The sequence below is a fragment of the Natrinema longum genome (assembly GCF_017352095.1).
GTDB lineage: Archaea > Halobacteriota > Halobacteria > Halobacteriales > Natrialbaceae > Natrinema > Natrinema longum.
This window is the reverse complement of sequence record NZ_CP071463.1, coordinates 1802065-1858092: the sequence shown is the minus strand read 5'-3', so window position 1 is coordinate 1858092 and position 56028 is coordinate 1802065. Positions and strand designations below refer to the sequence as shown.

General features: G+C 64.7%; 51 protein-coding genes and 1 tRNA gene (1 of these 52 only partly in view). 23 read left to right on the top strand and 29 right to left on the bottom strand.

What is annotated here, in order from left to right:
- Nucleotides 1-77 precede the first annotated feature (77 nt).
- The 5 genes from larB to J0X27_RS09125 all read left to right on the top strand — a co-directional run bounded on the left by larB (nucleotide 78) and on the right by J0X27_RS09125 (nucleotide 4110).
- On the top strand, nucleotides 78-836 hold the full coding sequence (larB, locus tag J0X27_RS09145) for a nickel pincer cofactor biosynthesis protein LarB (protein ID WP_207268846.1): 759 nt from the start codon (nucleotides 78-80) through the stop codon (nucleotides 834-836).
- Nucleotides 837-955: 119 nt separating this feature from the next.
- Nucleotides 956-1105 carry a DUF7563 family protein gene (locus J0X27_RS09140; RefSeq protein WP_006183067.1) on the top strand — a complete coding sequence of 50 codons (150 nt, stop codon included), beginning with the start codon at nucleotides 956-958 and terminating at the stop codon, nucleotides 1103-1105.
- 82 nt (nucleotides 1106-1187) lie between these two features.
- The gene (locus J0X27_RS09135; protein WP_207268845.1) at nucleotides 1188-1436 is read left to right on the top strand and encodes a GIY-YIG nuclease family protein; all 249 of its coding nucleotides are present in this window, start codon (nucleotides 1188-1190) and stop codon (nucleotides 1434-1436) included.
- Between the two features lie 102 nt (nucleotides 1437-1538).
- Nucleotides 1539-2531, top strand: a complete 993-nt coding sequence (locus J0X27_RS09130) for a DUF8054 domain-containing protein (protein ID WP_207268844.1) — start codon at nucleotides 1539-1541, stop codon at nucleotides 2529-2531.
- A 184-nt stretch (nucleotides 2532-2715) separates the two neighbouring features.
- Nucleotides 2716-4110, top strand: a complete 1395-nt coding sequence (locus J0X27_RS09125) for a phosphoglucomutase/phosphomannomutase family protein (RefSeq protein ID WP_207268843.1) — start codon at nucleotides 2716-2718, stop codon at nucleotides 4108-4110.
- A gap of 10 nt (nucleotides 4111-4120) precedes the next feature.
- On the opposite strand, the gene cysE is transcribed toward J0X27_RS09125, so the two are convergent.
- The 9 genes from cysE to J0X27_RS09080 form a co-directional block, all read right to left on the bottom strand.
- Nucleotides 4121-4636, bottom strand: coding sequence for a serine O-acetyltransferase (gene cysE / locus J0X27_RS09120; protein ID WP_207268842.1), 516 nt, complete (start codon nucleotides 4634-4636; stop codon nucleotides 4121-4123).
- Nucleotides 4637-4864: 228 nt separating this feature from the next.
- Entirely contained in the window at nucleotides 4865-5533 is a 669-nt protein-coding gene (locus J0X27_RS09115) for a metallophosphoesterase family protein (protein WP_207268841.1), read from the bottom strand.
- 159 nt (nucleotides 5534-5692) lie between these two features.
- A complete protein-coding gene (locus tag J0X27_RS09110) occupies nucleotides 5693-6283 on the bottom strand; it encodes an IMP cyclohydrolase (RefSeq protein ID WP_207268840.1) in 591 nt (196 codons plus the stop codon).
- Between the two features lie 1086 nt (nucleotides 6284-7369).
- Nucleotides 7370-9016, bottom strand: a complete 1647-nt coding sequence (locus tag J0X27_RS09105) for a PKD domain-containing protein (RefSeq protein ID WP_207268839.1) — start codon at nucleotides 9014-9016, stop codon at nucleotides 7370-7372.
- A gap of 177 nt (nucleotides 9017-9193) precedes the next feature.
- On the bottom strand, nucleotides 9194-10870 hold the full coding sequence (locus tag J0X27_RS09100) for a S8 family serine peptidase (protein ID WP_207268838.1): 1677 nt from the start codon (nucleotides 10868-10870) through the stop codon (nucleotides 9194-9196).
- Nucleotides 10871-11141: 271 nt separating this feature from the next.
- Complete coding sequence (locus J0X27_RS09095) at nucleotides 11142-12512, bottom strand: PKD domain-containing protein (protein WP_207268837.1); 1371 nt, start codon at nucleotides 12510-12512, stop codon at nucleotides 11142-11144.
- Nucleotides 12513-12521: 9 nt separating this feature from the next.
- Nucleotides 12522-14258, bottom strand: coding sequence for a glycosyl hydrolase family 18 protein (locus J0X27_RS09090; RefSeq protein WP_207268836.1), 1737 nt, complete (start codon nucleotides 14256-14258; stop codon nucleotides 12522-12524).
- Between the two features lie 88 nt (nucleotides 14259-14346).
- Nucleotides 14347-16119 (bottom strand): glycosyl hydrolase family 18 protein, encoded by a 1773-nt coding sequence (locus tag J0X27_RS09085; RefSeq protein ID WP_207268835.1) that lies wholly within the window; start codon nucleotides 16117-16119, stop codon nucleotides 14347-14349.
- A gap of 233 nt (nucleotides 16120-16352) precedes the next feature.
- Nucleotides 16353-17519: an ABC transporter ATP-binding protein gene (locus tag J0X27_RS09080; RefSeq protein WP_207268834.1), complete on the bottom strand. Its 1167-nt coding sequence runs from the start codon at nucleotides 17517-17519 to the stop codon at nucleotides 16353-16355.
- Between the two features lie 123 nt (nucleotides 17520-17642).
- Between J0X27_RS09080 and nagZ the strand changes: the two genes are divergently transcribed.
- Nucleotides 17643-19223, top strand: coding sequence for a beta-N-acetylhexosaminidase (gene nagZ, locus J0X27_RS09075; protein WP_207268833.1), 1581 nt, complete (start codon nucleotides 17643-17645; stop codon nucleotides 19221-19223).
- Between the two features lie 103 nt (nucleotides 19224-19326).
- Here nagZ and J0X27_RS09070 read toward each other — a convergent pair whose 3' ends face one another.
- The 3 genes from J0X27_RS09070 to J0X27_RS09060 are packed head-to-tail and all read right to left on the bottom strand — an operon-like array spanning nucleotide 19327 to nucleotide 22544.
- Nucleotides 19327-20202: a carbohydrate ABC transporter permease gene (locus J0X27_RS09070; protein ID WP_207268832.1), complete on the bottom strand. Its 876-nt coding sequence runs from the start codon at nucleotides 20200-20202 to the stop codon at nucleotides 19327-19329.
- The gene (locus J0X27_RS09065) at nucleotides 20199-21185 is read right to left on the bottom strand and encodes a carbohydrate ABC transporter permease (RefSeq protein ID WP_207268831.1); all 987 of its coding nucleotides are present in this window, start codon (nucleotides 21183-21185) and stop codon (nucleotides 20199-20201) included. The genes J0X27_RS09070 and J0X27_RS09065 overlap by 4 nt, the downstream gene beginning before the upstream one ends.
- 51 nt (nucleotides 21186-21236) lie before the next feature.
- The gene (locus J0X27_RS09060; protein WP_207268830.1) at nucleotides 21237-22544 is read right to left on the bottom strand and encodes an extracellular solute-binding protein; all 1308 of its coding nucleotides are present in this window, start codon (nucleotides 22542-22544) and stop codon (nucleotides 21237-21239) included.
- A gap of 150 nt (nucleotides 22545-22694) precedes the next feature.
- Here J0X27_RS09060 and dgoD point away from each other — a divergent pair, with 150 nt between their 5' ends.
- Nucleotides 22695-23846 (top strand): galactonate dehydratase, encoded by a 1152-nt coding sequence (dgoD, locus tag J0X27_RS09055; RefSeq protein WP_207268829.1) that lies wholly within the window; start codon nucleotides 22695-22697, stop codon nucleotides 23844-23846.
- 447 nt (nucleotides 23847-24293) lie between these two features.
- On the opposite strand, the gene J0X27_RS09050 is transcribed toward dgoD, so the two are convergent.
- Both J0X27_RS09050 and J0X27_RS09045 read right to left on the bottom strand, forming a co-directional pair.
- Nucleotides 24294-24995, bottom strand: coding sequence for a PIG-L deacetylase family protein (locus J0X27_RS09050; RefSeq protein ID WP_207268828.1), 702 nt, complete (start codon nucleotides 24993-24995; stop codon nucleotides 24294-24296).
- Nucleotides 24996-25075: 80 nt separating this feature from the next.
- Nucleotides 25076-25837: an IclR family transcriptional regulator gene (locus J0X27_RS09045; protein WP_207268827.1), complete on the bottom strand. Its 762-nt coding sequence runs from the start codon at nucleotides 25835-25837 to the stop codon at nucleotides 25076-25078.
- A gap of 113 nt (nucleotides 25838-25950) precedes the next feature.
- Here J0X27_RS09045 and J0X27_RS09040 point away from each other — a divergent pair, with 113 nt between their 5' ends.
- The 5 genes from J0X27_RS09040 (at nucleotide 25951) to J0X27_RS09020 (ending at nucleotide 30550) form a co-directional block, all read left to right on the top strand.
- The gene (locus J0X27_RS09040) at nucleotides 25951-27171 is read left to right on the top strand and encodes an aminotransferase class V-fold PLP-dependent enzyme (protein ID WP_207268826.1); all 1221 of its coding nucleotides are present in this window, start codon (nucleotides 25951-25953) and stop codon (nucleotides 27169-27171) included.
- Between the two features lie 55 nt (nucleotides 27172-27226).
- On the top strand, nucleotides 27227-27607 hold the full coding sequence (locus tag J0X27_RS09035) for a Rid family detoxifying hydrolase (RefSeq protein ID WP_207268825.1): 381 nt from the start codon (nucleotides 27227-27229) through the stop codon (nucleotides 27605-27607).
- The gene (locus J0X27_RS09030) at nucleotides 27604-28665 is read left to right on the top strand and encodes a glucose 1-dehydrogenase (RefSeq protein ID WP_207268824.1); all 1062 of its coding nucleotides are present in this window, start codon (nucleotides 27604-27606) and stop codon (nucleotides 28663-28665) included. The genes J0X27_RS09035 and J0X27_RS09030 overlap by 4 nt, the downstream gene beginning before the upstream one ends.
- Before the next feature lie 936 nt (nucleotides 28666-29601).
- Nucleotides 29602-29674: transfer RNA gene (locus tag J0X27_RS09025), tRNA-Gln, on the top strand.
- Between the two features lie 129 nt (nucleotides 29675-29803).
- Nucleotides 29804-30550 carry a rhodanese-like domain-containing protein gene (locus tag J0X27_RS09020; protein WP_207268823.1) on the top strand — a complete coding sequence of 249 codons (747 nt, stop codon included), beginning with the start codon at nucleotides 29804-29806 and terminating at the stop codon, nucleotides 30548-30550.
- A 1-nt stretch (nucleotide 30551) separates the two neighbouring features.
- Here the strand turns inward: J0X27_RS09020 and J0X27_RS09015 are convergent, their stop codons facing one another.
- Nucleotides 30552-31925: an oxidoreductase gene (locus tag J0X27_RS09015; protein ID WP_207268822.1), complete on the bottom strand. Its 1374-nt coding sequence runs from the start codon at nucleotides 31923-31925 to the stop codon at nucleotides 30552-30554.
- A gap of 128 nt (nucleotides 31926-32053) precedes the next feature.
- Here J0X27_RS09015 and J0X27_RS09010 point away from each other — a divergent pair, with 128 nt between their 5' ends.
- Nucleotides 32054-32275: a hypothetical protein gene (locus tag J0X27_RS09010; RefSeq protein ID WP_207268821.1), complete on the top strand. Its 222-nt coding sequence runs from the start codon at nucleotides 32054-32056 to the stop codon at nucleotides 32273-32275.
- 138 nt (nucleotides 32276-32413) lie between these two features.
- Here the strand turns inward: J0X27_RS09010 and J0X27_RS09005 are convergent, their stop codons facing one another.
- Nucleotides 32414-33457, bottom strand: coding sequence for an NAD(P)-dependent alcohol dehydrogenase (locus J0X27_RS09005; protein WP_207268820.1), 1044 nt, complete (start codon nucleotides 33455-33457; stop codon nucleotides 32414-32416).
- A 186-nt stretch (nucleotides 33458-33643) separates the two neighbouring features.
- On the opposite strand from J0X27_RS09005, the gene J0X27_RS09000 reads away from it, so the two are divergent.
- Both J0X27_RS09000 and J0X27_RS08995 read left to right on the top strand, forming a co-directional pair.
- Complete coding sequence (locus J0X27_RS09000; protein WP_207268819.1) at nucleotides 33644-34708, top strand: amidohydrolase family protein; 1065 nt, start codon at nucleotides 33644-33646, stop codon at nucleotides 34706-34708.
- Nucleotides 34708-35484, top strand: a complete 777-nt coding sequence (locus J0X27_RS08995; protein WP_207268818.1) for an iron-sulfur cluster assembly protein — start codon at nucleotides 34708-34710, stop codon at nucleotides 35482-35484. The genes J0X27_RS09000 and J0X27_RS08995 overlap by 1 nt, the downstream gene beginning before the upstream one ends.
- Before the next feature lie 101 nt (nucleotides 35485-35585).
- On the opposite strand, the gene cgi121 is transcribed toward J0X27_RS08995, so the two are convergent.
- Nucleotides 35586-36092: a KEOPS complex subunit Cgi121 gene (cgi121, locus tag J0X27_RS08990; protein ID WP_207268817.1), complete on the bottom strand. Its 507-nt coding sequence runs from the start codon at nucleotides 36090-36092 to the stop codon at nucleotides 35586-35588.
- Complete coding sequence (locus tag J0X27_RS08985; protein WP_207268816.1) at nucleotides 36092-38464, bottom strand: ATP-dependent DNA helicase; 2373 nt, start codon at nucleotides 38462-38464, stop codon at nucleotides 36092-36094. Before J0X27_RS08985 ends, cgi121 begins: the two co-directional genes overlap by 1 nt.
- Before the next feature lie 440 nt (nucleotides 38465-38904).
- Between J0X27_RS08985 and J0X27_RS08980 the strand changes: the two genes are divergently transcribed.
- Nucleotides 38905-39339: a universal stress protein gene (locus J0X27_RS08980; RefSeq protein ID WP_207268815.1), complete on the top strand. Its 435-nt coding sequence runs from the start codon at nucleotides 38905-38907 to the stop codon at nucleotides 39337-39339.
- 25 nt (nucleotides 39340-39364) lie between these two features.
- Here the strand turns inward: J0X27_RS08980 and J0X27_RS08975 are convergent, their stop codons facing one another.
- Entirely contained in the window at nucleotides 39365-40573 is a 1209-nt protein-coding gene (locus J0X27_RS08975) for an inorganic phosphate transporter (protein ID WP_207268814.1), read from the bottom strand.
- A gap of 78 nt (nucleotides 40574-40651) precedes the next feature.
- Nucleotides 40652-41449 carry a class I SAM-dependent methyltransferase gene (locus J0X27_RS08970; RefSeq protein ID WP_207268813.1) on the bottom strand — a complete coding sequence of 266 codons (798 nt, stop codon included), beginning with the start codon at nucleotides 41447-41449 and terminating at the stop codon, nucleotides 40652-40654.
- 555 nt (nucleotides 41450-42004) lie between these two features.
- Here J0X27_RS08970 and J0X27_RS08965 point away from each other — a divergent pair.
- Nucleotides 42005-42250, top strand: a complete 246-nt coding sequence (locus tag J0X27_RS08965) for a ferredoxin (RefSeq protein WP_207268812.1) — start codon at nucleotides 42005-42007, stop codon at nucleotides 42248-42250.
- A 116-nt stretch (nucleotides 42251-42366) separates the two neighbouring features.
- The gene (locus tag J0X27_RS08960; protein ID WP_207268811.1) at nucleotides 42367-42789 is read left to right on the top strand and encodes a nucleoside 2-deoxyribosyltransferase; all 423 of its coding nucleotides are present in this window, start codon (nucleotides 42367-42369) and stop codon (nucleotides 42787-42789) included.
- A 185-nt stretch (nucleotides 42790-42974) separates the two neighbouring features.
- On the opposite strand, the gene mdh is transcribed toward J0X27_RS08960, so the two are convergent.
- Nucleotides 42975-43889: a malate dehydrogenase gene (gene mdh, locus J0X27_RS08955; RefSeq protein ID WP_207268810.1), complete on the bottom strand. Its 915-nt coding sequence runs from the start codon at nucleotides 43887-43889 to the stop codon at nucleotides 42975-42977.
- 318 nt (nucleotides 43890-44207) lie between these two features.
- Here mdh and J0X27_RS08950 point away from each other — a divergent pair, with 318 nt between their 5' ends.
- From J0X27_RS08950 to J0X27_RS08940, 3 genes are all read left to right on the top strand, one after another.
- The gene (locus J0X27_RS08950; RefSeq protein ID WP_207272062.1) at nucleotides 44208-44663 is read left to right on the top strand and encodes a TIGR00725 family protein; all 456 of its coding nucleotides are present in this window, start codon (nucleotides 44208-44210) and stop codon (nucleotides 44661-44663) included.
- A 146-nt stretch (nucleotides 44664-44809) separates the two neighbouring features.
- Nucleotides 44810-45517, top strand: coding sequence for an Sjogren's syndrome/scleroderma autoantigen 1 family protein (locus tag J0X27_RS08945; protein WP_207268809.1), 708 nt, complete (start codon nucleotides 44810-44812; stop codon nucleotides 45515-45517).
- Between the two features lie 262 nt (nucleotides 45518-45779).
- Nucleotides 45780-46637 carry a phosphatase PAP2 family protein gene (locus J0X27_RS08940; RefSeq protein ID WP_207268808.1) on the top strand — a complete coding sequence of 286 codons (858 nt, stop codon included), beginning with the start codon at nucleotides 45780-45782 and terminating at the stop codon, nucleotides 46635-46637.
- Between the two features lie 68 nt (nucleotides 46638-46705).
- On the opposite strand, the gene J0X27_RS08935 is transcribed toward J0X27_RS08940, so the two are convergent.
- Nucleotides 46706-49165: a DEAD/DEAH box helicase gene (locus tag J0X27_RS08935; RefSeq protein WP_207268807.1), complete on the bottom strand. Its 2460-nt coding sequence runs from the start codon at nucleotides 49163-49165 to the stop codon at nucleotides 46706-46708.
- A 131-nt stretch (nucleotides 49166-49296) separates the two neighbouring features.
- On the opposite strand from J0X27_RS08935, the gene J0X27_RS08930 reads away from it, so the two are divergent.
- The gene (locus J0X27_RS08930; protein WP_207268806.1) at nucleotides 49297-49797 is read left to right on the top strand and encodes a TspO/MBR family protein; all 501 of its coding nucleotides are present in this window, start codon (nucleotides 49297-49299) and stop codon (nucleotides 49795-49797) included.
- Nucleotides 49798-49907: 110 nt separating this feature from the next.
- Here the strand turns inward: J0X27_RS08930 and J0X27_RS08925 are convergent, their stop codons facing one another.
- The 6 genes from J0X27_RS08925 to J0X27_RS08900 all read right to left on the bottom strand — a co-directional run bounded on the left by J0X27_RS08925 (nucleotide 49908) and on the right by J0X27_RS08900 (nucleotide 55445).
- Nucleotides 49908-51128, bottom strand: a complete 1221-nt coding sequence (locus J0X27_RS08925) for an MFS transporter (RefSeq protein WP_207268805.1) — start codon at nucleotides 51126-51128, stop codon at nucleotides 49908-49910.
- Nucleotides 51129-51254: 126 nt separating this feature from the next.
- Complete coding sequence (locus J0X27_RS08920; protein ID WP_207268804.1) at nucleotides 51255-51839, bottom strand: diacylglycerol/polyprenol kinase family protein; 585 nt, start codon at nucleotides 51837-51839, stop codon at nucleotides 51255-51257.
- Nucleotides 51840-51992: 153 nt separating this feature from the next.
- On the bottom strand, nucleotides 51993-52397 hold the full coding sequence (locus tag J0X27_RS08915; protein ID WP_207268803.1) for a PIN domain-containing protein: 405 nt from the start codon (nucleotides 52395-52397) through the stop codon (nucleotides 51993-51995).
- Between the two features lie 3 nt (nucleotides 52398-52400).
- Entirely contained in the window at nucleotides 52401-52667 is a 267-nt protein-coding gene (locus J0X27_RS08910) for an AbrB/MazE/SpoVT family DNA-binding domain-containing protein (protein WP_207268802.1), read from the bottom strand.
- Nucleotides 52668-52819: 152 nt separating this feature from the next.
- Nucleotides 52820-54598 (bottom strand): glycine--tRNA ligase, encoded by a 1779-nt coding sequence (glyS, locus tag J0X27_RS08905; protein ID WP_207268801.1) that lies wholly within the window; start codon nucleotides 54596-54598, stop codon nucleotides 52820-52822.
- Nucleotides 54591-55445 (bottom strand): CBS domain-containing protein, encoded by an 855-nt coding sequence (locus J0X27_RS08900; RefSeq protein ID WP_207268800.1) that lies wholly within the window; start codon nucleotides 55443-55445, stop codon nucleotides 54591-54593. Before J0X27_RS08900 ends, glyS begins: the two co-directional genes overlap by 8 nt.
- Nucleotides 55446-55580: 135 nt before the next feature.
- On the opposite strand from J0X27_RS08900, the gene J0X27_RS08895 reads away from it, so the two are divergent.
- Complete coding sequence (locus tag J0X27_RS08895; protein WP_169924398.1) at nucleotides 55581-55742, top strand: DUF7556 family protein; 162 nt, start codon at nucleotides 55581-55583, stop codon at nucleotides 55740-55742.
- An 18-nt stretch (nucleotides 55743-55760) separates the two neighbouring features.
- Here J0X27_RS08895 and J0X27_RS08890 read toward each other — a convergent pair whose 3' ends face one another.
- Nucleotides 55761-56028 carry the 3' portion of a hypothetical protein gene (locus tag J0X27_RS08890; protein WP_207268799.1) on the bottom strand. Its footprint extends 71 nt past the window's final position, so the window shows 268 of its 339 coding nt (coding positions 72-339); its start codon lies off the right edge, out of view; it ends in the stop codon at nucleotides 55761-55763.

The window sequence follows — 56028 nt, the reverse complement described above, 5'->3', positions numbered from 1 at the left end:
TCAGTGATCCCGTGGCCCTCGCTTTGGGGCCCGATTCGGGTCGACGGATTCGAGTGTGTCGACCGCCGAGGATCGGTATGCGTGAACTCCTCGAGGCCGTCGCCGACGGTTCGCTGTCGCCGGCACAGGCCGAAGCCGAACTCAGGGGATACGTCACCGGCGAGGCGGGCCGGTTCGATGCGGCCCGCGACCAGCGCCGTGGCATCCCGGAAGCGATCTTCGCGGCGGGGAAGTCGGCCGAACAGGTCGTCGCACTCGCCGAGACCGCCCTGGAGACGACGGATCGAGCCCTCCTCACCAGGGTCTCGGAGTCGCAGTTCGACGCGCTCGAGACCCACCTCGGAGAGCGGGATCTCGACGCGACGATCGACCGCCGGGGGACGTCGGTCCGCGTGACGACGCCCGAGCACGACCAGCCGACGCTCGACGCGACGGTGGGGATCGTCACCGGTGGGACGGTCGACGAGCCGGTCGCCGACGAGGCGGCGGTCGTCTGTCTGGATGCGGGCGCGACGATCGACCGAGTCGACGATATCGGTGTCGCAGCGCTTTCCCGGACGCTCGATCAACTCGATCGGCTCCGCGAGGCGGACGTACTGATCGTCGCTGCCGGCCGGGAGGGTGCGTTACCCACCGTCGTCGCGGGACTCGTCGACACGCCGGTCATCGGCGTCCCGGTCTCGAGTGGGTACGGTCACGGCGGTGACGGCGAAGCGGCACTCGACGGCATGCTCCAGTCGTGTACCGTCCTGTCGGTCGTCAACATCGATGCGGGGTTCGTCGCCGGCGGGCAGGCGACGCTGATCGCCCGCGCGATCGACGCCGCGCGGGATTGACACGCGTGCCTCCTACGGCAAAAATATTTATCGAAGACGAAAAGCCAAACAGTGTATGGAGAAGGCTATTTATTCGTTCACCCGGTAGTTCGTAGTACCGGCTCCGGCCGGTGTGACCAATGCCCAAGTGTGACCACTGCGGCGCGCACGTCTCCGAACGGTTCGCACGAGTCTTCGCCGACGAACGCGGCGAAATCCACGCGTGTGTCAGCTGTTCGGCCAACGCGGGAATCGCGGAAGCCGCGAAAGAGCGCGCTCGCGGTACCTGAACGCATCGCGACCGATAGCGACCAACAACCACGCGCCCCCACGGACGAGACCTTTTTGGGCTCCCGTCCCAGTCTACGGTCGATGCCCGATCACGTCGTCTACGTCCTCGAGTGTGCCGATCATACCCTCTATACCGGCTATACGACCGATCTCGAGCGTCGCGTCGCCGAACACGACGCGGGTGAGGGTGCGAAGTACACGCGGGGTCGAACGCCAGTCGAACTTCGATACCACGAGCGCTTCGACTCGAAATCCGCGGCGATGTCCCGCGAGTACGAGATCAAACAACTGAGCCGCGAGGACAAAGAACGGCTCGTCGGCCTCGAGTGACGTCGTCGGCCACTCGGGGTGCCGTGGTTCGACGCCGCGTGTGTTGTCTTCGTCGTGCAATTCGAAAAACAGATCATCGATGGAACTGATAGTTACTGTACGATGGAACTCGACGTCGTCGACGACTTCAAACAACCCGAGTACACCGGCGAGAACCGGTGTGGACCGTGTACCGTACTGAACCTGTGTATCGCAGCGGTGGTCGGCTCCGTCATCGCACGGAAATCCCGACTCGGCGGTGCACTCGCCGTCGGGGTATCGATCGGGCTGATCTATCTTCGCGGCTATCTCGTCCCCGGGACACCGACGTTGACCAAGCGATACCTCCCGCCGGAAGTCCTGCGCTGGTTCGGCAAGGACCCAGCGCCCGACGTGGCAGGTGGGCTCGGCGGCGTCGACGCTTCGGCGACGGCCGACGCCACTGGCTCCGGCTCCGATCGTGCCGGCGATTCGACCTCCCGTTCGGGCGGATCCGATACCGTTGCGACGTTCGACGAGGACACTGCTACCCGGCCCGACGATCCGGCGGCCGATGCCGTCGACGAACCGACCGCGACGAACGACGAGCACGCGATCGTCGACCTCGAGACGTTCTTCCTCGACCACGAGGTCCTCGAGCCCTGCGACGAGCAGGACGACCTCTGTCTCACTGCCGAGTTCGAGACCGCCTGGTTCGACGAAATCGAGCCCCTCGACGAGTCGGGCGTCGGTGCCGGGGCGGCCGTCGACGCCTTCGGGTTCGAGGCCGACGTCGACGAGTTCGACCTCGTGACCCGCGAGGAGACCCGCGTCCTGCTGTTCCGGTCGACGTCGGCCGGTCGCTGGCCCTCTCGGAGCGCCCTGATCGCGGACGTCGCCGCGAGTCGCGCCCTCGAGACGTGGATCGACGGCTGGGACGCGTTCGACCCCGAGACGAAAGGGGAGGTGCTCAACAGCCTCCGGATGTTCCTCGAGACGTGTCCCTCCGGCGGCGACGTCCGGATGGGCGAGGAGGTCGTCGAATCCTGCTGTACGTCCCATCAGGTCGTCGCGGTCACCTGCGAGGAGACGGGCGAACGGCTCTTCGAACAGTCCCTCGCCGATACCGACGCCTGATACGGTCTACCGTAACGATGTGCCCGCGGCCTGTCGTGCGGTTACACCGTCGATGACCGACAGCAAACCGTCTGCGTGTGCGGGAACGGACCGCCCGGCGGGTGCAGTGGCCGATCCGTTCGATCCCCACCGTACCGGCTCTCGGCCCATCGCTTTTTTCGCGGCGGCTCTCGACCACTCGAGCATGGAGACGATCAGTTTCGGTACCGACGGCTGGCGGGCGACGCTCGAGGAGTTTACCGCTCCCCGCGTTCGGATGGTCGGACAGGCGGTCGCGACGTATCTCGCCGACGAGGGACTCGAGGGGCCGGTCGCCGTCGGCTACGACGCCCGCGAGGGTTCACGCGGGTTCGCCGAGGACCTGACGCGAGTGCTGTGTTCGAACGGCTTCGACGTCGTGCTTTCCGAACGAGACCGACCGACGCCGCTCGTCGCCCACGCGATCCTCGAACGGGACCTCGCGGGCGGACTCGTGATCACGGCCTCGCACAACCCGCCGGAGTACAACGGGGTCAAGTTCATCCCCGCGGACGGTGCGCCGGCCCTGCCCGCCGTCACCGACGCGATCGCGGATCGGCTGGCCGACCCCGATCCGCTCCCGAAGAGCGAACACGGGACCGTCCGTGAGGTCGACTTCGCCGACCCTCACGCCGACGCCGCCCTCGAACTCGTCGAGTCGGTCACCGGCAGCGCCGACCTGTCCGAACTCGGCGTCGCCTACGACGCCATGCACGGCAGCGGCCGCGACACGACCGATGCCCTGCTCGAGCGTGCCGGAGCCACCCTCGAGCGGTTCCGCTGCGAGCGCGATCCCGAATTCGGCGGCGGCTCCCCCGAACCCGCCGCCGAGAACCTCGCGGCCCTGATCGAGACCGTTACGAACGACGAGACCGACGTCGATCTGGGGATCGCGAACGACGGCGACGCCGACCGACTCGCCGTCGTCACGCCCGACCGGGGCTACCTCGACGAGAACCTGTTTTTCGCCGCGCTGTACGACTACCTGCTCGAGAACGCCTCGGGCCCGGCGATCCGGACGGTCTCGACGACCTATCTGATCGATCGGGTCGCCGAGGCCCACGGCGAGACCGTCCACGAGGTTCCGGTCGGCTTCAAGTGGGTCGCCGAGGCGATGGCCGACCACGACGCGCTGGTCGGCGGCGAGGAGTCCGGCGGGTTCACCGTCCGGGGGCACGTCCGCGAGAAAGACGGCGTCTTGCTGGCGCTGCTCGCGGCCACGATGCACGCCGACGAGCCGATCGACGCTCGAGTCGACCGGCTGCTCTCCGAACACGGCACCGTCGTCCAGGACAAGATCAGCGTCGACTGTCCCGACAGCGAGAAATCGCGGGTGGTGGCCGAACTCGAGGACGTGATCCCCGAGACCGTCTCGGGAACGGCGGTGGAGGACGTCAACACTGCCGACGGCTTCAAACTGCTGCTGGCCGACGGCTCGTGGCTGCTGGTCCGTCCCAGCGGGACCGAACCCGTGTTGCGGGTCTACGCCGAGGCTGCGGACGAAGAGCGGGTACGGGAACTGCTCGAGGCGGGGAAGGACCTGGTCGAACCGTTGGTGTGACCGGCCCCGATCAGTCGACTCGCTCCGCCGGCACGCCGACGACGGTCGCCCCCGCCGGGACGTCTTGCGTGACGACCGAGCCGGCACCGACGGCCGCGTCCGCACCGATCGTGATATCGCCGAGCAGCGTCGCGTTCGCGCCCAGCTGTGCGCCGTTCTCGACCGTCGGATGGCGCTTGACCGGTTCGTTCGTGTCGCCGCCGAGCGTGACCCCGTGGTACATGTGCACGTCGTCGCCGATCTCGGCCGTCTCGCCGATGACGACGCCCATTCCGTGATCGATCGTCACCCGCCGGCCGACGTCGGCGGCCGGATGGATCTCGACGCCCGTCAGCAGGCGGACGACGTGGGATAACAGCCGCGCGAACAGCCGCCCGGCGGGGCCGCCGTTCCAGCATCGATGGGCGAGCCGGTGTGCCCAGACCGCGTGGAGCCCCGGATAACACAGGAGGACCTCGAGCCACCCCTTCGCGGCGGGGTCGCGCTCGCGCATCGCCCGCACGTCCTCACGCACGCGTTCGAACATCGCTCCCCGTCGTAGTTGGTGACACGATTTCGACGCGACGCCGGCCTCGCGGCGACGTGTGAGTCGGCGGCCGGCAACACCGGCCTGGGGCGTGTGGCGGCTCGTTCCGGACGATACACGCGGTGTGGCCGGTGGAAACCATGTCCGAACGTAGCACCGGGCCCAGTGTAAAAAGATTCGTTTCCGGTCCTCACGGCTCCACGATCCGAGGGCGGATCGCTCGTTCGCTCACTCCCCTCTGGCGAGTCGTGTCCCGATGCGCGTCGGCAACCCCGCGTCGTCGACGGCCTCCTGTACCGCGTCGATGTCGTACTCGACGCGGTGGGTGTCGACCGTCAGGGCGTCGAGATCCACGACTGCGTATCCCGCTCGCGGATCCCCGTCGCGAGGTTGGCCGACGCTCCCCGGGTTGACGACGATTCCCTCGGCGAACCGTCTCACGCCCTGGACGTGGGTGTGGCCCAATACGAGAACGTCTTCGTCTCCCAGTAGTCGGGGCGAGAACTCCTCTGGGTACGTATACCGGGTGTAACGGTCGGGATCGTCCGGGTGTCCGTGAACGAGTTTTACCCGGTCATCGCAGGCGAGACGCTCGGGCGGGAGCGAGGAGAGCCACTCGAGTTCCTCGTCGGAGAGGTGGGTTTTCGCGTGCTCGACGCCCGCCTTGGCCATGCCGTTGAATCGGAAGGGAGTGTCGCCAGCGACTGCCGCATCGTGGTTTCCCATCACCGTCGGCACGTCCCGCTCGCGCATCTCGTCGACGCAGTCGGCGGGCCAGGGGTTGTAGCCGACGACGTCGCCGGCACAGAGCAACTCGTCGACCGGCGGCATGTCCTCGAGGACGGCCTCGAGGGCGACTCGATTGCTGTGAATATCCGAAACGAGTCCGACCTTCATGCTCGAGGGTAAGTGGCGCGAGGAGTATGTAGGTTGTCCGGCGGTCGTTTCGATCGCTGGCGAAGCCAGGATCCCTTCGGGAGGGGCGACGGTGGAACCCACCGGTCACAACCCTCCCGTGATGGTCGGCGGCTGAAAGAGCCGGAACGCAGTCGCGGCTCAGTCGCCGTTCTCGATGGCCGTCTCGAACCCGTCGTCGGTCCGGGCGACCCCGGCCGCACAGACCGCGTGTTCGAACGCGAGGTCGTAGGCCTCGCTTGCGGCCGCGTCGGCGCTGTCGGCCTCGAACTCGAACGACTCGGGGGCGTCCTTCTCGTAGGTCGCGACCAGCGTCGGCTCGTCGACGGTTTCGACGAGCAGCGCGTCCTCGCGAACGGTGCCGATGAGCGCCTCACCGTCGCCGCCGATCGTCGCCGCGATGCGTGGTGTGTCGTAGTCGTCTTTCTCGTAATCCAGCGCCAGCAGGCTCTCCGCCAGCGCGTCGCGAGCCGGATAGCCGAGTTCGAGTTTCTCCGCGATCGGATCGACGTGCGAGCCGTTGCCGAAGGCGACCGTCTCGCCCGTCGGCGTCTCGACGACCCGCAGGCAGTTGTAGGAGACGTAGGGGTTGTCCGTCTCGGGGGCGTCCTCGGTGGGACCGACGGTGAGCGCCTCGTCTCGAGCGGTGATCTCGCGGTTCGGGAACGACCGCGAGGAGACGCGATACGCGCCACCCTCGGGGCCGACGACGACGAATCGTCCGACGTACATACTCGGGGGTGCGCGGGTGAGGGGAAAAGGAATGTCGGTTCGCACTCGAGCGGCGTGTCTCGCTGTTCTCGACTGTCCGTCATACGAGCCGCCGTCGACCGACGACGACGGCGTCGTGAGAGCCATGACAATTATGACAGCTGGCAAGTCGAAATCCAGATAGTATTGTTAAAACTATGCAATAACTTGCGGGTCACAACTGAGTCGTGATGCTCCAGTCGTCGGATGGACGTCCCGATCCAAACGCTGTAGTATTCCGCCACTCGGCTGCCGAGGACGATCTCCCCGATATCGGGCGAGCGGTTCGACTACACTCGTCGAATCCTGATCGAAACGTGAGTGCGTCCCTCGAAGTCCGTGTTGGGCATACCGTTCCGGAGTGGCAGTCGGAGGAGCGAGGCAGTCTGTATTGGAAAGAATTAGCAATACTAACCCGGATGGTGGTCGAAATACTACAGATAGTTACAGTCGCCAGCGGTGGTGTGACTGTAGATCGTGTTCGAACTCCAATGTACTGTCCAACCGCGACGCGACCGCAGCGGGCCACCGGCGCGGCCGCTGGGACGCCGATTCCGTCTGCTTACATAACACGTACGTGGTACTTTAGTGGAAGTATAAAATTTTAACTTATTCAGTACCATCCCGAGAGCCGCGTTCGCTTCTCGAGGTCGGAGTCCGTCTCTTCGACGGTATCGTTTGAATCGGTCGTTCGCTCTCGGCAGCATCCGCGGCAATTCGACGTCGTCCCTCTCGAGTGGCACTCGGCTGGCGGGATTCCGTGAGCGGTGGAAGACCGACGAGTAGCGTACGGAACCAAGTCATCGAACCGGATCGCAGTCTGCAGCTCCGACCGGCACATCCCCATCCGAACCGTACGTTCGGAGCGCGACGTGTCCCGAGGGACGTCGCCGATCGACTGGCGAGCGCGTTCGTGAGGACGGCGCTGGGCTACATTGCGTTCCCGTCCGGCATATATATTTGAATGCCGACAGTCATTGGAGATCGACACCTAGCCGAATCGGCTACCGAATCTCATCGGACGGCGTAGCCGACCCACCTGCGAACTGGACCGGAACGATCCGGCTCTCAGTTCGCAACCCGGTTCGTGAGTTCGATCGTCTCGACGAGTTCGGTGTTGCGCTCGATGTCGAGGTCCTGTCTGAGTTCGACGTGGCACGTCTCGACCATCGTGTCGACGAGTCGCTGCCGTTCGTCGTCGCCCTGATGGCGTCCGGCCAGGTTATCGCCGGTACGGATCTCGAGCGACCAGTACTGGCCGGGGTAGGCCGTCCGGAACATGTACGGCGAGTCGTGGAACGCCAGCCGGACGGCGAACGCCGAGAGATCGACGTCTTCACCCTCGTATTGCTCGGGCATGTGCTCGTCGTCGAGCACGACTTCGATGATATCACGCTGTGGGTGACCGACGCCGGGTTCCGGGCGCTGTTCGTTGTTGTAGTGACCTGCGGACATCGTCTTGCCGTACTTCGACGGGCCGACCCACCAGATGACCGCCCCGTCGAGGTGGTAGGGAACCGAGCTGGTGTTCTCGAAGACGAGAACCTGATGCCCGCTCCAGCCGTCGGCGTGCACTTCCGCTGTGACTTCCATGGGCGCGTTCGCAGTGAACCCGTCGCCGCCCAGCGGGTCGCCGGTTACGGGATGGACGTCGTTCGCGATGGTATCGAGCAACTGATTGTCGTGGTTGTACAGGATCTCGTCCGGGAGGGAGAAGTGGGAGTCCCAGTCGTCCCGGTGTTGTGGCTGGTTGTGGACGGCATCCCGTTCGGCGACTTCCTCGTCCGCCTCGCCGATCGCGTCCGTGGGCCACTGTGGCTGGACGAACGTGGACGGATCGTTGGTCGCTGCAGTCGGGCCGGCCGTCTGATCCCACGCCACGCTGCGACCGCTGCCCTGGAACGTCGGCGTCTCCGTCTCCTCGGGCAGCACCGAAAGCCACGGCAGAAGCTGTGAACTGGCGTGCCGGGGAAGGCCGGCGTCGTCGAACTGCTGGACCCACGGGAGCGCCTGCGTGCCCAGCGATCCGAACTCGAGGGAGCCGTCGTCGACGTTGTTTCGAATCGCGTCCGTGTCCGCACCGTAGTCCGATGCGGCGTCCGGCATCCAGTTGTCGAACAGTTCGGGGACGTACCGCTCGTCGTAGTCCCCGTAGAACTCGGCGATCGTGGTATCGGCCGTGATATCGTCGGGATCGGCGTCTCGCTCTTCGACGCTGACCGTGGTACTCGCGGCGTCCGTGCGACCGTCGGTGTCGGTGACGACGAGTTCGACCCCGTACTCGCCGGCGTCGTCGTAGGCGTGCTCGACCACGTCGCCGGCAGCTTCGGTGCCGTCGCCGAAGTCCCACTCGTAGGCGTCGATCTCGCCAGCCGAGTCGGTGGCGTCGAACACGACCGACTCGGTCGGTGGGACCGGCGTCTCGCTGACAGCGATCGACGCCGTCGGCCCCTCGGGCGGTTCCGGGTCCGGGTCGTCGGGTGCGTCCTCGACGCGGTCCCAGGGACCCCACTCCCGCGAACCGGGTTCGTTGCCGCGAGTCCACCACTGGGCTTCCCAGACGGTCCCGTCGTAGACGACCCGATCACCATCCGTGTAGACGGTATCGGGGTCCCACTGGGGCGGCGATTCGGTCGCACTCACCGTCGTCGCGCCGGCCAGTCCGGCGGTGAGTGTTGATACTGTGCGAAGCAGAGTGCGGCGTGTCGGTTTCATTGTCTGTTGGTTGCGACTGTATCGTTCGACCGTCCCTCGAGCGACGCGAACGGTAGTGCCCCGCGAAAGCGTCCGACTCGAGGTCCGACGTAATATTTAGCACAGGATTATATAATACTTCGTATACGTATTAGAAAATATATCGGCTCTCTAGTCCGTGCACCGACCGCGAGCGGATCAGCAGTCCGTGACGTGTGACCACCGCCAGCTATCGTGACTCGGCGGAACCGTCATCACACTTATCGTGGCCTCCCAGACGGCACCGTCGTAGGCGACACGGTCCCCGGTTTCGTAGACCGTCGCGTTGTCGTACGCCGGATAGTCGCCGCAGTCGCCCGGTGGATCACCGGTGCCGTCGGCGGTGACGGTAACCGAGTCGCTGTCGCTCCCGCCGCCGCCAGTCACCGTCACCGTCGCGGTGTACTCGCCTTCGTCGTCGTAGCTGTGAGTCACCGTCTGGCCGGTCGCCGAGGCACCGTTACCGAACTCCCACTCGTAGGCGTCGATCGGTCCGGACGAGTCTCCCCCGTCGAACGTGACGGTCTCTCCCGGTTCGACGGTCGTCGGCGACGCGTCCGCAACGGCCGTTACGTCCGCCGGTGGGTCGCCGCCCTCGCCGACGAGGTTGGCGGCGTCGACCCGGCCAGCACCCTGTTCGCTGGCGGGAAGTCCGATGTCGACGGCCGACTCCTCGAGCGCGGAACGCAGTTCGCTCGGCCCCCAGTCGGGATTGGCTGCCAGTCCGAGTGCGGCGACGCCCGCGACGGCAGGCGACGCCATCGACGTGCCCGACAGCTGCTCGTAGCCGCCGCTTGGGACGGTCGAGAGGACGTCCACGCCCGGCGCAGCGACGTCGATCTCCGGGCCGGTGTTGCTGAAGCGCGCGAGGTTCTCCGAGGAGTCGAGTGCCGACACCCCGACGCAGTTCGGGTACGCCGCCGGATAGGAGACACAATCGGTACACGGGCCGTCGTTCCCCGCTGCGGCGATCGGTAGCGTCCCGTTGTCGTACGCGTAATCGATCGCGCTTTCGACCACACCGCTTTGCTGTGGCGCGCCGAGGCTCAGGTTGATGACGTCGGCACCGTTGTCCACAGCCCACTGGATACCGTCGGCGATGTCGCTCCAGGAACCGCCGCCACCCCCACCGAGGACCCGCACCGCATAGAGGTGCGAGTTCGAAATCCCGGCGACTCCGTCGCCGTTATCCGTGGTCGCAGACGCGATGCCGGAGACGTGGGTCCCGTGTTTCGCCCCTCGTGCGGCCGGATCGTCGGTGTCGCCTGCGGGGTCGGTTCCCGGATTCGAACCGAACTGGTCCCGAAGATCGGGATGGTCGTAATCGGTGCCCGTGTCGATGACGGCGATCGTCACGTTCTCCGATCCGACCGTCGTTTCCCATGCCTCCGGCGCGTTCACCTGCTGTGGGGCGTACTGCTGGGAGAACTGGGGGTCGTCCGGTTGTCGCTGTTCCGTCTCCACCTCGTCGAACGCATAGTAGGTCCCGTTCTCCTCGACGAACTCCACGCCGTCGGTTCGCTCGAGGCTTCGGGCGACGTTCGAATCCGCCTGTGCGCTCGCCTCGTCGGGAACCTCGACCGCGAAGTAGCCGAGCGTATCGTTTCGGTGGACGACGCTTGCGTCCGAAGGGAGTTGGTTCTCTACGGTGCGCTGTACGGATGCCGTGCTCGTCGTCGGGGCCGTACTGACCAGCAATTCGTTCGGTTTCGGACCCGGATCGCGTCCGGGCTGTGCGGCCGTCAGACCGCCGAGCGCTGTGATACTGCCGATCGCTCCGAGACTCCGAAGGACGTCCCGTCTCCCGGGACGGTTTCGGTCGTTATTATTCACCATTCTACATCACCATATATCTATTTACTATACTTATATTTTATCAATACCTAAAACATTAATATTGGTTCATATGGGAAAAATTCTGTCGTCGGTTCCAGTAAACGAACGGTAACCACTCGAGGACGGCGCTCCCTTCTATCGACTGCTCGACCGGCGATACTGACGGCCACGATGGCATCTCCGGTCGCGACTCGAGCAAGGCGACGGGAGCCACTGCCCGCTACTGCACACCCGATCGCACGACTGCTGTGCGATCCGTGTGTGAATCGGTTCAGTTGGGGCGATCGGTCGAACCGTCCTCGAAGTCCGCGTAGATCTCCGAGAACGTTCCGTCGGGGTCGTTGTACAGCGCCCAGTAGGACACCAGTCCCATTCCGCGGTCCGCCGCGAAATCGACGATATCCCGGGCGACGTCGGGCGTGATCGATTCTTCGCTGACGTCCGCGGTGTTCCCGAGCATCGCCCAGCGCTCCGCGGTCGACGTGTCGGGATACACCTCTTCGAGGAATTCGACGGTGCCCTCACACGCCGACTCGATCTTGTCGTACGTCGTCGGGCCCATCACCATCGTCATGATGTTGACGTACTCGAGGTCGACGCCTTTCTCGACGGCGTCGCGGACCCACGTTCTGGCCTGCGCGTGGCTCGAGTTCGCGATCCCGTTCTCGTCCGCCGGAACGGTGTAGCCCACCGTGACCTCGGGGCGCTCGTCCTGTAACAGCGCGAGGGCCTCGTTGCGCAGTTCGTAGATGGGTTGGTCGCGCCGGTGGGCGTTCTCGTCGTCGATGTCGATGTGCGTGACGCCGAACGTGTCGAGGATCTCCGCGTAGGCGTCTTTCAGCTCCGTGGCGGAATCCGCATCGCGGGCAACGGTTCGGCCGCTCCAGCCGCCGACCGAGAGCCACACTTCGATGCCGTCGTCCTGTAACGTCTGAATCTCGGGTTCGTACCTCGAGAGCGGCTGCTGCTCACACGAGCCCTGATTACAACCCGTCAGCCATCCGGGGGTGACGTCGCCGTCGTCGGTCGCATCGCCGAGGAACGAGACGACGACGCGATCGGTGTCGGCCGAGAGTGTCCCGTCGACGAGATCGCCCCAGGTGCCCTGGTACGGCGCGAACGCGCCGTCGACGGTGATCCCGTCCCGTCCGCCGACGTGGATCGTCGTCGCGGTCGAATCCGAGTCGCCGTCGTCGGTCTCGACTGTCAGCGTCACCTCGTACTCGCCGTCGTCGTCGTAGGCGTGTGTCACGACGCCGCCCTCGGCGGTCGTTCCGTCGCCGAGGTCCCAGGCGTAGGCGGCGATCTCGCCGTCCGAGTCGGTGCCGTCGAACCGAACGTCCGTCCCCGGATCGGGGGTGGCGTCGCTGACGGCGATCGATGCGGTCGGGCCGGGATCGTACGGTTCGATCTCGTCCCACGGTCCCCATTCGCCGCCCTCGCCCGGTTCGTCGCCGCGGGTCCACCACTGGGCTTCCCAGACGAAGCCGTCGTGGACGACGCGGTCACCGCTCGTGTACACCTCGTCGGACTCCCACTCGGGGTACTCCTGTGCGGCCGCAGCAGTGCCGACCCCGACGCCCGTGACGACGGCGGACAGTGTCGATGCAGTACGCAGTACGTTTCGTCGTGATCGTTTCATTGTCGTCGATTAGATCGTCTCGAGGATCGTCTCCAGGAGCGTCCCGTTCCAGTCCTGGGAGAGTTCCCAGAACATCACGCCACCCATGCCGCGTTCCTTGGCGAACTCGACTTTCGCCTCGATGGCCTGCTCGTCGTCGTAACTGATGAAGATCCCCTCGTCCTCGTTGACGAGGGCGGGGACCTCACCCATGTCGTGACGGGTGACCTCCCAGTCGGGTTCGTCGCGCATGTTCTCCTCGATGTCACCGAAGTCGAACGAGCCGGTCGGGTCCGCGCCGTCCTCGAGGAGGTGGTGCCAGGTTCCTTCGGGGAGTCCCGAGTACCGCGAACCGAGTTCGGGCGACTGCCACTCGCCGACGGTGAAGCCGCGGCCGTAGAACGGCATCCCGAGCACGAGTTCGCCGTACTCGGCGGGGTCGGCGGGCGGATACTGCCACTGGTTGGGCCAGTAGCCCTCCTCGCCGTGATCGCCGGCCCACAACTCGTCGACGGAGTACTCCGCCCAGTACTGTTCGCCGTCGGGGTAGACGTCGCGGTCGTTCGTCGGATGCGTGTCGGGACCGTACAGCGGCGCGTTCAGCCCGATCGTGGTCATCCACTCGCCGGTGAAGTCGTAGGCCATGACGTACACCGAGTCACAGATCTCGCCGATCCGATCGTGGCGAAGCCCCCCGGCGTTCCAGTCGGAACCGCCGTTGGCGACCGACAGGTAGTAGTGCTGGCCGTCCTCCTCGCCCGCCTGATCGAGGTGGTCGCGCAGTTCCTCGAGCAACAGGACGTGGTTCTCGTAGTCGTCGTCGTTGCCACACTGGCACTGCCCCTGCTGTGGGCCGGGATGCTCCCAGTCGATGTCGATCCCGTCGAAGTTGTACTGCCGCATCAACTCGACGCAGCTCTCGGCGAAGGTCGTCCGCAGGTCCGGATCGGCCGCAACGATGTGGAAATTATCCGAGAGCGTCCAGCCGCCGATCGAGAGGTGGAACCGACAGTCGGCCTCGTCCGCCAGGTCGGCGAACTGCTCGAGGTTTTCCTCGTGTGTCTGGCGCGGGATGTCGAACTCCGTCTCGTCGTTTTCCGGCGGGAAGACGTTCCCGTTCTCGTCGAGCGCGATGAACGCGTACAGCACGTCGGTCACCTTGTCGAAGGGGACGTCGCTCGGGTAGTAGTCCTGTTCGTCGTTTGCCTTCCAGCCGGGGTAGTAGCCGACGACTTTGAAGTCGTCGTCCGGCCCTTCGATCTCGTCCCGGACGGTGACGTCGAGACGGGTGGTGTCGGTTTCGCCGTCGGCGTCGGTGACGGTCAGTTCGACGGTGTAGTCGCCCGTTTCGTCGTACGTGTGCGTGACGGCCTCGCCGGTGGCTTCGGTCCCGTCGCCGAACGCCCACGCGTAGGAGTCGATCGCACCCGTCGACTCGCTCCCGTCGAACTCGACGGCCTCGCCGATCTCGACGCGGGACGTGCTCGCGGCGATGCGTGCGGACAGGGCCGGCGGCTCGGGTTCGGACGATTCGATCTCGTCCCACGGCCCCCATTCGCCGCCCTCGCCCGGCTCGTCGCCGCGGGTCCACCACTGGGCTTCCCAGACGGAGTCGTCGTGGACGACGCGGTCACCGTCCGTGTATGCGGTGTCCGGATCCCACTCCGGATACTCCTGGGCCGTCGCCACCGAACTCGCTCCGAGGCCGGCCAGCAGGGCGGATATTTTCGATGCTGTACTCAGTACGTTCCGTCGTGATCGTTTCATCGGTTGTGGTTGCTGGTGTCGTTCGATCGTCGATGCTGCTGCTCGAGGGGCTCCCGATCGTTGCCGGGCACGGGCCCCAGACCGCAGGTTAGCCGTTGAGTGTCGTCCAGAGCGTCTCGATGAGCTCTCCTTCGTAGGTATCGCCGCTGATCGCCCACAACATCGTCCCGCCGTAGGGCGAGTCGCGAAGCCAGTCCATCTTCGCCGCCATCGACTCCGTCGTATCGTGGGAGATCATCGTCCGTTCCTCGGGGTTCCAGCTCCATGCGGTGACCGCGTCCTCGTCGAAATACGTCTCCCAGGCTCCGCTATCGAGATCGACGGGATTGCTTCCCTGTCGGCCGTCACCCTCGAGGTCGAACCACTCCCAGACGCCGGCGTAATCCGTTCCCTGATCGCCCCAGCTCGGGTACGATCCGTCACCGCTCGCATCGCCGCCGTCTCCCTCGTAGAGCTGGAAGAGCCCGTCGTCGGAACCGGTCCCGAAGCCGTCTTCGGGGGGCTGTACGTCAGTCCAGCTCCGACCGTAGAACGGCACGGCCATGTTGAGTTGGTCGGGATCCCAGCCTTGTTCCTCGTACCACTCGAGGGCGGACTGGGCGTTCCAGACGCCGCTCTCCTCGAACGGGTCGTCCGGGTTCTCCTTCAGCGGCGCGTGATGTCCGGTCGTCTCGCTCCAGATCCCACGGAAGTCGAAGGTCATCACGAGAACGAAGTCGAGGATGTCCGAGAGCTGTTCGTGCTCGAGGCCCTCGACGATCGACGGGTTGGCACTGACGGCTGCGGTAAGCTCGTACGGCTCGTCCCGGTCGGGGTCGTTCGTTGCGGCCGCATCGAGCTGGTCTCTGACCTCCCGACAGAGGAGCGTGAACCGCTCTTGGTCGCCCTCGCGGACGACGTTGTCGCGGTCACAGACGGGATCGTCCGCCGTACACCCCCCGCCGCCGGGGAACTCCCAGTCGATGTCGATCCCGTCGAGGTTGTTCTCTTCGACGAAGTCGACGCAGTCGCTCGCGAACCGTTCCCGGTTCTCCTGCGTGCGTGCGGCGTCGGAGAAGAACTCCGAATCACCCCACCCACCGATCGAGAGGACGAAGTTGGTGTCCTCCTCTTCGGCTGCGTGTTCCGCGAACGACATGCCGCGGTCGGGCTCGTACCAGTCCTTGCCGCCGTGGAAGAGCTGTTGGCCGTGGCTGGCACCGACGAGGTTCACGGACCCGTCTTGCTCGGGACGACCGAACGCGTACTGGACGTGGGTCACGTTATCGAAGGGAATGTCGCCCGGATAGTAGTCTCGATCGTACTGTGCCCACTGGCGATAGTACGCGACGACCCGCTGGTCGTCCGACGACGTGCGTCCAGCGGTTATCGAGATCGTGTCGGTGTCGGTTTCCCCGTCGGCGTTTGCGACGGTCAGCGTGACCTCGTATCGTCCCGATTCGAACGATTTGGAGAGGCTGTCACCCGTCGCTGTCGTTCCGTCGTCGAACGTCCACTCGTAGTCCTCGATGTCGCCCTCGGAATCGCCGGCGTCGAACTCGACGGTCTCGCCGGGATCGGGGAACTGGGTGCTGACCGAGATGCGGGCGGTCGGCCCGTCTTCGCCATCGTCGTCACCGTCGTCGTGTTCTTCGATTTCGTCCCACGGACCCCACTCGTTCGATCCGGGCTCGTCGCCCTGAGTCCACCACTGCGCTTCCCAGACGAAGCCGTCGTAGATGACCCGATCGCCGTCGGTGTAGACGGTCTCCGGATCCCACGCGGGATACTCTTTGGCTGTGGCTGTGCTCGTCCCAATCCCTGCTAGCAGTGCAGAGAGCGTCGTTGCGTTCCGTAGTACGCGTCGCCGTGATCGTTTCATAGATATCGTCTCCGTGTGATTGTCGTCTCGTCTCTGGCCGTGTGTCCTTCCGCGACTCGGCCGTCTAGTATTGACTAAACAGAGTATATAATTCTATTGCTATCTGTAGTCACTTTTATATTCCAATATTTCAAATTAGTATACTTTTGCCGGATTAATATCCGTCCGCTCGAGACCGGGAGAACTGGCGTCGCCGCCAAAGCGCAGTGACCGCGCTTGGACGGTCGGTCGAATTACACCGTTTCGGCACGACCGGACGCCGTCTGGGAGGTCGCCGGCTCGACCGACTCGTCGCTGTGTTTGAGCGACTCGCCGGAGTCGGCGTCGAACAGATGCATCTTCGCCGTCGGAACGTGGATGAACACCGTTTCACCGGCATCGACGCCGATGCGACCGTCAGCAGTCACCGTCATCGACTCCCCGCCGACGTCCAGATAGACGTTCGTTACGTCGCCCATCGGTTCGGTAACCGTGACTTCCATCTCGATCAACCGGTCGGGCTCCGCGTGTGTCTCGGGCGTCGTCGTCAGTGACACGTGCTCCGGTCTGATACCGAGGGTCAGGGCTTCAGTATCGATCTCCGCCGCGAGCGAGTCGGGCAGCGGGAGCGTAAACGCCGGATGCACGAGCGCCCCCTCCTCGGAGTCGGCGTCGACCTCGAGGAAATTCATGGGGGGCGAGCCGATGAATCCCGCGACGAACCGATTCGCCGGTCGGTGATAGCACTCGAGGGGTGTGCCGACCTGCTGTAGCTGGCCGTCGTCGAGGATAACGATCCGGTCACCCATCGTCATCGCCTCCGTCTGATCGTGGGTGACGTACACCGTGGTCACCCCCAACTCGTGTTGGAGTTGTTGGAGCTCCGTTCGCATCTGTGCGCGCAGTTTCGCGTCGAGGTTCGAGAGCGGTTCGTCCATCAGGAAGACCGCTGGATCGCGGACGATCGCACGGCCAAGCGCGACCCGCTGTTGTTGCCCGCCGGAGAGTTCGCCGGGTTTGTCGTCGAGGAGATCGTCGATATCCATCATTTCAGCGGCCATCTCGACCTGGTCGTCGATTTCGGTGGCCGACAGCTCCGTCGACATCTTCAGCCCGAACGCGATGTTCTCCCTGGCGGTCATGTGAGGATAGAGCGCGTAGTTCTGGAACACCATCGCGATATCCCGGTCTTTGGGCTTGTCCTCCGTTATGTCGGTCTCTCCGAATCGGATCGAGCCGCTCGTTACGGTCTCGAGGCCAGCGATACAGCGAAGCGTCGTCGATTTGCCACAGCCGGACGGCCCCACGAAAACGATGAACTCCCCGTCTTCGATCTCGAGGTCGAGCGAGTCGACGGCGCGGAGCGGTCCGTTCGGCGTACGATACTCTTTGGTCAGGCTCTCTATGTCAATCCGGCCCATTCGTTACGAATGCTATTGCCAAGGTATATATAGCTGTCTGAAACTGACACGTTGTGTTTCCCGCGAACGGCAGCGATGGTCGGCACAATAGAATTACATGCGAGCGAAGACAACTACCGCGCTATGGTGCCAACAGACGCGAGTGAGATGGATCTCGCGACGAAAGTCGGCCAGCTGTTCGTCGTCGGCTTCGACGGGACGGAGCTCACTGCCGACCTCCGAACGCTGATCACCGAACGACAGTGTGGCAACGTCGTCTACTTCAGCCGGAACGTCGAGACCCCGACACAGGTCGCAACGCTTACCGACCGACTACGGCGGCTCGTCCTCGAGGAGGGGCCGGGCGTCCCGCCGTTCGTGATGGCCGATCAGGAAGGCGGAGTCGTCTCCCGTCTCGGCTGGGGGACGGAGCTGCCCAGTCAGATGTGCATCGGTGCGAGCGGCGATCCCACGCTCGCACGCACCGCCGGTGAAGCCGTCGCCGGCGAACTGGCCGCACTCGGGATCAATTTCAACTTGGCACCCGTCCTCGACGTCAACAACAACCCGCGGAACCCGGTGATCGGCGTCCGCTCGTTCGGCGAGGACCCCGAGCGAGTGGGCGAACTCGGGGTCGAACTGGCACTGGGGATGCAGTCCCGAGGCGTCATCGCCTGTGGCAAACACTTTCCGGGACACGGCGATACGAGTGCCGACTCCCATCACGAACTACCCGTCGTCGATCACGACCGCGAGCGACTCGCGGACGTCGAGTTCGCGCCGTTTCGGCGAGCGATCGACGCCGGGCTCGACGCGATCATGACGACGCACGTCTCGTTCCCGGCGATCACGGAAACGCCGTCGACCCCGGCGACCGTGTCGGCCGCGGTCCAGCGCCGAGTGCTCCGCGACGAACTCGGCTTCGACGGCCTCCTCGTGACCGACGGGATGGAGATGCGCGCCATCGCGGACGGGGTCGGAACACCGGAGGGCTGCGTGCGAGCGCTCGAGGCGGGCTGTGACCTGCTGCTCGTCTGTCACACACCCGAGACACAGGCGGACGCGATCGACGCGGTGATCGATGCAGTCGAATCGGGTCGACTCGACGAGGCAACGATCGACACAGCCGTCGACCGAATCCTCCGCTACAAACGCCGCCGCGTGAGCGACTCGCGGTCGCCGTCAGCCCCGCCCTGGGCGGACGCGGCCGACCGTTCCGCCGAGACCGCGCGTGCGATCGCCGCTCGCGGGATCACGCTCGCTCGCGACCGGGACGACACGCTCCCGTTCACGACCGATCGGCCGCTCCGGCTGGTCGGGTCGTCGGGCGGCCCAGCGTCGCCGGCGGAAGACGACGAGTTCGAGCCATCGCTGCTCGCCGAGTCGCTCGCCACCGTCGGATTCGACGTCACGTGTCACGAGTTCGACGACCCGCTCGAGGGACCGTCGTTCGACGACGACGCACAGGTGATCGCCGCCGTCGACGACGCGACGGCCGACGAATCACAGGCAGCAGCGGTCGGCGCACTCGACGACCGAACGTCGCGGTTCGCGGCGGTACTCGTTCGGAACCCCTACGATCTGTCGACGGTTCCCGACGTCTCGACTGCAGTGGTGACGTACGATTACACGCCGGCGACACGCACCGTTCTCGGGGAGATGCTCGTCGGCGAGACGACGCCGACCGGTCAGTTGCCGGTCACCGTTCCCGGGTTTGCGGACTGAACGGGTTCGACGTCGGACGGCAGCGCAGTCGCGTCATACCAGCGAGACCGAACGAGGGAGCGACCGGGACGGGCCGTACTCGCCGATCCTCTCGAGAGGGTGGCTACTGTTTCACGCCGCCCTCGGTCAGTCCCTTGACGATCGGCTTCTGGAACGCCACGAAGATGAGGAGGATCGGGAGCGTCGCGACCGTCGACGCGGCCATCATCTCGCCCCAGTGGTTCTGGTCCCGTTCCATGAACTGCTGGATGCCGATCGAAAGCGGAGTCACGTCGCCTCGTGCCATGACCGACGCGAACAGCACCTCGTTGAACGCGACCAGGAACACGAACATCCCCGTCGCGGCGATTCCCGGCGCTGCAAGCGGCAAGACCACTCGAAACAGGGCCTGGAACCGGGTACAGCCGTCGACGCGAGCGGCTTCCTCGAGCGATGGGGGGATCGTGTCGAAAAACCCACGAAGCATCCAGATCGCGAACGGAACGGAGAACGTGGTGTAGACGAAGATGATCCCCTGATAGGTGTGAATGAGCTGGATCCCGACGGTATCGTGAATCGTCCGGAACAGCATGAACATCGGCAACAGAATCAAGATTCCGGGGATCAGCTGGGTCCCGATGAGCGATGCACCGACGTACTGTCGGCCCGGGAACCGGTACCGGGAGAACGCGTACCCGCCGAGACAGGCGATGAAGAGCGCGATAACCGTCGTCGTGCTCGCGATGACGAGACTGTTCACGAAGTACCCCAACAGATCGACGCGAGACCACATGTCGATGTAGTTCTGGTAGTGAAGCGACGTCTCGGTGAAGCTCGGATCGCCGCCGACGATCTCGAATCGGGTTCGGAAGCTGTTGAACACCATCCAGTAAATGGGGAACAGGGCCCAGATCGCGATCGTCAGCAGGACTCCCTTGGACGCGAGTCCGAACAGTCGGTCCGTGGTCTCCTCGGACGGCCTCCACTCGTCGGGAATCATTGGGTATCCGCCTCCAAATCGCTCCGGATGAAGCGGCGGTAGTAGATCGTCGCGATCACCATCGAAACGACGAACAGTCCGACGCTCATCGCGGCCCCGCGACCGAACGCGAAGGCTCTGAACGAGAAGTTATAGATGTACACCATCGTCACCTCGACCGACGAGGGCGGACTCCCGCCGAACATCACGTACGGCGTCGTGAAGTTGATCATCGTCCACAGCAACATGAGGAGTATCACCACCCCGGAGACGGGTTTGAGTTGTGGCAGCGTGACGTATCGGAACTTGCCCCAGCGGCCGGCCCCGTCGATGGACGCGGCCTCGTAGAGCTGTTGGGGGATCGACTGGAGGCCGGCATAGAGCATGATCATCACCCAGGGGAACTGGATCCAGACGTGTGCGATAGTCATCGACCACAGCGCTTGATCGCCGAGCAACCAGAACACCGGCTCGTCGATGATCCCGACGGACATGAGCGCGTGGTTGATGATGCCGGAATCGGAGAGGAACATCATGCGCCAGACGTTCAACGTCACGATCGCCGGGGCGATCCACGGAAGCAACAACAGCGTTCGAACGACGAACGATCCTCTGAACCCCTGATTGAGGATCAACGCTGCCGTCAGCCCCAACACGTAGGTCCCGACGAGGACGCCGAACGACCAGAGGGCGGTCCGCGATATCGAGTACCAGTATCGGCTCCCGATGGTCGTCGCCGGATCCATCACGAAGGCGTAGTGTTCGAGGCCGACGAACGGCGCGCTCGTCCAGTCACCGATGTAGTTCGCGTCCACGCCCATGAAACTGATCGTCACCCCCCACACGACGGGGACGAAGTGCACGACGAACATCATCGCCAGTGCGGGAAACAGGAGCTTGTACGCGTATCGGTACTTCTCGTCGAGTCGACTGTACAACGGGAGATACCGCCCGAGATCACCGCTGGTCACTCGCTCGCGTAACCGCAAGGAAGCGCGTACCATGATATGTAGCTTTCGAGATCTATGTTAGTTCTTTCGGAGCCCCATCCGTAATCAACCCTCTTGTGCCTGATCGACGAGTTGCTGTGCGACACCGGCGGCCTCGTCGAGGAGTTCCGCGGACCGTCCGTCTTCCCACTCGCCCGTGACGACTTCCTCGAGCCACTGGCCGATCGTTCCGGCGAGTTCGCCCTCGACTTCGCTCAGCCCCGGAATCATCGGATAGTGCCGCGCATGGGGGAGCACGTCGTCGTGGAGCGTCCGGCTGAGTTCGTCGTCGAATTCGGAGCGGTCGAACGCCGCTTCGACGGTCGGCAGCAGACCGATCCGATCGGCAAACGCCGCGTTCGTCTCCGGCTGGGCGAGCCACGAGATCCACTCGGCGGCTTCCTCCTGCTTGTCCGACCACGGCCGAATGCCGAGCCCTTCCATGCCGAAGAACGTCGACCGGTCGCCGGTCGGCCCGGCCGGGAGTTGGCCGATCGTGAAGTCGCTCCGGTCCGCCATCCCTTGCTCGACGAACTGATCGACGGGACTCAGGTCTTGCATGATTGCCCCGACGTCCTCGTTGATCAACGCCCCGTCGAACTCGTCGACCCCCCACTCGGCGATCTGTGTCGGCATGACGTCGTCTTCGACGATGAGGTCCTTCCAGAAGTTCAGCGCCTCGACGCCTTCCGTCGAATCGAATAGGATCTCGTTCGTCTCCTCGTCGGCCACTTGCCCGCCGTTTTGCCAGAGGAACGTGATGAACGCACGCGGTAGCTCCCAACTCACGCCCATCATCGCGTAGAGGTGTCTGTCGGGGAACTCCGCTCGGAACGCCTGCCCCTGCTCGACGAGGTCGTCCCAGTCGTCTGGTTGGCCGTCGATTCCCGCTTGCTCGACGAGCGGATCGTACTCGAGATAGCCACGCGGTCCCCAGAACCACGGGATGCCGTGGACGGCTCCCTGGTACTCCATGATGTCGGTCACTTGGTCGAAAAAGCCGTCCGATTCGGGCAACGGTGCATCCAGTTCCGACAGGTCGACCCAGCCGTCGGCGTTCGCCTGTTGTGGGAGGAACGTCGACGCGATGTGGTCGACGTCCGGCCCAGTACCGGACTGGATATCGGTCACCTGTGAGTCCGGCACGTCCGCCCACGTCAGAAACTCGTGTTCGACTTCGATACCGGTCTCCTCCTCGAAGGCGTCTGACTGTTCCTCGAGCCAGTCGGCCTGCGGTTCCTGCCCGATGTAGCGCGCTCGGATCGCATCTCCGGAACCGTTCGAACCGGTGAATCCGTTCAGGCACCCGGCGAGACCGAGCGTCGTCGTTGTGCCGGCATACTGCAGTAGCTTGCGTCGGGTATGGTCTGTCATATCATTCGGCCCGGACGACTATTTCGGTAGATCACATATATAGTTTTTCATCAGTCCGGTGCCGAGGACAACGGCCATCACGCAGTCCGGTCCCGAGACGGTCGGTGCGAGAGATCGAACGTTTATAGGTGATTGTCACGAACTGCCTGTATGAAAATCGTCGACTACGAACTGTTCCAAGTGCCGCCCCGATGGCTCTTCCTGAAACTCGAGACGGCGGACGGGCTGATCGGGTGGGGCGAACCGATCGTCGAAGGGCGGGCCGCGACCGTCCGGACTGCCGTCGACGAGGTCATGGACAGCTATCTCCTCGGGAAGGACCCACACCGGATCGAAGAGCACTGGCAAGCGATGTATCGGGGGTGTTTCTATCGTGGCGGCCCGGTGTTGATGAGCGCCATCGCGGGAATCGATCAGGCGCTGTGGGATCTCAAGGGCCGCGCGTTCGGTGCACCGGTGTACGAACTCCTCGGCGGAAAGACGCGGGACAAGATCCGCGTCTATCAGTGGATCGGTGGCGATCGAACCGACGAGGTCGGCACCGAAGCAGAGCAGTTGTGCGACGTCGGCTACACCGCGTTGAAGATGGACGCGGCCAACCAGATGCGGCACCTCGAGCCGCCGGCCGTAGTGGACGAGGTCGTGTCCCGCGTCGAACACGTACGCGAGACCGTCGGTCCGAGTATCGATGTCGTCGTCGACTTTCGAGGGCGGATCTCGAAGTCACTCGCGAAACGGATCGCACCGAAACTCGAGCCGTTCGATATCGCGTTTATCGAGGAGCCGGTTCTTCCCGAAAACCTCGAATATTTGCCCACGCTCGCGTCACAGACCACCGTTCCGCTGGCGACGGGCGAGCGGCTCTACTCGCGCTGGGATTTCAAGCCGCTGTTCGAACGCGGTGGCGTCGATGTCGTACAACCCGACGTCTCCCATGCGGGCGGAATCTCCGAAATGGTACGAATCGCGAACATGGCAGAAGCACACGACGTGGCAGTAGCTCCGAACTGTCCGCTCGGACCGATCGCGCTGGCGGCCTCGTTGCAAGTGAGTGCGACCGTTCCGAACCTGTTGTTCCAAGACCACGGGTTCGACATCTATCCTGCCCCGAAGAGCGCAGCCGATAACTATCTCGACGATGCCTCCGTCTTCGAGTTCATGGACGGCTATCTCGACCTCCTCGACGAACCCGGGCTTGGGATCGGGATCGACGAGGAGGCCGTTCGGGAGCGGTCCCAGCGGAATCTCAACTGGCACAATCAGGTGTGGCGCCAGGAGGACGGGAGTATCGCGGAGTGGTGAACCGATCGCCTCCGCCTTTTGTTTCGCTCTCGGAAACGGCCCTCCGTCCGATCGCCGGTCGCCGACCCTGCTTTCGAATGGATCGAATCGCTATTACAGTCTTATGACTGTAATGATGTGGTCCCACGACCGTACTCGAGTCGCTCCCGGCTCGTCGATCGGGTCCGCGTTTCGAATAGCTACGACCTTCATTACAATCCTATGTCTGTAATGTAGTGGCACACTCACGGGGAGAGGCGGACTGGGCCCGGATACGTTTCGGAGGAAGAAACGAGACGGCAGCGTGCCACGTCCCGGCAGGGAGCACGGGGCGTGACGCGGGACGTGTGCCACTCGAACCGGACACGCTCGTCGGTAGTGAACACGGTCGCCGCTGGATCTCGAGGCACTGCTGTCGACCGTTCTGACGGCAAAACGAGTTCGAGTATCGGTCGACCGGCTCGTCGCTCACTCGAGATAGGCTCGAGTGGTTTCGTGGAACGGGACGAATCCCTCCGCGCTGTCGACGCCGGTTTGCTTCCCGAGAACGGTGTTTTCCGCGGCGATTCCGTCTACGAGGTTGTCGAACTCCGCGTCGATGCCGCCGTGTGACTGGAGGAACTCGACCTGAGACTCGTGTCGTCTGATCGCGTCCGCCTTGACGTCCTCGTAGCCACTGATGTCGACGTAGACCGACGGATCGAACTCGGCGGTCGGCTTCCCGAAGTAGTAGACGTTCTCCGGATCGCAGGGATCTGACGGCGTCTCGACGAGGGGCAACGACGCCATGTAGTAGGCGTCGGTGACGAGTCGCGACGTGACCCGATGGTCGGGGTGCATGTCGTCTCGATAGTGGGTGAGGACGATGTCCGGCGAAAACGTCCGGATCGTCTCGACGATCGAGAGCCGGTTCTCGAGGGAGTACTCGATGCGTCCGTCTTCGAATCCGAGAAACTCGACCGCGTCCGCGCCGAGTATCTCACCGGACTGTCGTGCCTCCGCCTCGCGGACGGACGCGATCTCGCTGGTCGTCGTCTCGATCCCTCCATACTCGCCGCGGGTCAGATGGGCGATCGTGACCGTGTCGCCCCGATCGGCGTGTTTTGCGAGCGTCCCGCCACAGAAGATGTCGGCGTCGTCCGGATGCGCAACGATGGCTAATAGCTTCATGGACGGATCGACTGACGGATGGGGGAAATAAAATAATTTCCCCTCCCTCGAGTCAGAGTGAAAGACGGGCTCTACGGCCGCTACCGACGGGATCCGGGCGTCACGGAGAGCTCCGAGAGCAGCATGTTACTCGCGCTGAACAGGATTCCGGGGACGTTTTCCTCGAACCGCTTCCCGGAGAGTTCGTCAGCCCACCCCGAGACGAAGACCGCACCCGTCACCGACTCGGTCGAGATTCCGTCGGCGACGCTGTTCACACGCGGAAACTGTTCCTGTCGATCGAACGCGACCCCGCGGTCGCGGATCCGATCCAGCTCGGCCCGGAGTTCGGATTCGGCCGTGATCGTGTACTCGGTTCGTTCCGTCCTGGGGGTCTCGAGAAGCGTGTCGAGTTCGTCCTCGGACTGCTCGGCGAGGATCGCCTTTCCCGCGGCACTGCAGTGGAGCAGTCGCGTATTGTACGCCGGAAAGTCCGGGTCGGCGTGTGCCGTGGAGAGATACACGTCGACGACTCGCCCGTCGTGCTCGATAGCTATCCCGGCCACTTCGTTCGTCATCTCGGCGAGTTCGTCGATCGGAGCCGCCGCTGCGCGGTGCAGTTCGGACAGCGATCCGGCTCGGATACCGTAGTCGAGAAACCGAACGGACGGCAGATAGTGACCGTCGGATCGATCGACGTACCCGAGTTCGTGCAGCGTCGATAGATGCTTGGAAACGGTCCCCTTCGACAGCCCCGTTTGCTCGGCGATCGCCGTCACACCGATCGGTTCCAGTGAATCGGCGACGATTTCGAGGATCGTCAGCGACCGAACGGTGGCACCGATCGCGGTATCGCTCTGCATACGTCATTCATAGCACACATCATATATAGTCGTTTCCGCGTGAGAAACGGACGAAAACAAACTGACAACCGAACTTATTTATATCCTGTGAGTGAACGTGTCGAGCACGATAGATGAGTGAGAAGACCGTGTACGACGAGCTAGGCGTCCCGAGTGTCATCAACGCCTCCGGAACGAAAACACGGATCGGCGGCAGCCGTATCCGACCGGAGGCCGTCGAAGCGATGGGACGGGCAGCCACCGAGTTCGTCAGACTCTCCGATTTACAGGCGAAAGCGAGCGAGCGCATCGCTACCGTGACGGGATCACAGGCCGGCTACGTGACGTGTGGTGCCGACGCCGGTCTGCTTCTCGCTGCGGCCGCGACACTGGCTGGCGACGATCCCGCCGCGATGGACCAGCTCCCGGACACCGACGGCATTCCCGACGAGATCATCATGCCACGGACGCACAGAACCGGCTACGATCACGCGTTCCGTGGGGCTGGGGCGACCATCGTCGACGTCGGGACGAACGATCGAGTCCTCGGTACCGGCTCGACCGCGGTCGAGCCGTGGGAGATCGAACGTGCGATCACCGAGCAGACGGCGGCGATCGGCTACGTCCAGAAACCGTACACCGAGCCCGCCCTGTCGACGGTTACCGACATCGCGTCGGCATACGACGTCCCGGTTATCGTCGACGCGGCCGCGGAACTCCCGCCGACGGAGAACCTCTCCCGGTTCATCGAGGACGGTGCGGACCTCGTCGTCTTCAGCGGTGGGAAGGCGATCCGCGGTCCGCAAACGACCGGGATCGTCGCCGGCCGCCGCGATCTCGTCGAATCGATCGCCCTTCAGCATCTCGATATGCACGCCGCCGGCGAGGTCTGGCAACCACCGGCAGCACTCGTCGACATCGATCGGTTCGACGGCGTCCCGCGACAGGGGATCGGACGGCCGCTGAAAGTCGGGAAGGAGGAACTCGTCGGTCTCCTCGTCGCCCTCGAGTCGTTCCTCGAGGACGACCACGACGCCGCTCACGATCGATGGCGGCGTGATGCGGAGCGAATCGTTTCCGCGCTCGAGTCCGTTCACGGGGTCGATCCGACACTCGATGGCGGTGGCGACGTCTCGGTCGCCCCAGCGGTCGCGGTTCACGTCGATACCGCTGTCGCGGCGTGTTCCGCGACGGAACTCGTTCGGACGCTTCGAGCGGAATCGCCTCGCGTCTTCGTCGGGGCGGACCGCCTGGACGAAGACGTCGTCACGATCAATCCCATGTGTCTCGAGGAGTCCGAACTGGACCACGTCATCGAGCGCGTCAGTTCACACCTGACGACGTCACAGGAATGACCCCACTCGTCACCGAAACACATATGTGTACTGTCATATACTGGGTAATCGAAAGATGAACGAAATCGAAACGGAAGACGCACCTGCAAGTATCGGACCGTTCTCACAGGCAGTCCGCGACGGCGATCGAGTGTACGTTTCCGGACAGGGGCCGGTCGATCCCGAGTCGGGAGCGATCGTCGGCGACGACATCACCGAGCAGACCCACGCCACCATGGAGAACATCGAAACCGTTCTCGAGGCCGGCAGCAGTTCGCTCGAGAACATCGTCAAGTCGACGGTGTTCGTCACCGATATGGACGACTACGAGGAGATCAACGCGGTGTACGAACAGTACGTGACCGAGCCCTACCCCGCCCGGAGCGCCATCGAAGTATCGCGACTGCCGATCGAGATCGGCGTCGAAATCGACGTGATCGCACGGGTCGACCCATGAGAGCGATCGCCGTCGAACGGGGCGACTCACAGCCGCGTCTCATAGAGAAACCCCGCCCCGAACCCGGCCCCGGCGAAGCGTTGGTTCGAACGCTCCGAGTGGGAATCGACGGAACCGATTTCGAGGTGATCGACGGGAATCACGGCGGCTTCCCCGCCGACAGCGATCACCAAGTCCTTGGCCACGAAGCCGTCGGTGTCGTCGAGGCGTCGAACGACACCGACCTCGAGGAAGGACAGCTCGTGGTTCCGACGGTTCGCCGCCCGCCGAACACCGCAAACGAGTACTTCCGGCGGGGAGAGCCCGATATGGCCCCGCCCGACCAGTGTCTCGAACGCGGGATCGACGGTGCGCACGGCTACATGGCCGACTACTTCACGAGTCCGGCGGCGTTTCTCGTCCCCGTTCCGGCCGCGTTCGAAGCGACGGGCATCCTCGTCGAACCGATGAGCAACACCGAAAAAGCGCTCGAGCACGCCTCCGCTTCGCGGTCGGCGTTCGACTGGCAGCGTGACGCAGCGCTCGTGCTCGGAAACGGGCCGCTGGGCCTGCTAACACTCGCCAGACTCCAGTCGGAGTTCGATCGGACGTACTGTCTCGGTCGCCGTGACCGGCCCGATCCGACGATCGACCTCATCGAACGGGTGGGCGCGACCTACGTCGACTCGCGTGAGACCCCTGTGACCGACGTTCCAACCGCCTACGAGCCGATGGACCTCGTCTACGAAGCGACCGGCTACGCGAAACACGCCTTCGATACGATCGACGCACTCGAGCAAAACGGCGTCGGGGTGTTGCTCGGACTCCCCGGAGACGATGCGTTCGACGTGGAGGGGGGGCGGCTCCATCGCTCGCTCGTTCAGGGCAACAAAGCACTCGTCGGCAGCGTCAACTCCCACGTCACGCACTTCGAGGCCGCCTGTGAAACGCTCTCTGCGCTCCCCGACTGGTTCGGTGACGCACTCGTCACGGACGTCTTCGAACCGGCCGCCGTCGACGATGCGTTTTCCCGCTCACCGGATCGGATCAAGACCGTCATCGAGTTCGGCTCGCGTTGACCGACGATCGACCGCGTCTCGGCTCGCGGGATGCGCTCGGGAGTATCGGGGTGTGGTTCCGAGCGGTAACGCCGTCGCTGCCGTTATAGTTGTGATATTCGACAGTATTTTGAGCACATAGTATTGCTCTATTAAGGCAATATTATGGGACGCACTCCCGCCTTCACGGAGCGCTCTTCGAGCGGCTACTATCGCTCCTGTCGAGACGATTCTGTACGTGTTACTCGACGAAACTCGGTTCTGTCGACGCTCCGCGTTCGTCGGGACGACTGATCGCTGCTTTCCCGTTCCGATGTGAAACGACTGGCCACACAGGGCGTTAACGAGCACGACGCACCGACATACGGCGATATGCGTTTCCTATTCGATTTCGGCTGCCGTCGGTCTCGAACCGAGGATCGACTATTATATTGTGTAGTAATGGATATTATATACAATATAATTCTGTATTCATAAGTCTATTTCTATTTCGGGATCGAACTCGCTCGAGCGCCATCGCCGGACGTACCGTGCGATCCAACGACGAGACGCGTCGGTTCCGCACAGTGTCCGGTTCGGCCAGCTCGTGGAGAGCTGTCGGAGAACCGGTTGCCGCTGCCCACAGCCCCGCGTGGCGAGTGACCAGCAGCGGAATCTGACGCCTATCGTGTGTGTCCGCGGACGAGACCGCCGCCTCGGACGTCTGCCAGCCGACTCCACCCGATTGGTCGTCGACTCGAGAGATACGACCGAATCGCCGGGAGCGACACTCGACCGTCGATAGGTCCGCCGTGTGTACCGGTACTCCCCCGGCGCACCGGCGCGTTCGTTCCGGTCGAGGCGGGTGGTGGACACGGAGCGCACTCGCCGGCCGATGTGCGACTGAGTTCGTAACACTCTAATACGGACACCAACTACTGATTGGTACGTCGGTAGCCGACCCGACGAGTGCAGTGGAGTCCATTGGGGTAGTGGCCAATCCTGAAGCCTTCTGGGGGCTTCGACCCTGGTTCGAATCCAGGATGGACTACTTCTCTGTCGTTTCGACTCGAGCACTTCTTCACCTGCGTCTCCCGGTTTCCAGTTGAAACGAAGGGGTCTCGCAGTAACTGTCGTGCCACCAGAAGCCATATCTTTGCGTCCTCGTTAGATAGCCAGTATGAACCGACGGACGTTCCTCGCTGTCGGAGGGACAGCAGTAATCGGTGGGGCGGCTGGTTGTCTCGGTGGCGATACCGGCAGTGATGCCAACGGCTACGGGCCCGAACCGGAGTCAGTCCCCGAAGAGCGGTCCATCGACACCAGCGTCTATCAGACACAGGTGTTCGAGGGTATCGAGGTCCCCCTTGCACCGATCGACGACGTGTACTATTGGTATCAGCGACAGGAAGCACGGGTAGCCGATGCACGTGGTAGTGACCAGTACCAGAACGCCCACATCGCTGGTGCCCCGCTGAGTTCTGCCCCGGACGGTGGATCGAACGATCCAGTTTCGGACTGGTCGACGGACGAGCGCATCGTTACCTACTGTGGCTGTCCACACCATCTCTCCGGACTTCGGGCCGCATCGCTGATCGATAACGGTTACGAGGAAGTGTACGCGCTCGACGAGGGGTTCGGAGCATGGATCGATCGTGGCTATCCGCTCGAGGGCTCGGAGGTCTCGGAAGATCGGGCGACCTACGAGATTCAGGGGCAGTCCGACCCAGCCTACGCCGACGAGATGGTCATGCTCGAGCAAGTCGACGCGGACCGACGCGAGGCGGCACCGATCGCCGAGGACGGCTCGTACACGCTCCAACTCCACTACGCGGGCTCGACCGACTCCCGGTTCAGAGTCGAAGCGCCCGACTACACGACCGAGGGGACGCTCGCGGACCTGACGAGCGGTACCGTCACAGTTTGAGTCAGTCGTCCCCGGTTCGATCGTAGACTCCCGCCCGCTCGAGTTCGCCACGCTTTTCGAGCACGTCGGGCGTCCGACAGATCCCCGGCGCGCCGGTTACCTGCGGTACCGTACAGTTGTTGCAACTCTCACAGAGGACCCGCGGCGTCTCGGCTCCCGAATCGGGCTCGAGCAGCCGCGCCCCTAGCCGCGGTTCGGCGTAGAAGGGGCGGGCCATGCCGACCATGTCGCAGGCGGGGGCCGCGTCACTGTCCTCGCCGCCGTCGGCCCCACCGCTCGAGCCGAGCAGTCGGTCCATCTCCCCGCGCCCTCGAATCCCACCCTCCGCGAGGACGGGGATGGACACCTGCTCGCGGACGCGCCGACAGAAGTCCTCGTTCCACGCGGGCTCGAAGTCGTACTGCAGCGACTGCACTCGATTCGCGACGGCGACGAGCCGCCGTCGCGTCGATCCCCCGAAGGCCACGTCGTAGGCCTCGGACAGAGCGTCGTTGTCCCACGCCCGCTCGGGGTACTCCCCGCGGACGATGCTCATGTCCCAGACGACCGACGTCTGGACTGGAACGACCGCGTCGTAGCCGATCCGCTCGAGCCGGCGGGCGATCTCGATGCCGTCCGCGAGCGAGAGTTTTCGCCGAACGACCGGTGCGGGCGGCGCTGGCGTTTCGGCGGGAACCTTGGTCAGCAGGGGCACGTCGCCGGCCCGCTCGCGGATCTCGTCGTGGACGACGGCGAGGAAATTCAGGCGGGCCTCGGGCGACCCCCCGAACTCGTCGTCCCGGCGGTTGTAAAATGGCGACAGGAACTGCTGGACGATCCCCATGTTCGCTCCGGCGAGGTGGATCCCGTCGTAGCCCGCGTCGACCCCGTCGGCCGCTGCACGGCCGAAATCCGCCGCGAGGTCGTACACCTCGGCCGTGGTGAGGACGTGGGGGTCGTACTTCAGAAAGCCCGCCCGATCCAGCAGCCGTAACTGCCAGGGGGGCTGTGACACCGCGAGTTGCGCGAGGTCGGGGTGCTCGCGGCGGTACTCGGCGTGCCAGGTCTCCATGCTTCGGAGGCCGCCGTGCTCGAGTTGGAGGACGATCCGGCTTCCGTGGTCGTGTATGCGGTCGGTGAGCCGCGAGAGTCGGTCGACGAAGGCGGGGTCGTGGACGCGGGTCATCCCCGGCGCGGCACAGCCACCCTCGCCGCGGACGATCGTCGCGCCCTGACAGACGAGCCCGACCCCCGACTCGGCCGCGGGCTCTAAGTCGTCGATCAGCGCGTCGACCGCGTCGGGGCCGTTGCCCGCACACTCGAGCAGCGGCGCACGATAGAGCCGGTTGGGGATCGTGACGCCGCCGATATCGATTGGATCCTCGAGGGTGGCCATGCAGGAGCTATCACCCGGCCGACCAAGAGCGTGGCCCCGATCGGCGGTCGGACGCTCGATCGGCGTGTCGACGGGCGGGAGCGAACGGCTAAAGTACGCTGAGTGGTAACGTACAACGGGGTGTAGCGATGTCCCCCGAAAGCGAACCCGATACGGACCCACCGACGTGTTCCCGCTGTGAGATCGAGATGGAGCGCAGAGCCGAGGGGACCGCGAGAACCGTCCCGGTTATCGGCGACGAGGTCGAGTACCGGCAGTTTGGCTGTCCCGAGTGCGGACAGGGTGCCCGCTTCGAACGGCGTGATCCGGACGAGACGTGGTCGCGAACCGTCGCTGCACGGGACGAGTAGGAGATCCCGCGATCGGTGTCCGGCGTATCGCCCACAGATCACGTGCCCCGTTTTTCGTGCCCGGACGGCGTTCGACCCGACTATCCCGTCGCAGCCCGCCGGCCGAGACGCACGGTTTCACCCGTCGTCTCGGTTCGCTCAGGGTGGCAGGACGACCGCTCGTCCTTCGATCTCGTTGTGCTCGAGTCGTTCCGCGACCGTATTGATCTCGTCGAGGTCGTGGCGTTCGGTGCGCAGTTCGACGTCGCCCCGATCGACGAGCGCGACGAGTTCCTGCAGTTCGGCGTACTTGCCGACCAGCGTGCCGCGGAACGAGAACTCGCCGTCGACCAGTGCCTGACTGGGTTCGTGGATGTGGCCGCCGTAGCCGACGATGTGGTGGTCGCCCCCGGCGGCGACGATCTCGGGTGCGAGTGCGGTCGTCTCGTCGCGGCCGACGAAGTCGACCACCTGTTGGGCCCCCTCGTCGTCGGTCAGGTCAGCAATCACGTCGGCGAGGTCCTCCTCGGCGGAGTTGATCGCGTGGCGAGCACCGAACTCTTCGGCCAACTCGAGCGCTTCGTCTTTGATGTCGGCGGCGACGATGTCGGCGGCGGTCATGGCATCGAGACACTGGAGTCCGATGTGGCCGAGGCCGCCGACGCCGATGACGACGCAGGTATCGCCGGGGTTCAGTTCGTCGACCGCCTTTTTGACGGCGTGGTAGGCCGTGATTCCTGCGTCCGCGTGCGGTGCGATTTCCGTCGGGTCGACGCCGTCGGGGAGCGGGATCACCGCGCGCTCGTTGGTCTGGAGGTACTCGGCGAAGCCGCCGTCGGTCGTGAGCCCGTTGAACGCGCTGTTCTCGCAGTACATGTCCTCGCCGAGCCGGCAGGGGCGACAGATGCCACAGGTCTGGACGGGGTGGCAGATTACCGGATCGCCCTCCTCGACCAGCGTCACCTCCTCGCCGGTCTCGGCGACGATCCCGGCGTTCTCGTGGCCCAGCGTCATCGGCAGGTCCTGTGGCGCGTAATCGGCCCACATCCCCTCGACGATGTGGTTGTCAGTTTGACACCACCCTGCTCCCTCGACTTCGACCAGGACCTGATCGGACTGCTCGAGGGCTGGCCGGTCGACCTCGTCGATCTGCAACGCGTCGCTCATGTCGTCGGTGTACTCGTGGAGTCTGGCTGCGTGCATGGTACCGCGTCACAGTTCGTCGGCATCCGTGATAACGTTCCCCTCGCGTATCGCTCTGTGTGAGTATATGAATGTTGATACTAAACTGATTAGACGCTAATTTTGCGCGTAGAGGCCCTCGTCGATGGGGTATTCAAACGTGTCTGAAAAAGAGTAATATGGCGTAGTATCGATATGCATTGTGCGATGTATCAGCACAACGGAGCGGAAATATTCGTCATCGACGGGCACGTCCACCTGTGGGACGCCACGGAGGAGAACATCAAACACGAGGGTGGGGAGGAGTTCATCCAGTGTTTCTACGATTATCACACGACGTTCACTCCCGAGGAACGGCAGTGGGACATGGACGAGTATCGGGAGTACGGTGCCGATCGGATGGTCGAGGACCTGTTCGGCAACGCTGCCGCCGACATGGGGATCTTCCAGCCGACGTACCTCACCGACTTCTACGAAGAGGGGTTTAACACGACCGAACAGAACGCCGAACTCGCGACCGAGTACCCCGAGCGGTTCGTCCTCAACGGCACCTTCGATCCCCGCGACGGGGAGGCGGGCCTCGAGTACCTCGAGGAACTCCACGATACGTACGATATCCCCGGCGTCAAACTCTACACCGCCGAGTGGCGCGACGACTCGAAGGGGTGGCGACTCGACGACGAGGACGCCTTCGAGTTCCTCGAGAAGTGCCAGGAACTCGGGATCGAGAACATCCACGCCCACAAGGGGCCGACGATCCGGCCCCTCAATCGCGACGCGTTCGACGTGAAAGACGTCGACGACGCGGCCTCGTCGTTCCCGGAGCTCAACTTTATCGTCGAACACGTCGGGCTCCCCCGCCTCGACGACTTCTGCTGGATCGCCGCCCAGGAGAACAACGTCTACGGCGGCCTCGCCGTCGCCGCGCCGTTCGCCCAGAACCGGCCGGGCAAGTTCTCGGAGATCATGTCCGAACTCCTCTGGTGGCTCGGGGAGGATCGCGTCCTCTTTGGCTCGGACTACGCGCTGTGGAACCCCGACTGGCTCGTCGAAGAGGTTCTCGAGGCCGAATTCACGCAGGAACACCGCGCGGAGTACGGCGTCGAGTGGGACCTCGAGACGAAAAAGAAGGTCATGGGCGAGAATATCGCCGACCTCTACGACATCGACATCGAGGCGAAACGGCAGGCGTTCCAGGACGACGAGATCAGTCAGCAGTTCGGTCTCGGGGACCACTACGCCAGCGAGGAACCCGCGGCTGCGGACGACTGATGAGTGGACGGGCTCCCGACGGCTCCGCACCGACGCGAGCGGCCGTCCGCGACCGACTGGATCGAGTGACGGATCCGGAACTCGACCGCTCGATCGTCGCCCTCGAGTACGTCGACGCGATCGAGATCGACGCGCAACGCGTCGCCGTCGACCTCACGCTCCCGACGGCGTGGTGCTCGCCGGCCTTCGCCTGGATGATGGCGATCGACGCCCGCGACGAGGTCGAGTCCCTGCCGGCGGTCGAAGAGAGCCGGATTACGCTTCACGACCACATGCACGAGACGGAAATCAATCGCGGCGTGAACGAACGGCTGTCCTTCGGTGAGGCGTTTCCGGACGCCGACGGCGACGTCGCGGCAGTCCGTGCGGAACTCGACGAGAAGGCCCGCGTCGCCCGCCAGTACGATGCAGTCGAAACGCTGCTCGAGGCCGGTCTCGACGGCGAGTCGATCGTCGACGTTCGAGTACGGGACCTCGAGATCGACCGGTCGACCGACACCGTCGCCGTCTACGTTCAGGACCGTTCGTTTGCGGTCACTGTTCCGCCCGAGCCGATCGAGCGCTACCTCGAGAAAGCCCGCAAGACCGACCTCGTTTCGGAGCCGGACACCCCCCTGTTTCGAACGCCGGAGGGCGATCCGATCGACCCCGGGTCGTTCGCCCTCGTTCACCGGCGGGGACGGCTCGCACGGGTCAACATGTCGAGCCAGGGCGGCATCTGCGACGGGCTGCGAGAAGCGAGGGCGGACCGACTCGAGGGGGCCGCCGACGACTGAGACGGTCTCCTGTCCGTCAGTTCCGAAGGACCGGGACCGCCCTGCGGTCCCACCGGGACAGCAAACCGTCTGAGAGCGCGGGTTGGAGACCCGCCGATCCCCTATTTCTCGACCTCGAGCAGCGCGACTCGCTCGCGAACCAGTGCCGACAGTGACGCGTCGGTGGCCCCCCGTTCGGCATCGGTGATGTCGAAGAACGCACACAGCGTCTCGGTGTCCCGTGTCTCCAGCGTCGCTTCCTGTCCGACGAACGCGTCCAGCGTTTCGACCGCCTCGAGCGCAGCGGTCTCGTCTCCGTCGCTCTCGCCGTCGACCAGAACGACCGCCCGGTTCTCGCCCTCGCCGACGCCCATCTCGAGCGCGCGGTCGATCTGCCGGCGGCCGGCGGCGTACAGCAGGATCTCGACGGCGCGATCCCGGGCGACGTTCTCGCCGCGGTCGATCGCGCGATCGGCCAGTTCGACGGCCCGCTCGAGGTGGCGGCGGTCGGCGACGTACCGCGAGTCGAAGGCCTGGATCGTCACGCCGTGGCGATCACCGATCTCGCCGAGGTCGCTCACGAACGCGTCCAGATCGTCGATCTCGAGGCGGCATTGGCGTAGCTCCACTAGAAATCACCCAGACTCGACTGGCTGTCGTCGGCGTCCCCCGTCTCCGTCCTCGCCGCGTCCTCGTCCGCGTCGTCGCTTCCGATCGCCGGTCCGTCGCCGTCGGTCCTCCCTGCGGACTTCGGCTCGACGCCGTCCATCGAGGGATCCTCGCGGCCCGCGTTCTCGAGGATGGTTTCCGCCGTCTTCTCCCCTTTGAGCACGGTGAGGACGACACCTTTGTCCGCAGTTCGCAGGTCGGCGGGCTCCTCGATTCCCGCGTCGTAGAGCCGCCGGGCGCGCTTGCGGCCCACCTCGCCGACCGAGACGAGTTCGAGTAAGTCCTCACTCACGCCGTGTTCGACGCGGGCGCGGGCCTCCCGGACCGCGACGGTCCACTCGCTGTCGATCTCCGCGGCCAGCGACTCGGCCGCACCGAGCAGCCACTCCGCGGTGTCGACCTTTCCACGGAGGTCGCCCGGCCCGATCTCGTACCGATCGGTCAACTGCTCCTCGTCGGTCTCGGTCGCCCAGTCCTCGAGCAGTTTGCCCGTCTTGAGCGCCGAGAGCCAGTCCTCGAAGCGCTCCTCTTCGAACTCGCTGGGGGCATCGCCCAGCAGTTCGGCCTCGCGCTCGTAGAAGAGTTCGCCGAACTGCTCGTCCTCGCCCGAGCGCAGGTAGAGTTCGTACATGTCGGGCGTCCGCGAGACCAGTTGGTAGAGGCCGAGTGCGGTCGGTCGTTCGTCTGCGTCCGCGAGCCCGTGGACGATCTCGGCGGCGCTCATCGGATCGAGATAGAGCCGCGAGACGGTGTGGCCGAGGCTGGTGGCGGCGAGTTCCTCGTCCCGGTCGCCGCTCTCGGCGAGAGTAGCGGCCGAGGTGAACGCGCCGTCTGCGCCATCGTCCGCTTCGGCACTGTCGCTTCCGCCGCTGTCACGCTCGATGAAGTCGTTCGATTCGAGGTACTGCAAGACCGTGTCGGTCACCGTCTCGAGTCGCCCGGGCTCGCTCGATTGGCTCGCGTACAGCGTCGCCTCGAGGAACTCGAGGAGCCCATCGCGCGTGCGGGCGAAGCCGGAGGCGATGGTCGCGAGCACGTGGGTCCGCAGGGCGGGTTCGGCCGCCAATTTCGAGCGTACCGGCTCGGGGTCGGCCCAGATATACCGGTCGAACAGTTCCTCGCTCTCGTCGTGGCTCGTAGCGAGGAGGACGGCCTCGCCGTAGGGATCGAGCCCCGGACGGCCCGCTCGGCCCATCATCTGGTGGACTTCGAGGACGTCTAAGGGGGCCATCCCACCCGCGCTGGGGTCGAAGCGCCGCCAGTCGCGGACGATTACCCGTCGAGCCGGGGTATTGACCCCCGCCGCGAGCGTCGGCGTCGCCGAGATCACCTTCAGGGTCCGGTCGCGGAAGGCGTCCTCGACGAGCGTTCGCTGGGTGCTCGAGAGGCCGGCGTGGTGGAACGCCGACCCGTGCTCGACGGCGTCCGCGAGGTCTTTGCTCGTCTCGGTGTCGCTGTCGTCCCGGATCTCCTCGGCCAGGTCGGCCAGTTCTGTCCGCTCCTCGGCGGTCAGCTCGTTCTTCGAGACGCCGCCCAACCGTCGCGCGGCGGCCTCGGCGTTCCGGCGGGAGTTGACGAACACGAGCGAGGAGCCACCCTCTCGGAGGATATCGCGGACGAGTGCTGCCTCTTGCTTTTCGCTCCCCTCGACGGGAACCTCCCGCGTCGAGCCGTCGTCGAAGTTCAGGGCGTTGCCGTAGTGGACCCCCATCTGGAGGTCGATCGGTCGCCAGTCGGTATCCACGAGCGCGGCGTCGAGCCAGTCGGCGATCTCGTCGGCGTTGCCGACCGTCGCCGAGAGCGCGACCACCTGCATGCGGGGATTGAGCTGCCGGAGTTTCGCGAGGGTCACCTCGAGGGTCGGCCCCCGATTCCGGTCGTCGATGAGGTGAACTTCGTCCGAGACGACACAGGTCAGATCCGAGAGCCAGTCGGCTCCGTTGCGGACGAGCGAGTCGACCTTCTCGCTGGTGGCGACGACGATGTCCTTCGTCGCGAGCCAGTCGCTGGTGCTCTCGTAGTTGCCGGTCGTCACACCCGTCGTCACGCCGAAGCGTTCGTACTCCTCGAACTCCTCCTTTTTTTCGCTGGCGAGTGCTCGGAGGGGGACGATATAGAGCGCTTTCCCGCCGCGCTGGACCGCCGACAGCATCGAGAGGGCGGCGATCATCGTCTTGCCGCTGGCGGTCGGGACGGCGGCGACGAGGTTCTCGCCCTCGGTCGCACCGGCCTCGACCGCCTCGGCCTGGGGCGGGTAGAGCTCCTCGATGCCCTCGCCCCGGAAATGGTCGACGGCACCGGGCGGGAGCCCCGACAGCTCCTCGATATTCATTACCCGTCCTTGGCGCGTCCCGCGGTTTAAAGTATCGTCTCGCCGGCTGTGGCGATCGGCTCCTCGAGCAGTGGCTACTGTCTCCCGCTCGATCCATGTCGATCTCTGTGGGATCCGTGTCCCCTCGAACTTCAGGGAGCCAGCGTACGCTCTGGACCGATCAGCCGGCGTGTGGCGCGCGCTGAGTCGCGGTGAGTCGACGACGAATCGCGACTCGAAATTGCGCGAGGGATGAGTGAGCGACGAGCGGGGGTGAACGACGTGAACCCCTCGAGTCGCGAACGAATCGGCTGGGGAGGGCGTGGCGATCCCCCTGCCTCGTGAGAGGAGGGACGCTCGCTGCCATCGATGCTGCTCCCGGATCGGGTCCCTCTCACACAACGGATGAGCGATTCGTCGACGGCGATAGACCGATAGGACCGGCGACCGAAGACGACTCCATGGCCGACTCCGCTCACGTCCTCGTCCCGACGCTCGGCCGTCCGCGAGAGGACGAGGCACTTACCTATGCCCTCGAGACGTTTCCCGACGCCCAGATCACCCTCCTCACCGTCGTGACGCCGCTCGACGCGCCACTCAGCGAGGGGGGCGTCCTCGAGCGAAGCGAGGAACGGACGACGGAAGCGCGGGCCAGCGCCGAGGCGTTGCTCGAGTCCGTCGCCGATCCGACGGCGGCGGACCGCGTTCGGATCGAGACGGTCGAGGGACGACCCGGAACCGTCGTTCCCAGATACGCCTCGGAGGAGGCGATCGATCACGTCGTAATGTACGGCTCCGGCGGCGGATCGACGGGGTTTCTCAGGCGGTTTCTCGGCCGTGGGATCGCCGCCACGGTGGTCGAACGCACTGCGCGGCCGGTAACGGTGCTGGAGTGAGCGCCTCGAGTACGAGCCGCGGGAATCAACCCCCGATCACCGTCGCGAACAGCCGATACAGCCCGTAGCTGACGACGACCGAACTTCCCAGCGTGAGCACCCAGAAGGTGATCGTGACGCCGATCTTGCGCCGGGAGACGCCCGCCGAACCGCCGGCCAGTCCACCGCCGATGACCCCCGAGAGGATGATGTTGTTCAGCGAGATCGGAATGCCGAGCGCGATCGCCAGCTGGGCGATGATAAACCCCGGGACCAGCGCCGCGATCGAACGCCGGACGCCCAACTGGGCGTACTCCCGGGAGGTCGCCTGTAACAGCCGTGGTGCTCCCATCCAGGCCCCGGCGAGGATACCGGCCGCGCCGATCGCGAGCAGGAGGATGCCCGGCAGGCCGAGTTCGACCCGAAAGAGGTTCTCGAGCGGGCCGGTCGCGAGTCCGACCTGTGAGCCGCCCGAGGAGAAGGCGACGATGCCGCCGAGGACGAGCAGGAACGACCGGATCCCGCTCTCGACGGAGACGCGGACGCGCTCGCGGACCCAGTAGAACGCGAGGACGCCGACTCCGATCGTCACGATGACGGTTCCGAGATCGACGCCGGACGCGAGTATCGGGCCACCGCCGAACTGCTGGGAGACGAACCCGGCCAGCGTCCCCTGATCGGCGGCCGGATCCGGGATCACGCCCAGACGGACGTTGGCGACGATCGCCCCGACGACGCCGGCCAGCAGCGGGACGCCGACGGTCTCGGGGACGTCGTCGCGCCGCAGGATCGTCGCCGTCGCGTACGCCAGTCCGCCGGACATGATCGGCACCAGCAGCCAGAAAGTGCCGAGTCGGCGGTAGGTAGCCATCGCGGGATCGCCACCCAGCGAGAGACCGACGCCGACCATCGCGCCCGTCGTCGCGAACGCCGCCGGAATCGGGTATCGTGTGTAGATGCCGATCGCCATGAACCCCGCCGCGGTCAGCAAGCCTGCGGTGGCCGCAAGCGGCGTGATCGTGACGCCGTCGATGAGGTCCGCACCGACCGTCTCCGAGATGCTGCCACCCTGCATGAGCGCGCCCGCGGCCGCGAGCAGGCCGATGACGAACGCCGCTTGCATCGTCGAGATGGCGTTCGCGCCGATCGCGGGGGCGAAGGGTGGCGAGTTGCTGTTCGCCCCGAGCACCCACGCCATGAACAGACAGGTGACGATAGCGGCCCCGACGAGGACTGCGAAGGACAGTGCGACCATTTCGTCTCCCCGGATCGTTTGGGGACGAACGAGAAAAGCGTTCCTTCGAGCGGAACTCCGAGAGCGCCAGCCCAGCCGCTACTCCGTTCCACCACTCGGCCGTCGCTCCGTTTTCAATGCCGTTCTGTAATGTGCCGTGCCATCGGTCCGAGCGACGTGACACGGCTGCCACGGCGTTTCGGTCGTCGCCTCGCGGAGTCGGGGCGGGGAACACAACAGGAACTGTAGCGTCCGCCCGACTTCGCGGCGCTGCTCACCGTCTTCCGTCTCGCGTTCGAACTCGAGGTGGAAACACCGGTGTGCGATTCCCTCACGCGGGTCGGAACGGTAGCCGAAGAAGTCCTCGTCCAGTCGCGTCGGATCGTAGTTGTCCACGACGGCGACGCCCCCGTCGGCGGTGACGCGAGCGAATTCGGCGAGCACCTCGCGGATCCCGGCCAGCGAGCGGCCGAGACCGATCTGGGTACCGACGGCGTGGACGGCCCCGAACGCGCCCGTCTCGATCGGCAAGTCGAACATGTCGCCGACGAGGACGTCCTCGAGGCCGCGTTCACGGGCCGTTCGCACGGCGTTCGGACTCGCGTCGACGCCGACCGCGTCGATGCCGCGGTCGGCCCACCACAGGAGGTGTTTCCCCGCGCCACAGCCCACGTCGAGGATCGGTTCGTGGTCGGCGAGTCGCTCGAGGACGTCGATCGTCTCCCGATCCCACGAGTCGGGACTCGAGAAGTAGAACTCGGCGACGTTGCCGTCCTGGACGTCCGCGCCGTCGCGATACGTCAGCCGACCCGGCTCGTCGCGGTGGTGAGCGAGCATCGCTCGTCCCAGCGGGTCCGCCGGTCGTGTTCCGGCCGGTCCCGACTCGATTCGTCCCATGTTCGACTCGAGGGAACGATCGATAATAAAAATATATTTATATGTGGTCGCTGTTATCACGGAACGTAGTTGCCGATCGTCTTGGTAGCGGTTTCTATTCGATCGTCGGTGACAAGCGTATCATGAATGCAATAGCGTTGGAACAAATGAATAGATGACAACGACGATAGTAGCGATAAAAAGCGGAAAAGCGAGGGGGTCCTCACGAAGAATGAGCGCAGCTGCCAGAACTGCAAGTGCTAAGGCGGCTATCGTAGAACGAATCGCACGGAGATGTGCGTTGTTGGATGATTTACTGTCAGCAGTCATATTATAATTAATAGTCTGAGGTAGTATAACCATTATTATCAATTTAGCCTGGAAAGTCACCTTTGGGATCGGTGGGAAGCGCATTACTCCACGCCTTTGCGGCAGAAAGGCTGACTCCCGCCCGAGTCGTTCTTCCCACTTGAGACGCACTTGGAGGAGCGTTCGCCGCTCTTTCCCGTCCGTCCAGCGGCAGTTCACGCGACGGACAACCGCTAACGATTTACCGCGATCGGCCGAACGTCGCGTATGAGAGTCGAATTCGACGAGGACACCTGTATCGGGATGTTCCAGTGCGTCGCGGAGTGGGACGCCTTCGAGAAGGACAAATCGAAGGGGAAGGCGATCCTCGCGGACAGCGAGGAAGTCGAAGACGGCGTTTTCGTCCGCGACGTTCCCGACGACGCGGAACTCGACGCGAAGTTCGCCGCTCGGTCCTGTCCCGTCGACGCGATCACGATCTACGACGACGACGGCGAACAGGTGATCCCATAACCGGGGCGGCGTCGGATGCGAACGGGTGCGGAGTCGGGGCTCGAAACCGGCTCTGACTAGCGGGTTTCCAGCGGACATCACAATCGTCATCCGGCGCTGTCGGCTATCGCGTCGGCATGGACGTCTTCTTCAGCGGCTCCATCAGGGGCGGACGATCGGACGTCGATCGCTACGCGGCACTCATCGAGATCCTCGAGGGACACGGCGACGTGCTCACCGAACACGTCGGAGTCGAAGCGGTCGAAGCGAAAGAGCAGGCTGACGGACTGACCGACGGCGACATCCACGATCAGGACCTCGCCTGGCTCCGGCAGGCCGACGTCGTCGTGGCCGAGGTGACGACGCCCAGTCTCGGCGTCGGCTACGAAATCGGACGCGCCGTCGAGTTGGACACGCCGGTCTGCTGTCTCTACCGCCCCGACGGGGACCACGAACTCTCCGCTATGATCCGGGGGAACGACGCGGTGACCGTCGAGGAGTACCGCGAGGTGGCGGCCGTCGAGTCCGTCCTCGCGTCGTTTCTCGAAACGCACGGCTAACGGAAGCTACCGCTGTCCGTTCGGACGGTCACAGTTCGGCCGCGTCAGCGAGTCCGTCGAGATCGCACTCGAGCCTGGGGACGGTCGCGGCGGGTGTCCGGAAACGGTCGGGACCGATCGCCGCCGTCGACACCGAAACTGCCCTCTCCGGTCGGCCGAGAAAAACCAGGATCGGTCGGCGTCGGCTACGCGATCTCGTCGTACTGTTCGGAGAGCTTCTCGGCGGCTTCGCCGAGTTGATTGCGCTCGTATTCGGTGAGGTCCCACTCGACGATCTCCTCGACCCCGTCGGAGCCCAGTTTGACGGGGACGCCGAAGGCGGTGTCCTCGTGACCGAACTCGCCCTCGAGTTTCACGCTCCCGGGAAGGACCTCGCCGGTATCGCGCAGGATGGCCTCGACCATGTGGCCGACGCCGGTCGCCGGCCCCCACTGGGTCGCGCCTTTCTTCTCGATGACGTTCATCGCCGACGTCTGCAGCTCGGAGAGCAGGTCGTCTTTCTCGTCTTCGTCGAACTCGAGGTCCTGGCCGTCGACGCGCACCTTCGAGAAGACGGGGACCTGTGCGTCGCCGTGTTCCCCGAGGATGGTCGCGTCGACGTTCTGGACGGGCGCGTCGAAGCGCTGGGAGATGACGTAGCGGAACCGAGCGGAGTCGAGTCGGCCGCCGAAGCCGATAACCTTCTCGCGGGCGCGGTCACCCGTTTCGTAGAGGTGGCGGTTCAGCAGGTCGACCGGGTTCGACGTCGTCACCGTGATGAAGTCGTCGTTGTGTTCGGCGATGGAGGAGCCGATGTCCTCCATGATCGGTGCGTTGTCCCCGGCCAGATCGATCCGGGTCTGGCCCGGCTGGCGCGGGATCCCCGCGGTGATGACGACGACGTCCGACCCAGCGGTGTCCTCGTAGCCGCCCTGCCGGATCGTCGTGTTCGAGTCGTAGGCGACGCCGTGGTTCGTGTCGGCGGCCTGTCCGACAGTGTCGTCTTCTTTGTCCGGAATGTCGACGAAGACGAGTTCGTCCGCGATGTCCCGAAGCGCGATGTTGTAGCCTGCGGCGGCCCCGACCGTCCCGGCCGCGCCGACCACGCTAACTTTCGTCATACCACGTAATGCTTCCCCGTCCCGGGCGTTAAATCCGTCGGAATCTACGACTTCGTATGACTTTGACGAGGAATATATCGACAACTGTCGTACTACACCCCTCTTTCGACGGGAACACCCGGCCCGGACCCGACCACCGCCGACAGCCGTCGAAAACCGGACGACTGGCTCGTCTCGCAAGCCTATCGTAGCCACTGACCGTCACTGCACGCCTGACCGCATGACGGCGTTGCGGTCAGTGTGTCGGTCGTTTCGGTGGCCACGATACTGTGACTCGAGACCGAACCGATCATGGACGTCGCCCGCGGCTACCCGTGTATGCGCGTCAGCGTCATCGGCGGCGGACGGATCACGGACGAACAGCGAGCCCGCGCGGAAGCGGTCGGGCGCGAGCTCGCGCGCCGCGGTCACGTCGTCGTCTGTGGCGGCCGCGGGGGAACGATGGAAGCGGTCTGTCGCGGCGCGAAACGCGAGGGTGGAACCACGATCGGGATCCTCCCTGGCGAGCGTCGGGACGCGGCGAACGAGTTCGTCGATATCGCCATCGCGACCGGGCTCGGCCACGCCCGGAACGCGCTCGTCCCGCTGAACGGCGACGCGGTGATCGCGCTTTCCGGCGGCGTCGGAACGCTCTCGGAACTCGGCTTCGCCGGTATCTACGATCGGCCCATCGTCGGCCTCGAGACGCACGACGTCTCTGATCTCGAAACGGATTTCGAGAGCGTCGACACGCCGGAAGCGGCCGTCGATGCCGTCGAAACCGCACTCGAGTAGTCCCGAGGCGCGACCGTTCCGGGCTCGACGGCCGCTCGCTCACGCGCTGACGGGACTCGAGGGAGCGGTTCCGTCGGGCAGGAACGGCCGCGTCCAGCGTCCGTTCGTTCGCAGCTTTTTCGATGGTCCGCCGTCTCTAGACGAGTATGAGCGACTTCGACAAGGAAGCCGAGCGCGAGAAACTTCGCGAGAAGTACGAGCAGGACAAAGAAGAGCGCAAGGCAACCCAGCGGATGAGCGACCTGCTGCTCAAGGGCGCGACGATGACCAACGCTCACTGTGGAACCTGTGGTGACCCCCTCTTTCAGGAGGACGGAACCACCTTCTGTCCCAGCTGTCACGGGAACCCCGACGCCGTCCAGGGGACGGATCTCGAGGCTCAGCCGGCCGTAGAGGGGGAAACAGACGGGAATACCGGGGCCGATACCGGCGGCGACGACCCTGCGCCGACGAACGGAGCCACGACTGACACTGGCGACGGTGACTCCAGTTCGCTCCCATCCGAGACGGCTGCCGCCACCGACGCACCCTCGGCGGGCCGTCAACGCGACGACCAGCGGCGTCAGGAGACACGAACCGACGCGACCGCTCCGGCAACCGACCCACAGTCGTCGTCCAGTCCGTCGTCGGCCAAACCGGAGCAGCCGACGCCGTCACAACCCGCCGTGTCCGCATCCGATCGGAACCGTTCGTTCCACTCGAGCGACGGCGACCTCGAGGCCGCGCACGACGCTCTCGTTCGATCCCTCGAAAAATTCGCCGAGAAGGCCGCTGCGACTGACGACCCCCGCTACGCGAAGGAGTGTCTCGAGGCGGCTCGCGAGGCCGGCGAGGCGTTGACGACGCTCCGGTGACGAATCTCGGAACCTCGGTGTGCTGATCAGCGTCCGTCTGCCAGTTGCTTCCGTGGTATCCTTGCCGGCCCTCCGATCGTGGCAACTGAGTGACTGAAACGCGGTCACCAGAAGGCATATATTCGTTGATATTATATCGAGGAACGAAATTCATCGGGCGGAGTCGGAGCCCTCTCCATCCGTCGGCGATCCGAACCCGTCGGTATTCGCCCTCCGCGCCATCGCCCGCAAACCACCACTCGCGTCCCTCGAGCAACCACCCATGGCACTTGGATTCGTCGTCTTGCTTACGGTGTTCGTCGTCTGTATCGCCCTCGTCGGGACCTGTACGACCTGTCTCGACCGATCGACCCTCGACCGGACGGCAACCGAGTTCGATCACCGGCTGTTCGAAATCGCGCCATACCTCGGCATAACGGCACTGTTTTTCCTGGCAAAGCGGGCGACACACGGCCACAGTTTGCGGATCTCTCGGACGCTCGATTGGGATCTCACCGCGGCGATCTACAGTATCGAAGGCGAGTTCGTGGCGTCGCTCCAGGCGTTTGTCCCCCAGGCGACCCTGGAGTTCTTCTCGGTGATGTACATGTTCGGGTTTCCCTACCTGCTGGTGACTGCGCCGATCCTCTACTTCCTGTTGCCGTCCCAGCGTCACCTCAAGGAACTGCTCATCGCCTATCTCTTGAACTACCTGATCGGCACGCTTTGTTACACGCTGTTTATCGTGTATGGTCCGCGTAACCACCTCGCGTCCGTCGACGGACTGATGTACAGCTTCTACCCGCAGACACAGGAAATGACGGCGGCAGTGTCGGCGAACACGAACGTGTTTCCGTCGCTCCATACGTCGTTGGCCGTCGTCGTCTTCCTGTTCGCCTGGCGATCGCGCAGTGACTACCCCCGGTGGTTCGCGATCGCATCGTTCGTCGCGGGCTGTGTCGTCTTCTCGACGATGTATCTCGGGATCCACTGGGCTATCGACGTCCTAGCGGGCATCGCCCTCGCCATTGTGAGCGTCCTCGCGGCCGACCGCCTCGTCGGCCGTGCGGAGGGTGACAACGATCGCGTTCCGGCTTCGGACGACCGCGAGACGGGTATCGCGTCCGAAACGAACGACTGAGCCGTGGGCCCGTTCACCCGAGACCACTGCGGACGGCCGACGACGCTCCCGACCGATCGCTCACCGGGTCAGCCCGTGTAGTCGCTCCCGATGACCTCCCGAATCCGCTCTGCCGTTACCGTTCCGACGCCGTCCGCTTCCTGTAACTCGTCTTCCGTCGCGATCATCACCGCCTCGACGGTGCCGAACTCCTCGAGCAGCGACCGGGCCGTGACGGGGCCGATTTCGGCGATCGAGGCGACGACGTACTCCTGCTGTTCGCTCAAGGTCTTGGTCCCTTTCTCGCCGTGGACCGAGACCTCGCGATCGGCGGTCTCCTGTTCCCGGCCGGCGATCACCGCAAGCAGTTCGGTCGTGTCGTCTTCGCCGTCCGTCCGCAGGACGCTCGCACCGAAATCGACGGCCAGACTCGAGAGCGCTCCCCGGACCGCGTTCGGGTGGACGTCCCGCTGTTCGTACAGTCCCTCGCCCTCGACGACGACGATCGGCCGCGAGTAGTGGCGGGCCATCGCGCCGACCTGTTCGAAGACCGACCGGTCGCCCCCGACCAGCGAGTCCACGAAGTCCGCGACGGATTTCCGTTCGACGACGACCCGGTCCGAGAGGACGTAGTCGCCGACGTCGAGGGTCTCGAGGCTGACCTCGTATGCCTCGCGTCGCGAGAGTTCGCGGGCGATGTTCGCGTCCATCTCCCGCTGGTCGGCGACGACCGCCACGGTGTCTCCCTCGGCGTGTGGCTCGGGGGTGTCGACGTCCTCGTCGATTTCGTCCGCCCCGTCTCCAATGTCCTTATCACTACCCGTTTCCGAGTTGTTTTCTCCGAATTCCTGCAGTCCCGGCCCCGCTGCAACCCCCTCGCTTCCGCTGGAAGAATCGCCGACGGCGTCGGCTTTCTGCTCGTCTCCGTCTACTTTCGCTCCGCTCTCGTCTCCCCCCTCGAAATCGGTCAGTGACTGCTGGGAATCGTCGAGTTCCTCGGTAATCTCGGGAGTCAGTCCCTTCAATTCGCGGAGTTCGTTTTCCATCTCCTTCTCGCGCCGCCGCGAGATCCAGAAGTAGGCCTCGTCGCGGGTGTCCTCCGCCATGAGGACGACGACGCGGCCCTCGGTCTGTCGACCGGTCCGTCCCTTCCGCTGGATCGAGCGGATCGCCGTCGGCACGGGTTCGTAGAAGAGCACGAGGTCGACCTCCGGCACGTCGAGCCCCTCCTCGGCGACCGAGGTCGACACCAGCACCTCGAACTCGCCCGCCCGGAACTCGTCCAAGACCGCCTGTTGCTGGTTCTGGGTCATCCCGTCGGACCCTTCGCGGTCGCCCTGCCCGACGAACCGTTTCGCGTCGAAGCTGTCCGAGAGGAAGTCAGTCAGCGCCTCCGCCGTGTCGCGGGATTCCGTGAAGACGATCACGCGTTCGCCACCCTCGAGTCCCAGCGTCTCCGCGAGCAGCATGCGGGCTTTGCTGTATTTGGGGTGGATCTCGTCGAAGCTCTCGGCTTTCCGCATTGCCTCGCGCACGCGTGGATCCGAAACCATCCGCTGGCTCGCCTTGGACGCCCCCGACGAACGGGCCTGATTGCGCTGGCGCTCGAAGTACCGCCGGAGCGCCTCGACGCTCTGGGTCTCGACCAGCGTGACGGCCTGCCGGAGTTTCATCACTTCGGCGTGGATCGACATTCCCTCGAACCCCTCCGACTGGTCGTTGTTGATCAGCTCCTGGAGCTCGGCTCGCATCCTGTTGAGATCCTTCTGGGACTGGTCGGGCTGGGTCGAGCTCGCGACCCCCAGCTCTTTGAGCTTCTCGAGGCGCTCCGTGATGACCTCGTTTAGAGCGTCCCGGATCTCGAGGACCGCCTCGGGGAGGTCGATGCGCTCCCACTCGACGTCGGTGTCGTGGGTGAACTCCTCGACGTCGGCGTCCTCCTCGGTCATCACCTCGACCTCGTCGATTCCGAGGTTCTCACAGACGTCCAGGATGGCCTCCTCGTCGCCGCCGGGGGAGGCCGACATCCCGGTCACGAGCGGCTGTCGGGCGTCGGCGTGGTAGCGCTCGGCGATGTAGTTGTAGGCGTAGTCGCCGGTCGCGCGGTGACACTCGTCGAAGGTGAGATGGGTCACGTCGGCGAGCGAGATCCGACTCCCGACGAGGTCGTTCTCGATCACCTGCGGGGTCGCCAGTACGACCGTCGCCGACTCCCACATCGCGGCGCGATCGTCGGGGCTCACGTCGCCGGTAAAGACGACGATCTCCTCGTCGGGAATCCGCAACGCTTCGCGATAGAACTCCGCGTGCTGCTGGACGAGGGGTTTCGTCGGCGCGAGCATCAGCGATTTGCCGCCGACCTCCTCGAGCCGGCGGGCCGTCACGAGCAGGCTCACCGTCGTCTTCCCCAGCCCGGTCGGGAGACAGACGAGCGTGTGGTGGTTCGCGGCCGTCCCGGCGAGTTTCAGCTGGTAGAGTCGGCGCTCTAAGAAGTCGGGCTCGAGGAGCGGATGCTCGATAGACGCGATGTCCTCGTCCGTCGTAGCCATTACCCCGTCGTTCATCGTCGCCGCGAATAAGGGTTCCCGTACCGCGGTGAAAGTGGTTTCGCGGGCAGGGGACTGCCGGCACCGAACCGCGGAGGGCCGATGCATAAACCCGCTGGTGACGTAGTGAACGTATGGAAACCCGAACGAACACCGCTAACCGTCCCGACGGCAGGTCGATCCTGACTGCCGCCGGTTTCGTCCTGTTGGTCAACCTCGTCGGCGCGCTGCCCAGCGTCTTTTCCTCGCCGGATACGCCGTGGTTCCGCGCCCTCGAGAAGCCGAGCTTCTACCCGCCCACGATCGCGTTCCCGGTCGTCTGGACGCTCCTCTTTACCCTACTGGGCGTCGCGCTGTGGCTCGTCTGGCGCAGCGAGGCCGACGGCCGCCGCCTCGCGCTTGGGCTGTTCGCCGCCCAGATGCTGTTCAACGTCGCCTGGACGCCCGCCTTCTTCGCGCTCGAGGCCCCGCTCGTCGCGCTGGGGATCATCCTCGTCCTCTGGGGGCTCGTCGTCGGCACGATATTCGCCTTCCGACGGGTCGACCGCCGCGCCACGGCGTTGCTGGTCCCGTATCTCGTGTGGGTGACCTTTGCGGCCGTGCTCAATTTCGAACTCTGGCGGCTGAACGCGTGATACGGTTTGCTGTCCCGATGACCCGGTGGGACCGCAGGGCGGTTCTCGGTCCCTCGGCACTGACGGACAGGAGACCGTCTGAGAGTCGCCGATCACACGTCGGCGCTCGATTACTGCTCGGACAGGTCGGGCAGCCACCACGTCAGGACGACCGCGACGGCGACGAACCCGGCTAGCATGAGATACGCCTCGTCGAAGTAGCCCCGATCCGCGAGCGCGCCGAACAACACCGGACTGAGCGCGCCGATCGTCATGTAGACGGTCCGCAGGAAGCCAAGCCCCGTCCCCTGCATGTCCGCCGGAAACGCCGCGGTCAGGTACGGCAGCGTGATCGTCCCGTAGCCGAGAATGCTCGAGAGGAAGACGGTCCCGACGGCGATCGGCCAGAACCCCTCGAGGAAGGGGAGCGCGATTAGCGAGCACACGACGACGCCCAAGACGGGCGGTAGCGACGTTCGGATGCCGAATCGGTCGTAGAGCCGGCCGGTCAACGGCTGGACGACGATCCCCATCGCGAAGAACGTGCTGAACAGGCCGGTGGCGACGCCCTGTGGAACGTCCTTGATCTCGATCAGATAGGTCGGATAGAAGCCGGTAAACGCCTGCCAGACGCAGTAGGTCAGGATCTGGATCGCCGTCACGGTGACGATCTCGGGCCGACGCAGTTCCGAGCCGACGTAGCGGACCGTCTCGAGGCCCACGCTGTCGACGGCGCTTTCCGCACTCGAGGTGCGTTCGGGGACGACGAACCGGAGGCCGACAGCGACGACGGCGAACGCCGGGACGGCGAGGCCGAAGCCGTACTGCCAGGCGAACGCCGACGCGATCCCGCCGGCCGCGAGCGGCAGGAGGGTGTTGCCGGCCTGGCCGGCGGCCATGGTCACGCCGATCGCGGTGCCGTCGTTGTCGGGATAGATGTCGGACAGCGTCGTGAACCGGGCGACGCCGTACAGCGCCGTCCCGAAGCCGAAGGCGGCGGTTGCGAGATACACTACCGGTGCGGAGCCGGCGACGGCGACGAGCCCGAGCGTTACCGCGGAGATTGCCGTACTCGCGACGAGGACGTTCCCCTCGCCGAACCGATCGGCGAGCAATCCGCCGGGGAGTTGCCCCAGTGCATAGCAAAGCCAGAGCGCGGTCAACAGGAAGCCGGCCGTCGTCAGATCGAGCCCGTAGGCCTGCCGCAGATGGGGAAGGAGTACCGGATACGCGAGTCGAACGCCGATCGAGAGGAACCAGCCGGCCGCGACGGCCGCCAGGATCTCGCTGCGGCCGTCCGTCAGGACGGCCCGCACGGTCGCCAGCCGATCCCTCGTTTCCAGCAGTGACACGGTCGGATCCCTCACTTCGCCGGCGACGGTCTTGAGCAACACAGAACGGTACGTGTTTGCCGATATCGGAACCGGGCGACGCGTCACACGCGGCGTCGTCGCGACCGTGGCCGGCTCGAGTTCGGCTTACACCGGTCCGAACTCGAGGACGAGATACGCCAGACAGCCGGCGTAGATCGGGATCGTCAGGTTGTCGTCGATGATGTAGGTACGGATCTCGAGGGTGATGCCGTCGGCGATCGTCGCCCCGAGGGCGGCGATCAGCGCGACCACGATCGGGAGGAACGGAATCGCGATCACCGTCGAGACGAGGAACATCGTCCCGAGCACTTTCGGCGGCTTGATCCGCTGGAGGGAGTCGTCCGAGACCGCGCCGCTGATCGGGTCACCCAGCGCGAGCATCAACATCGCGGGGAGCGCGATCCGGGGCTCGAACGCGACCACGACGGCGGCCATACTGATCAGGTATAACGCGTACGCGGCGGGGTTGTCCTGCTCGTACTCCCGTGTGAGCACGTCGTAGAGCCGCCAGTCGAGTCCGATCCGGAGCCGCAGGAACTCAAGGACGAGCGCACCGGCCGCGAGGAGGACCATGAGGACCCGGAACCGAGGCCACGTCAACCCGAGTCCGAGATAGTCGGCGAGCAGATAGAGGGCGACCAGTCCCGAGCCGCTGGCGTGGACGAGTCGCCGCTTTAGTTCGTCGGCCATCGTATCGTGCCTTGGGAGAGATGACCTTCAGTCCGTCGGTTAGTTCTCTCGACCACTATATAGTATTTAAAAGAACGAGCGAGAACGAGTCGTATCCGGTCGTGACTGTAACCGTCTGGCCCCGGATCGGTGGACGAGCGTGCTGACGGCTCGTCACTCCGTCCCGCTGTTTGGTTCCAGCGGGATTCGATCGAGACCGACCGTCTCGTAATCCATCTCGCTGGACAGAACGGTTCCCGCTCCCGTTGCGATGAGGCCGGCATGCAGTGCATCGAACGGTGTCATATCGTATTCGTCGAGGAAGGCCGCTGCTGCGAGCACTGCGTCTTCGTGTTCCGCCGGATGGATCGGGACGAGTTCCAGCAAATTCGTAACTGCCCGCGGCGCATCGATTTCATACGCTTCGTCGTTGCGATCGTAAAACAAGACTAGAACCTCTGCATAGCCCAAGATCGACGTGTGGAGATCGTCTCGTTCGTGGAGTTCGCGGAGCGCGGACTCTCGAAGCCAGTCATCGTCCTTTACGAGTGCCGTCAGGAAGTCCGTTTCGACGTACACGGGTCATTCCTCTCGGTTCTGTGAGCGACTATCGGCTTCGTTTCGAATCTCTCGAGCGATTCTCTCGCGCGCTTCCGTTTTCAACTCGTCGCCGTCCGCTCCCTCGAACGCATCACCGACGGCAGCCCGAAGCCCATCCAGCGGATCCTCATCGACCGGGAAGAGCGCGACGTGGCTCGGAAGTTCGACGATACGATACTGGTTCCCGAACCGCTCTCGGACGTCCTTCGGGAGGTAAATTCGCCCTCGTTCGTCCGTCGATTTCGACATGCCAGTCGTTACTTACACGGGAACGATTGAATATCTTCCCGTGAATAGGCACATATTCCCGTGTCATATCGGAACGTTCTCCCTCCGGATACTGAACGGTCCATACTGTCCGAGACGGTAACCGTGTCTCCCGCGACCTCGATCGACGCTGCTTACTCCCCGAGGTCGTCGAACGCGAGGTCGCCGGCGCGAATCGCCGACAGCGTCTCGGGCAGGTCGTCGATCGCCAGCCGCTTCTGGTCGGTCGAGTCGCGTTCGCGGACCGTGACGCCGCCCTCGTCCTGCTCGATGCTCTCGTAATCGACCGTCACGCAAAACGGCGTGCCGACCTCGTCCTGGCGGCGGTAGCGGCGGCCGATGTTCCCCGACTCGTCGTAGGTGACCGACAGCCCCGCGTCACGCAGGGCCGCGGCGATGGCCTTCGCCTCGGACTCGAGTTCGTCGTCGTTCTGTAAGGGGAAGACGCCGACGAAGGTCGGTGCGACCTCCGGATCGAGTTCGAGGAAGGTCCGTTCCTCGCCGGCGACCTCGTCCTCGCGGTAGGCGTGGTGGAGGACGGTGTAGACGGTCCGATCGACGCCGAAGGAGGGTTCGACGACGTGGGGCGTGACGTGCTCGCCGGCCTCCGTCTGCTCCTCGACCGCGAAGCCGGTCTTCTCGACCGGGATCTCGTGGCTCTCGCCCTCGAGGTCGATCTCGACGACGTCCCCATCGAACGCGGAGCGGTCGCGGGCCGCGAGGGCCTCGAGTTTCTCGACCACTGCTTGCGCGTCGCCGCCGAACTCGGGCCCGAGGTAGCTCATGTCGGGGTCGACGGTGGCGCGCTCGACGGTCTTGGGTTCGTCGTACTGCTTGAAGACGGTGAAGCGATCGCCGGAGTGTTCGGCGTGTTTCGAGAGGTCGTAGTTGCCCCGGTGGGCGAAGCCGGCCATCTCGATCCAGTTGCCGTCGATCTCGCTTTCGGCGTCCCAGCAGTCGCTGGCGTAGTGGGCCCGCTCGCCCGCGAGGTGCTGGCGGTAGCGGAACCGATCCATGTCGACGCCGACCGCCTCGTACCACGGCTTCGCGACGCCGAGGAAGTAGGCGACCCACGGGTCCGTGATGATCCCCTCGGCGACTGCCTCGCCGATCGTCGTCCGGAATTCGTCGCCGTCCTCGGCGTTCTGTTCGCTGGCCGGGTAGAGCGTGACTTCGACGTCTTCGACATCGGAAAGGTCCGGCTCGTCGGCCTCGGGGTCGATGAAGTACTCGAGTTCGGCCTGGGTGAACTCGCGGGTGCGGATGATCGAGCGCCGGGGGCTGATCTCGTTGCGGTAGGCGCGACCGATCTGGGTCACGCCGAAGGGGAGCTGATTGCGCGCGTACTCCTTGAGCCGCGGGAACTCGACGAAGATACCCTGTGCCGTCTCGGGGCGCAGGTAGCCCGGGTCGGAGTCGCCGGGGCCGATGTTCGTCGCGAACATGAGGTTGAACGCGTCGACGGCCTGGCCCGCCAGCCCCGCACCACAGGAGGGACAGACGAGTTCGTACTCGGCGATGACGTCTTCGACCTCGGGAATGGGGAGGCTCTCGGCGTCCTCGTAGTCGGTGTTGTCCTCGACGACGTGGTCCGCACGGTGGCTCTCGCCGCAGTCGGGACACTCGACGAGCATGTCGTCGAAGCCGTCCAGATGGCCCGAGGCCTCGAAGACTGGTTCGGGCATGATCGTCGGCGCGTCGATCTCCATGTTCCCCTCCGCGACCGCAAACCGGTCGCGCCAGGCGTCCTCGACGTTGCCCTTCAGCGCCGCGCCTTGGGGACCGAATGTGTAGAAGCCACCGACGCCGCCGTACGCCCCCGAGGACTGGAAGAAGTAGCCCCGTCGTTTGGCCAGTTCGACCAGTTTCTCGCTCGTCGTTTCCTCTGCGTTCGCGTGTGCTTGCTCACTCATAGAGTACCTCCAGGAGATCGACGTCGCGGACGATGCCGACGAGGTCTTCGCCCGCGACCAGCGGAATCTGTTCGATGTCGTTGGTTATCATTCGCTGTGCGGCTTCTTTGACCGCCGTCTGGCCCGACACCGTCACGATGTCGTCGCTCATGAACTCCCGGACCGGTCCCGTGGGGATCTCGATGTCACGCGTGGGGAGATAGCGACTGCCGACCGCCTTGATGCCCTCCCAGGACCACTCGTCGTCCTGGTCGCCGAAGTTGTCCCCCGTCTCCTCTTCGCCCTCGACGATCCGGGCGACCTCGAGGATGTCGACCTCGGTAAGGACGCCGCTCATCCGGCCGTCGTCGTCGAGCGCGACGGTGTAGGGGACGTTCGCGTAGGAGAGTTCCCGTTCGGCGACGGGCAGCGGCGCACCCTCGTAGCTCGTGTTCACGTTCTCGCTCGCGTAGGTCTCGACGACGCCCTCGGTCTCCTGGTCGCCCGACGCGATCGCGTGGATGACGTCGGTGACGGTGACGATCCCCTCGAACTCGCCGTCGACCACGGGCACCCGTCGCGCACCGTCTTCGACCATCGTTCGCGCGACCTCCTCGAGCGCGGTCCCAGCGGTGGTCGTCGGGACGTCCTCCTCCATCAGCATGACGAGCTGGTCCTCGTCGGGCTGATCGATGAGCGTCTCTCGAGAGATCAGCCCCCGGTACTCGAGCCCGTTGTCGGTCTGTTTGACGACCGGAACGGACGAGAACGACTGTTCTTGCAGGTACTCGAGGACGTCCGAGCGGGTCCCCGGCAGATCGGCGGTCACCACGTCTTCACGGGGCGTCATCGCGTCGGCTACGTTCATATCACCAGGGTACGGCGAAAATGAGTATAAACCCAGTGTTTCGCGGACCGGTATTCCGCCCGTCGCGACGATCGGTCTCCTGCGTGGACAGTCCGATTCGATGAGTTTATATGTACGTGAGTGTCACTCATTCACATGGCGACGAAACCCCACGCCATGGCGTCCGACGAGACGATCGTTGGTTCAATCGACTCGACCGCCGCGAGCGACGAGTACGTCATCGCCGACATCTCCGCGGACGGTGCCTGGCTGTCCATGGAGGCCGACGACGCGCCGACGCTTCCGGCCTGGCGATAACTGGGGTGGGGATCGGGATCAGTTTTCGACGAGTCCGGTCGCGACGGTCGTCGCGGCCGACAGCGGCAGACCGACAGTCGCGGCCGACGTGCGGGCCGCCCACCGTTCGTCGGCCTCTCGCGTCTGAAATCCCGCGACCGCTAGACAGATCGACGTGTAGGCGTCCTCGAGCGTCGGTTCGCCGTCCGACTGCGGTCGATCGGTGACACCACCGAACGTGGAGTAACTGCAGTGACCCGAAGCGATGGCCGAACCTCCCGACGACCGCCCGAACCGTCCGATTCGC

What these genes read in the sequence shown, in the direction of transcription:
- larB (WP_207268846.1), top strand. Translation starts at nt 78, where the DNA reads ATGCGTGAACTCCTCGAGGCCGTCGCCGACGGTTCGCTGTCGCCGGCA.
- J0X27_RS09105 (WP_207268839.1), bottom strand. Translation starts at nt 9,016, where the DNA reads ATGAAACCGACACGCCGCACTCTGCTTCGCACAGTATCAACACTCACC.
- J0X27_RS09135 (WP_207268845.1), top strand. Translation starts at nt 1,188, where the DNA reads ATGCCCGATCACGTCGTCTACGTCCTCGAGTGTGCCGATCATACCCTC.
- J0X27_RS08980 (WP_207268815.1), top strand. Translation starts at nt 38,905, where the DNA reads ATGGCCGACTCCGCTCACGTCCTCGTCCCGACGCTCGGCCGTCCGCGA.
- J0X27_RS09130 (WP_207268844.1), top strand. Translation starts at nt 1,539, where the DNA reads ATGGAACTCGACGTCGTCGACGACTTCAAACAACCCGAGTACACCGGC.
- J0X27_RS08900 (WP_207268800.1), bottom strand. Translation starts at nt 55,445, where the DNA reads ATGAACGTAGCCGACGCGATGACGCCCCGTGAAGACGTGGTGACCGCC.
- J0X27_RS09125 (WP_207268843.1), top strand. Translation starts at nt 2,716, where the DNA reads ATGGAGACGATCAGTTTCGGTACCGACGGCTGGCGGGCGACGCTCGAG.
- J0X27_RS09030 (WP_207268824.1), top strand. Translation starts at nt 27,604, where the DNA reads ATGAGAGCGATCGCCGTCGAACGGGGCGACTCACAGCCGCGTCTCATA.
- J0X27_RS09035 (WP_207268825.1), top strand. Translation starts at nt 27,227, where the DNA reads ATGAACGAAATCGAAACGGAAGACGCACCTGCAAGTATCGGACCGTTC.
- J0X27_RS08960 (WP_207268811.1), top strand. Translation starts at nt 42,367, where the DNA reads ATGGACGTCTTCTTCAGCGGCTCCATCAGGGGCGGACGATCGGACGTC.
- J0X27_RS09020 (WP_207268823.1), top strand. Translation starts at nt 29,804, where the DNA reads ATGAACCGACGGACGTTCCTCGCTGTCGGAGGGACAGCAGTAATCGGT.
- J0X27_RS09050 (WP_207268828.1), bottom strand. Translation starts at nt 24,995, where the DNA reads ATGAAGCTATTAGCCATCGTTGCGCATCCGGACGACGCCGACATCTTC.
- J0X27_RS09115 (WP_207268841.1), bottom strand. Translation starts at nt 5,533, where the DNA reads ATGAAGGTCGGACTCGTTTCGGATATTCACAGCAATCGAGTCGCCCTC.
- J0X27_RS09090 (WP_207268836.1), bottom strand. Translation starts at nt 14,258, where the DNA reads ATGAAACGATCACGACGGAACGTACTGAGTACAGCATCGAAAATATCC.
- J0X27_RS08930 (WP_207268806.1), top strand. Translation starts at nt 49,297, where the DNA reads ATGGAAACCCGAACGAACACCGCTAACCGTCCCGACGGCAGGTCGATC.
- J0X27_RS09140 (WP_006183067.1), top strand. Translation starts at nt 956, where the DNA reads ATGCCCAAGTGTGACCACTGCGGCGCGCACGTCTCCGAACGGTTCGCA.
- J0X27_RS09015 (WP_207268822.1), bottom strand. Translation starts at nt 31,925, where the DNA reads ATGGCCACCCTCGAGGATCCAATCGATATCGGCGGCGTCACGATCCCC.
- J0X27_RS09040 (WP_207268826.1), top strand. Translation starts at nt 25,951, where the DNA reads ATGAGTGAGAAGACCGTGTACGACGAGCTAGGCGTCCCGAGTGTCATC.
- J0X27_RS09070 (WP_207268832.1), bottom strand. Translation starts at nt 20,202, where the DNA reads ATGATTCCCGACGAGTGGAGGCCGTCCGAGGAGACCACGGACCGACTG.
- J0X27_RS09085 (WP_207268835.1), bottom strand. Translation starts at nt 16,119, where the DNA reads ATGAAACGATCACGGCGACGCGTACTACGGAACGCAACGACGCTCTCT.
- J0X27_RS08965 (WP_207268812.1), top strand. Translation starts at nt 42,005, where the DNA reads ATGAGAGTCGAATTCGACGAGGACACCTGTATCGGGATGTTCCAGTGC.
- J0X27_RS08920 (WP_207268804.1), bottom strand. Translation starts at nt 51,839, where the DNA reads ATGGCCGACGAACTAAAGCGGCGACTCGTCCACGCCAGCGGCTCGGGA.
- J0X27_RS08975 (WP_207268814.1), bottom strand. Translation starts at nt 40,573, where the DNA reads ATGGTCGCACTGTCCTTCGCAGTCCTCGTCGGGGCCGCTATCGTCACC.
- J0X27_RS08985 (WP_207268816.1), bottom strand. Translation starts at nt 38,464, where the DNA reads ATGAATATCGAGGAGCTGTCGGGGCTCCCGCCCGGTGCCGTCGACCAT.
- J0X27_RS08995 (WP_207268818.1), top strand. Translation starts at nt 34,708, where the DNA reads ATGAGTGGACGGGCTCCCGACGGCTCCGCACCGACGCGAGCGGCCGTC.
- nagZ (WP_207268833.1), top strand. Translation starts at nt 17,643, where the DNA reads ATGGTGCCAACAGACGCGAGTGAGATGGATCTCGCGACGAAAGTCGGC.
- J0X27_RS09095 (WP_207268837.1), bottom strand. Translation starts at nt 12,512, where the DNA reads ATGAAACGATCACGACGAAACGTACTGCGTACTGCATCGACACTGTCC.
- J0X27_RS08945 (WP_207268809.1), top strand. Translation starts at nt 44,810, where the DNA reads ATGAGCGACTTCGACAAGGAAGCCGAGCGCGAGAAACTTCGCGAGAAG.
- glyS (WP_207268801.1), bottom strand. Translation starts at nt 54,598, where the DNA reads ATGAGTGAGCAAGCACACGCGAACGCAGAGGAAACGACGAGCGAGAAA.
- J0X27_RS09100 (WP_207268838.1), bottom strand. Translation starts at nt 10,870, where the DNA reads ATGGTGAATAATAACGACCGAAACCGTCCCGGGAGACGGGACGTCCTT.
- J0X27_RS09065 (WP_207268831.1), bottom strand. Translation starts at nt 21,185, where the DNA reads ATGGTACGCGCTTCCTTGCGGTTACGCGAGCGAGTGACCAGCGGTGAT.
- cysE (WP_207268842.1), bottom strand. Translation starts at nt 4,636, where the DNA reads ATGTTCGAACGCGTGCGTGAGGACGTGCGGGCGATGCGCGAGCGCGAC.
- mdh (WP_207268810.1), bottom strand. Translation starts at nt 43,889, where the DNA reads ATGACGAAAGTTAGCGTGGTCGGCGCGGCCGGGACGGTCGGGGCCGCC.
- J0X27_RS08970 (WP_207268813.1), bottom strand. Translation starts at nt 41,449, where the DNA reads ATGGGACGAATCGAGTCGGGACCGGCCGGAACACGACCGGCGGACCCG.
- J0X27_RS08950 (WP_207272062.1), top strand. Translation starts at nt 44,208, where the DNA reads ATGCGCGTCAGCGTCATCGGCGGCGGACGGATCACGGACGAACAGCGA.
- dgoD (WP_207268829.1), top strand. Translation starts at nt 22,695, where the DNA reads ATGAAAATCGTCGACTACGAACTGTTCCAAGTGCCGCCCCGATGGCTC.
- J0X27_RS09010 (WP_207268821.1), top strand. Translation starts at nt 32,054, where the DNA reads ATGTCCCCCGAAAGCGAACCCGATACGGACCCACCGACGTGTTCCCGC.
- J0X27_RS09060 (WP_207268830.1), bottom strand. Translation starts at nt 22,544, where the DNA reads ATGACAGACCATACCCGACGCAAGCTACTGCAGTATGCCGGCACAACG.
- J0X27_RS09110 (WP_207268840.1), bottom strand. Translation starts at nt 6,283, where the DNA reads ATGTACGTCGGACGATTCGTCGTCGTCGGCCCCGAGGGTGGCGCGTAT.
- J0X27_RS08935 (WP_207268807.1), bottom strand. Translation starts at nt 49,165, where the DNA reads ATGGCTACGACGGACGAGGACATCGCGTCTATCGAGCATCCGCTCCTC.
- J0X27_RS09045 (WP_207268827.1), bottom strand. Translation starts at nt 25,837, where the DNA reads ATGCAGAGCGATACCGCGATCGGTGCCACCGTTCGGTCGCTGACGATC.
- J0X27_RS09000 (WP_207268819.1), top strand. Translation starts at nt 33,644, where the DNA reads ATGTATCAGCACAACGGAGCGGAAATATTCGTCATCGACGGGCACGTC.
- J0X27_RS09080 (WP_207268834.1), bottom strand. Translation starts at nt 17,519, where the DNA reads ATGGGCCGGATTGACATAGAGAGCCTGACCAAAGAGTATCGTACGCCG.
- J0X27_RS08895 (WP_169924398.1), top strand. Translation starts at nt 55,581, where the DNA reads ATGGCGACGAAACCCCACGCCATGGCGTCCGACGAGACGATCGTTGGT.
- J0X27_RS09005 (WP_207268820.1), bottom strand. Translation starts at nt 33,457, where the DNA reads ATGCACGCAGCCAGACTCCACGAGTACACCGACGACATGAGCGACGCG.
- J0X27_RS08940 (WP_207268808.1), top strand. Translation starts at nt 45,780, where the DNA reads ATGGCACTTGGATTCGTCGTCTTGCTTACGGTGTTCGTCGTCTGTATC.
- J0X27_RS08910 (WP_207268802.1), bottom strand. Translation starts at nt 52,667, where the DNA reads ATGTCGAAATCGACGGACGAACGAGGGCGAATTTACCTCCCGAAGGAC.